Source organism: Campylobacter concisus, assembly GCF_003048905.1.
GTDB lineage: Bacteria > Campylobacterota > Campylobacteria > Campylobacterales > Campylobacteraceae > Campylobacter_A > Campylobacter_A concisus_V.
In genome coordinates this window covers 806079-861889 of record NZ_PIRO01000001.1, presented here as the reverse complement: position 1 = coordinate 861889, position 55811 = coordinate 806079, and the positions used below count along the sequence as shown (strand labels likewise).

Genomic DNA, 55811 nt, shown 5'->3' with positions numbered 1-55811 from the left:
ATCCCAGTCTATTGGCGTTTTGCCGTGGTTTGCTAGGTAGATATTTGCCTTTGAAAAGTGTCTGCAGCCAAAAAATGCTCCACGAGCCAGTGGGCTTGGATGTGCTGCCTCTAAGATGAGGTGCTTGCTGGCGTTAATGAGCGGTACTTTGGCTCTAGCTGGATTGCCCCAAAGCATGAAAACTACGTTTTGTAAATTTTGGCTAACTTTTTTTATTACAGCGTCAGTAAAGCCCTGCCAGCCAAAGCTTGCGTGGGAATTTGCCACTCCAGCGCTAACGCTTAAAGTTGAGTTTAGAAGCAGCACGCCTTGCTTTGCCCATTTTGTGAGATCGCCGCTATTTGGCTCTTTTATACCAAGATCAGCGTAAATTTCTTTATAGATATTTACAAGACTTGGCGGGACTTTTACGCCATTTGGTACCGAAAAGCTTAGCCCCATGGCTTGATTTGCACCGTGGTATGGATCTTGGCCTAGGATGACGACTTTGACAGAGTGAAAAGGCGTTAGATTAAATGCATTAAAAATAAGCGCACTTGGTGGATAGACGACGCCAGTACTCTTTACTTTTAAGAAATTTTCTTTGATACGCGCGAAATTTTCACTCAAAAACTCATCTTTTAGCACCTCTTTCCAGCTTGGCTCAATCTTTATATCATCTAAATTTATCTGCATTTTCCTGCCTTTTGTAAGTTTTAGCGGTATAATTTTAACTAAAATTTATCTAAAGGAAAGAGTTGTGTCTGAGCAAATTTTTAATAAGATATATGAGCTTCTTAGCAAGAATGAAGCCAAATTTAAAGTCCTAAATCATGAGAGTGCGACCACTTCAGAAGAGGTGGCAAAACTTAGGGGAACAAAGATGAGCCAAGGCGCAAAGGCTCTAGTTTGCTCTATAAAAGGGGTAGATGAGGAAAAATTTAGGCAAATTTTTAAAGATGAAAATGTGCTAAATGATTATTTGCTAAGCGATGAAAAGCCAGCGATGAAGGCTGGTAAAATTTATATTTTGGCTATTTTGCCAGCCGATATGCAAGCAAATCTTGATAGCTTGACACAAAAATTTGACGGCAAAAGAGCAAGCCTAGCTAGTCCAGATGAAGTTTTGGCATTGACAGATTGTGTTTTTGGTTCAGTGCCACCATTTAGCTTTCATAAAAATTTGCACCTTGTTGTGGATGAGAGTTTGCTAGAGCGAAATGAGGAGATCGCCTTTAATGCGGGGCTTCTTGATAGATCTATCGTCCTAAACGCAAAAGACTACGCCAGGATAGTAAAGCCAGTGTTTGTTAAATTTGCAAAAGAAAAGTGCTAGGCTAACCACTTCCTAGCACTAAATATTGTCGGGAGAAAAATGAATTTAAATAATGCAAAGACGAGAAATTGCTAAATTCATTTCAAGAACAAATATTATCAGGCATAATCTTAAAATATAATAAATTATATAAATAAAAAGCTTTAAATTTAGGGATTTACACATTTAAATATAAATATAAATATAAATATTTTATAAAAAATTTATATATCAAAGCTTGTGGATTTAAAAAGAATTTATAAAAATTTGCTTAGTAAATATTAAGTTTAGCTTAAAGCCCATTTTGATAAAATCCTTAATCGTTCTTTTATCGTAAAAAAGACAATTTGATATAAGGAAAAACAATGAGCGATATCATCGCATACAAACTAAATGGCGAAATAGTCGATACTCAAAGTATCGTAGGGCGCGAAAGTAGTGCTGAGCCTATCTATTTTGACAACTCAAAAGAAGCACTGCACGTTATCAGACACTCCTGTGCGCACCTAATGGCACAAGCTATCAAATCACTCTATCCAAAGGCGAAATTTTTTGTCGGACCAAACGTAGAAGATGGATTTTATTATGATTTTAGAGTTGATGATGAGGGTACGAAGCTAGGCGAGAGCGATCTAGCAGCGATCGAAGATAAGATGAAAGAGCTTGCTGAGAAGAAATTTGACATCGTCAAAACCTGCTCAACCAAAGCTAATATGAGCGATAAATTTAAAGATGACGACCTAAAACAAGAGGTCTTAAAAAGAATTCCAGATGGCGAAGTGAGCAGCTACTCACAAGGCGATTTTGAAGACCTTTGCCGCGGACCACATGTGCCAAATACTAAATTTTTAAGATTTTTCAAACTTACGCGCGTGGCTGGGGCGTATCTAGGCGGTGATGAGAGCCGTGAGATGCTAACTAGAATTTACGGCACAGCTTACGCAGACAAAGAGAGCCTAAAAGAGCACATCCGCATCATCGAAGAGGCTAAAAAGCGCGACCATAGAAAACTTGGTACAGAGATGAAGCTATTTACATTTGACGACGAAGTGGGTGGCGGCCTACCGATCTGGCTACCATACGGCGGACGCTTGAGATCAAAACTAGAGCAAATTTTATACAAAGCTCACCGCGACCGTGGCTACGAGCCAGTGCGTGGTCCAGAGCTTTTAAAGGCTGATGTGTGGAGAAGAAGCGGTCACTACGCAAACTATAAAGAAAATATGTACTTTACAACGATCGATGAGGCAGAATACGGCATAAAGCCGATGAACTGCGTTGGTCACATTAAAGTCTATCAAAGTGACATCCGCTCTTACCGCGACTTGCCGCTTAAATTTTTCGAATACGGCGTCGTGCACCGCCATGAAAAAAGTGGCGTTTTACACGGACTTTTCAGGGTTAGAGAATTTGCGCAAGATGACTCACATATCTTTTGTATGCCAAGCCAGATCAAAGAAAATATCTTAGAAATTTTGAAATTTGCTGGCAAAATAATGGAAAATTTTGGTTTCCACTACGAGATGGAGATTTCAACCAAGCCTGCAAAAGCGATCGGCGGAGATGAAATTTGGGAAACGGCGACCAAAGCGCTAAAAGAAGCTCTTGATGAAAATGGCTTTAAATACGGTATCGATGAGGGCGGCGGCGCATTCTACGGTCCAAAAATCGACATTAAGATCACTGATGCGCTTAAGAGAAAGTGGCAGTGCGGCACGATACAAGTTGATTTTAACTTGCCAGAGCGCTTTGATCTAGGATACATCGATGCAAACAACGAAAGACAACGCCCCGTAATGCTTCACAGAGCACTGCTTGGCAGTTTTGAGAGATTCATAGGAATTTTACTTGAGCACACTGCTGGTGAGCTACCATTTTTTATCGCTCCTACGCAAGTCGTCATTGTACCTATTAGCGACGCACATTTAGACTACGCAAAAGAAATTTCACGCGAGCTAAGAAAGATCAATATCGATAGCGAGATCGCAAGTAAAAATGAGAGTTTAAATAAAAGAATAAGAACGGCTGAAAAACAAAGGGTGCCTATGATAGTCGTGCTAGGTGACAACGAAGTAGCGAACAAGAGCGTTGCGCTACGCGACAGACAGGCTAGGACGCAGAGCGATATGAGCTTGGCGGAATTTATAAATTTAACGAAGGAGAAACTTAGTGAGGTACATTTTTGAGTAAGGAAAATGAAGTATTGCTCAATGAGGACATAAGGGCGAGAGAGGTAAGATGTGTAGGGGATGATGGCACAGCATACGGTGTCATATCAAGAGAAGAGGCTTTAGAGATCTCAAATAAGCTTGGGCTTGATCTAGTGCTTATAGCGCCAGATGCGAAGCCGCCAGTTTGCAAGATAATGGACTATGGTAAATTTCGCTATCAGCAAGAGAAAAAGCAAAAAGAGGCCAAGAAAAAGCAAAAAACCATCGAGATAAAAGAGATAAAACTCTCTGTTAAGATCGCCCAAAACGATATAAACTACAAGGTTAAGCACGCAAGTGAGTTTTTGCAAGATGGCAAACACGTTAAATTTCGTGTATTTTTAAAGGGTCGCGAGATGAGCACTCCAGAAGCTGGCGTAGCTATGCTTGAGAAGGTCTGGGAGATGATCAAGGATGAGGCTGACCGCGACAAAGAGCCTATAATAGAAGGTCGTTATGTAAATATGCTTGTAACTCCAAAAAAGGGTTAAATTTTCACAAAGAGCAGGCTAGGGCTTGCTCTTTGTTACATTAAATTTTTAATACAAAAACTTATAAATAATTATTTTCCAAAAATCCTATCATTTTTATATGTATTAAATTTATGCAAAGGCGTTTGCAGGGTTGATATACCTTATGGTTAAATTTGATAGGCAAAATTTGGATGTGGTTTAAATTTAGTAAATTTTGGTCTTTACTTGCTGGAATTTACCCGCTTTGTTATCGCTCATATGGATGTTGTGCTGAAAATAATCTAGGCAAATCGACTCTCTTGCGAGCTTACAAATTTTTAGTACTTGCGTGAGTATTTTTAAGCTAAATTTTGCCTAATATCTAGCTAAATTTGGTAATGGGATATCGCTTTAATAATACTTTTTACAAAAAGCTTTGACTACTCTTGGTTTTATGTGGCGACCAAATTTGACAAAAAATTTGCTTGTTCGTGGATTAAATGTAGCAAATTTTAATTTTTGCTTACTAGAATTCGCTCCATCCTTTTTCTGCCAACCATTACATGGGCGCTTTGCTGAAATTCGACTAGGCAAGAGCTCGCCTGAAGGAGTGAATTTGATAACTTCTTTCGAGTTGTAAATTCATGGTGCCTGTGCGAGTGTTATAAGCTAAATTTCGCCTAGTAGCTGTATAAATTTGCTAAAAAATTCGCTTGTTTGTAGTTTAAATTTATAAAAGAGAATTTAGGCTGGGTGAGCATAAATTTACTAAATTTTATAAGCCATTTCTTGGCAAAAATCAAATGCCCTATAATCTGCTCGGATAAAATTTAGTGTTTGCTCATTCTCTGTCAGGGCTTCTTCATTTTGCCTTACTATATCGATGCCAGCTAACACTATAAAAATTTCTCGCTCGCAACGCACCTGCTACAAATTTCTTCATCTTTAAACAGCCACACATAAACATACCATTCGTGCAATCAAGCAAAAGCCTCCATGGCAAAAACTTTCAAATTTGTTGCACAAACCTCGCCACTCCACCATTTGCCACCACGCCAGCTTTTTTGACGAAATTTCTATTAAATGCTCTAAAAATAGTAATATGCTCGCCACCTTAGTATCAATATTTTAAATTTAGGCGAGCTTCAAATCCACATCTATCACACCACCGCGAATTTGTCAAAACGAACGCTGCATAAAATACTTCAAACTAGCGTAAATTTGATAGTTTGTCAGTAAAATTTGCTATACAAAAAGCAAACTCTCTTTTAGCTAAAAGTCCAAAATTATTTCATATTGATTTACGTCCAAATTTAGCTTGGACGCAAATTTATAGAGCAAAGAGCTAAAATCAGCCCTACACATATCCTTGATCTATCATTGCGTCAGCCACTTTTCTAAAGCCAGCGATATTTGAGCCAAGCACTAGGTTGCCCTCATCGCCAAATTCTTTACTTGTTTCGTAGCTTAGTTCAAAGATGTGGTTCATAATGCCATGAAGTCTGCGATCGACCTCCTCGAAGCTCCACGAAGTCATGCCAGCATTTTGCATCATCTCAAGACCGCTTGTTCCCACGCCGCCAGCGTTTGCTGCTTTTGCTGGAGCAAAGTAAAAGTCTTTTTGTGCAAGCATAAAATTTATCGCATCAAGCGTGCTTGGCATGTTTGCGCCCTCAGCCACGAAGCGGCAGCCATTTGCGTAAAGCACTTTTATGTCGGCTAGGTGAAGCTCGTTTTGTGTAGCACACGGGAAGGCTCCGTCGCATGGCACGTCCCAGACGCCGTTTCTGCCCTCTTTATATTCGCTCACGCTTACATATTTTGCATTTGGTCTAAATTTAGTGTATTCGCTAAGGCGAGTGCGTCTCACTTCTTTTAGCTCTTTAAGTACCGCTAGATCGATGCCCTCAGCGTCATAGATATATCCGTTTGAGTCAGAGACGGTGATAGGCAGTGCGCCTGCTTGATAGAGCTTTTCGACTGTGTAGATGGCGACATTTCCGCTGCCGCTGATGCTGCATTTTTTGCCCTCAAGCGATAGACCTGCTTTTTTTAGCATGTTTTGAGTGAAATATACTAATCCGTATCCAGTAGCCTCTGTGCGTGCTAGGCTGCCGCCCCAGTTTAGCCCCTTGCCTGTTAATATGCCATCAAACCTGCCAGTTAGCTTTTTATACTGGCCAAACATATAGCCGATCTCTCTAGCGCCCACGCCGATGTCGCCTGCTGGCACATCCACGGTATTACCGATGTGGCGGTAAAGCTCACTCATAAATGCTTGGCAAAATCGCATTATCTCGCCCTCGCTCTTGCCCTTTGGATCAAAGGTGCTACCGCCTTTTGCGCCGCCGATATTTACGCCAGTAAGCGAGTTTTTGAAAATTTGCTCAAATCCAAGAAATTTTAGTACGCCAAGATCGACGCTTGGGTGGAGCCTTAGACCGCCCTTGTATGGGCCAACGGCTGAGTTAAACTGCACGCGGTAGCCGTTATTTACCTTTGGTCTGCCATCATCGCCTGTGTATGTCACGCGAAAGATCACCGTGCGCTCAGGGATGACGATGCGCTCTAGGATCGCGTGTTTTTGGTACTTGCTCTCTCTTTTGATAAGCGGCTCTAGGCTGTTTAGAACCTCAGTCGCAGCTTGGACAAAGACGCCTTGACCTGGGTTGGTCTTCTTTATCCACTCCATCGTTTGTTCGATGTACTCGCTCATTTTTGCTCCTTTTTCCTTTTTTTGTAGTTAAATATTAACTCGGCTAGAAAAAATTTTTATTTAAAGATATTTTAATATTTTTATTTTGGGCAATGAGTGTTACATATCGAAACTAAATTTATAAAAAGTGGTTTTTGCATCACTTGTTGAGATAAATTTATAAAAGAGAATTTAGGCTGAGTGGAGCCTAAATTTACTAAATTTGCGCCACCTCTTGCCAAAAATCAAGTGCCGCGTCGTCTGCTTGGACAAAATTTAGGATTTGCTCGGATGATGGCAGAGTTTCTTCATTTAGCCTTGCTATATCGATACTAGCAAGTGCTATGAACAATTTCTCAAAGTCGCTTGCGATGCATCTACCGCAAAGCTCCTCATCTCCAAAGAGCCATGCATAGACCGTGCCACTTGTGCAATCAAGCAAAAATATCCACGGATCACCCACGGCAAAGACTATCAAATTTAAAGGGCGAGCCTTGCCACTCCACCATTTGCCACCAAACTCATCTACGCTATTTAGCCGCACTAGCTCGCTCGCGTAATCGCCTCTGGAGCCAAATTTGACATTGCAAATTTCAAAATTTCCAAGGTCAAATTTGCTTATTAGCTCTAAAAATTTAGCTGGGAAATTTACGCCAAGAGCTTCTTGTGCGTTTTTAAGTGCTTGTGTGGTAGCTTTAATGTCATTTTGAAGCAAGAGTCTCATGCCAGTCATACCCTCTTGCTCTAGTGGCAAGAAAATTTGATCTAACTTTTGAGCGATCTGGTTTAACTTTAAAAACATATCAGTCCTTTAATCTGCTGGATCTTGGCAAATTTTATCAAATTTATTTCAGCGTGTTTTTAATTTGACCCATTTGTCGCCAAACTTAGACCACGATCTTCATAAATTTGTATGATACTTTCATAAAATCAAAGAGAATTTACCTTGTCTTGTTTCGTTTTTCTCTTTTGATTTTATAAAATTTCCATAAGCCCCTGCTTCATAAAAAAGTGTTTTTCACTGTTCTTAAGATTTAGGGCTTATGGGTTAATGTTTCGATTAAAAATCTTAGTGCTTGACACTGAATACAAGAAAGAAACATAACCTAAATTTTATTCAGGAGTATCAAAAATGAAAAAAGCGTTTTTTTGTGGTGTTGATGTTTCTAAAGATAAAATCGACGTTTGTTTTTTAACTTCTATCACGAGTGAGAAAGCTAAATTTGAAACATTGCCTAATAACCATGAGCTTATCAAAGTTTATTTTGATAGTTTTAAAAATGATGAAATTTTAGTTGTTTTTGAAGCAACTTCAAATTATCATTTGGCACTTCAAAAGGCTTTATCTGATTTAGGTATTAGATATTGTGTTACAAACCCCTATAAATCATCTTTATTTTTAAAACATCTTAGCACTATAAAAACTGATACAAGCGATAGTTATGGCTTGGCTGTTTATGCTAGGACTTTTAAAAGCGAGATCGCCCCTGATAAGTATAATGCCGAGTATTTAGAGATAAAAAGTTACAATTCCACCTTAAATTTGCTCCAAAAAATAAATACTCAACTTAAAAATTTTAAAAGCTCTCAAAAAACTTTAAATAATAAAGTAATTGATGATGTTATCGCAAATCTTATAAAAGAGATTGCAAAACTTCAAGCTATGCTTCAAAAACTAGCTTTTGATCTTGTTAAAAAAGCTATTCCAGAAACCGAAGAGATCATTAAAGAAAATAAAGGTTTTGGCATTGATCTCGCTTTAAATTTATTTCCACAACTGCATTTTAATAGGGATAAATCTGAAAAACAATTTATAAGTTTTATTGGTCTTAGTCCTAGAATTTTTCAAAGTGGCTCAAGCGTTCATAAAAGCCAAAAAATAAATAAAATGGGCAATTCTAATATAAGGCGTATTCTATTTATGACTGCATTATGTGCAATTCGTTTTAACGCTAAATTTAAAACACGCTATGAGCGTTTATTAGCTAACGGCAAAAAGAAGATGACCGCTATTGTTGCTGTTATGTGTGCGATAGTCCGCTATTTAAAAAGCTTATTCCCCATTTAATCCAGAAATAAAGGCTATTTAATGAAAAAAATTCATTATAAGCTAATCTTTTCAGTTCTTGAAATCTTATCATCTAAAAATTCTTTAACAAGGGCTGATATATGCGATCATTTAAAGATTAGCAAAGCTTATCTTTCTCAAATTATTAGTAATAGATATTTAATAAAAAATCAAATTTTTTCAAAAAGGATAAAAAAATGGCAAAAAATGCAACAGCTCCATTAATGGACAGCACAAGCGAAAATCTTTATAGAGAAATTTATCAATCTCTCAACCAAAATTTAGATTGTTTCGAGCAAAAGATTAAAGTCTTAAAGACTAAAAAGATCGATGGTAAGCAAAAGCTAGATAAAGATAACAATCCCATTGTAAACGAGCTTGGAGAGTTTGAAAAGTGGGATGATAGCTATGTTCTGACTTTTGTCGCTTTAAATAGCGGTGGTGAGCATACCACAAGGATAACGCAAGAGCAATACCTTGATCTAAAAGATGACGAAGTTTATATCGCTAGTGGTAAGATCGAATATAGAATTTATAAGGACGCTTATAATTCAACTCCAGTTATTGTTTTTAATAAATTTGTCCCTGCAATTGATAGTTTTGTCACGGCAATGCTAAAACTTGAAGCACTTAAAAATGGCTCAAACGCTTGAAAAATAGGGGCTAAAACTTAGCCCCGTGCCTAGACTATCAGCAAGGTTAGGCGGGACAAGCTGGGTTTTATTAAAGGTTTAAAAATGATATATAAAGACGATAGATTTAAAATACTTCATCAAGGTATCGATACTTTAGTTATAGGCGTAAATTGTATTGATGAAAAATTTTTTAATACAACTTTTTCAAGCTTTATTCGTAAGATAGCTACACTAAAACAACAAGCACAAAATTTACGCACATTTGGCGAAAAGTATATTTTGGATGATTTGGGCTTTGATTACGGAAATTTTAAAGTATCAAGTAAAGGCTTAGGTCAATATTTTGGATATTTTTCAAACGATGATATATTTTGCACCATTTCAGATACTAAATTTAAGCCAAAAGGGCTATATCATTTAAAAATTCAATTTAGAAGCATATTTTTACTTAAATATGGACACGTTCGAGCCTATGAGCTTGTAAATAAATTTTTAAGTGATATATTTAAAGAGCATTTTAAAATAAGTGTTTTAAGGCTCGATCTTGCAACTGATGTAACTGGCATAAAATATACTCCACAAGATTTTTTACAATTTAGAAGTTTAAAAAGAGTTTCTAACTATTCAGATCAATATAAAAAAGATGACGATGATTTAATAATTGATGAAAATTCACCAGTTTTTAATGATATAACTGAAATTAATGTCAATAATTTTATGCGTTTTACTCGCTTTGAAGGTGTAAGCTTTGGAAAAAATCCACATATGTTCAGGGTTTATGACAAAATAAAACAAGTTCAAAGCAAAAATATTTCAACTTTAATTTTTACAAAATGGGAAATAAATGGCTTTAATCCTGCTGTTGATATGTTTGTATTTAGACACGAAGCGGAGTTTGGACGATCTGCAATAAAAAGATTAATTCCTATTAATGAAAGTGATGAAATTGCTTATATTTTTAATCATTTGGGGGCTTTTTGGTCGCAAGGGCTTAGTATTTGTAAATGGTATGATCTAACTGATGATGAAATTAATCGTTTAACTGCTGGCACTATTCAAAGTGATAGTGCAAGAAAAATTTATCAAAGATGCGATTTTGATGATAATAGGCTTAAATTTTGGGATATGCTTTTGCCTTGGGGCGATGATAAAATTAAAGCTCTTACTATGCACGATCTTATTCAGTCAAAGGATATTAAAAAAGCAAAAATGGCTTTAAAAGCCTTTGTAAGTGCTGTTTATACTAATTTGGGTGTTAGTGGTGAGAATTTTTTATATGTTTTTACTGAAACACTTAAAGATCTTGAAAATGATGGCTTAACACTTCACGAATACGGCTTATCAAAGCTTGCTGGCAATTTTTTAAAAAATGAAAAAACTATAAAAAATCAAAATTTAGATATAGATAATCCCCTTTTTGATGTTTTTAACGCTTCTTTAAATGATTTTTTTGTTGCCATTAGCAAAATACGAAATGATGATTATATCCATCCTATAACGAATGCTTTAAAGGGGTTTCAATGCAAAAATTAAATGCTTATGGTCTTTTGGTGTGTGAATTATTAGATAGTGGTAAGGATGTTATTTGTATTGATATTAAATGTCCTATCGTTAAAAGGCTTTACGCCAAAAAGCTTGGTTTTATTTGGGCTGATATTGTTATTGGTAGTAGAAAGGCTTTTTACTCGGCTCTTGATGAATTAAATATTCTTTTTATTCAAACAAATTTGAAAAAGCTATTAGATAGCAAAGGTTATTCTTTGCGAAATGGTCGTAAATATATTTTTGCTGTTAAACAGCCTAGATTAGATTTATTTTAAAAAAAGGGTTATAAAATGTTAAATATTATTAAAAATTTAGGTGCTTTCTCTTTAAGTGATAGTGGTTCTTTAATAAATAGTCTTAGTCAGTATCAGCCTTGTAATTATTCTTTAGATGATATTAAAACTATTCATCGTTGTAGTGCTAACGATCCGATATATCTTAAAGATATTTATTCTAATCAAATTTTCGTTAAATTGTTTGATTTTTTGGTTTATGGTGGCGATGATGAATTTTTTATTTGTGATTGTATTTTAAATCCTTTAGATGTTTCTGATATACGTTTTGCTATCTCTGGTCTTTACGTTGAAATTGAAAAGAAAGACATACCAAAGGGGCATAAGCTTCTCTCTTCTGATTTTAATCTAGCTAATATTTTTTCTTCTGCTCTTCTTGATTTGCCATTTTCAACTATACAAAGTGATATTACTTTAGGAGCTTTTTCTAAAGGTCAAATCGTTCAAATTAAAGATTTTAGCTTGCCTTTTTATGTTTTAGGTTGCTCTTTATTACAACTTGGTCTTAATAAATTTATCCTTTTTTATGATGTTTTTTGCCTTGATTATGAATTAGTAAAACTTGGTGTTTTTAGTGTTCGTCGAATTTTTGTTCCAGCTGGATTAGTTAGACCATTTAAGTTTGATAAAACATTTTATAAGTATGTGATTGCTTTATATGCTTATATTTTTAAGAGTTCTGCCGTTAATTCTCTTGATTTATCTGATGTTGTTAAACAAATTTTTGAATATTCTGGCGAAGAAGATTTATTTAGTTTGTTTTTAAGATTACGTAATGAAGCTGTTGAAAAGCAAGCTAAATCTGAAAGTAACGAGCCACCTATTTATTTATAAAGAAAGGGATTTTAAATAATGTATTCTGGTATTACTCAAGCTATTAGTAAAGTTAGTCAAGTTAATGGTGCTTTAAAAGCTGGTGGGGTTGCTGGTGCTATTGGTGCTGGTGCTAGTTCTAATTTTGATTTAAAAGATAATCCTGTTACTGATATAACTGCTCTTGGTATTTGGGGCTTAAAAAATGTTTATAATAGTTTTTTTGATAAAAAAGAAAGTGTTGATGTTGATAAAAATATAAAAGAGCTTAGTGAATATTATGCTAAACAACGTGAAGCTAAAGCAATAGACGCACAAAAAGAAAAAGAAAAACCCAAAGAAGATAATTTACCTAAGCCATCTGATAATGATAAGCCTAGTAGTGTCCCCTTAACTTTACTTGGTGTTTTAGATCAGCAAAATCATATATTAAAGCTTATGTCTTTAAATTTAGCTGTTTTAGGAGCTGTGAAAAATAATGCTTTTGATAAACAAGCTAGCGTTAAAAAAGATAATTTATATAATCAATCTCCAGAAATTCAAGGGCGTGTTGAATTTGATAGAGAAACTGGATATTGGGTTGATCGTACTACTAAAACGCTTTATAATCCTTATACTGGTGATCGTATATATGATAATGCTTCGTCAAATACTGGCACTAATTCCGCTGTTTCTACTGGTGTAGATTTTAAAGAAGTGTTAAAATCTCAAGAAAAAATTAATAGTGAAATTTCTAAATATATCTCAACTATTGGCGAAAATCAAAAAGTATATAATCAAAATTTAGAAAAGCTTGTTATTAATTCAAAAGAGTATTCGCAAGCTATGAAAGATGGTTTGGCTGGTGTTAAACTCAAAGCCAGTGTTGCTGTCGATAATAATTTAAACGCTTCTTTAGCTATTAATAAGCCAGTTGAAATTACTTTGCCTAGTTCTTATGTCGATAATCAAAAAATACTTAGCGATAATTCAACTAAAACGCTTGAAATTTATAAAGAAAAAGCTGATTTTGATAAGACTTCGATTGCTGTAAAGGATCTCGACGGCAATACTATTGCTAACGCTTCGCCACGCGATATTGCTTTATCTCGTCAAGCTGTTCAGGCTCGTGTTTTAACTGATGAAAATAGTTTTGAATTAGATAGCGATGCTTTAAATTTATTTGATATACCTATCCCAAATTTTAAAGATTTGTTTGATACTGAATTACCTAGTAAAACTCTACTTAAGGATTTAAAATAATGGCTGATAAACGTTCTGAAGCTGGAAGAATTTTAAAGCTTGGCATTGATGAAATGTTTGAAGACTTAACCTATAGCGTTGCTTACGATCAAGTTTTATCTAAGTTAAAAAATAGTGGTATGGATGATGGAATTTTAAAGGATGCAATAAATAGTGGTGTTACTATTATGTTTAGCGCGGCTTTAGTAAAGTATATTCAACTTCAAGAAAGTGTTGTAAATAAAATTATGAGTATTGTTTATGCTGGTGTTGTAGCTTTACTTTCTCCTTTAGGTAGATATGCCAAAAATAAGCTTAGTAATATAAAAGGCGTTAAACTTAATAGAATGCTTGGTTTTTTAACTGGTAATTTTTCTGATCGTATCGGTGTTGCCAAAGTTTTTGTGGAGTGTGGTAATCAAATTATCAATACTAATAATTCTAATAGTTCAGCCCTCCAAAATGTCAATACTGTTATTAATCAACGTCAGCATATTTTAGAAACTAAAAATCAAGAATTTAACTATGCAAAAGCAAAGGTTGATAATATAAATCAAACCCTACTTTTTAAGCTTTTTAGCTCTCGCTTTACTCCGCAAGATAAAGAAATTCTTAGGCGTATAACTGGCAGTGATAAGATTGATATTGACGCTTTAAATCATGTTGCTGATTTTATGTTTGTTACTGATGATGCTGGTAACGTTTTGGGGCTTAGTGAAATGTTTATTACTATGATGAATGGTTTAGGATATTTTAACGGAAAGGTTAAGAAAAATGGCTCTTGATTGTGAAAAAGCTTTTGAAGAAGAAATGAAGAAATTTGATAGTATTGGTGCTTGTCTTGCTCGTATTGAAAAAATATTAACTGACAAGTTAAAAGATAAAAAAGATGATAAAAGCGGTTTAGCATCTTTGGATGAAACAAATCGTCTTTTAAAAATTCTTTGCCGTGATCTTGTAGGTAAAGAATAATGGTTTCTTTGTTGTGTGGTTGCTGTAATAAGAAAAAAGACTTTACTTTTTATATTGAGAGAATATTATTTTTTCGTGCTGGCACTGAAAATTTAAATGCTAGTATTAATGAAGAATATGATAAGAAAGATGCGCTTTTTGATTGCGGTTTTTTTGGTAATAGTTGTATCCGTGATAAGCGTATTTCTTCTCTTTTTGGTCTTGGTTTTTATTTTTCTGCTTATACTAATTCTAGCATTAAAAAGGCTAATGCACCTTTACATATGCATTATAATAGCGATGATGCTGACGATTATGAATATAGGGTAGGCACTGATTTTTTAACTCCATCTGGTAAGATCAATATTATGGATTTGCCTAGCTCTTCTGAAATTTCTTCTTATTTTGATAGTAATTTATTCTTTTCTTTTAGTGATCGATCTGATTATTTTTATTTTTGTGTTCCTGCATCTTTTAATTATGCAAAATATACCAGCCGTCTTTCCTTTTCTGCTTTTTCTTGTTATTCATCTTCTAGCCCCTTTTTTAGAAGTGATCTTCGTCTTGGTCTTTTGGATTGTGACTATACTGGTATTCATACTGAAGCTTTTAATCTTTTTTCTATTTTTTCTAGTTTTGTTAATAAATCTTTTGTTTATGAATTTTCTGATTTTATTAATATATTTGAAAATTCTCTATCTTCTTTTTATTCTCAATTTTATAGCGATGTAACTAACTTTAATTTACAACATAGCTATTTATCAGTTTATCGATTTTCAAAAAAGGAGTATTATGCCTATCTACAAAATTACACAACAGCAAGGCAATAGGGTTATCACTTCAACACTTGAAGCCAAAAGTGTTTCCGATCTAATTGCTTTTTTAGATGCTGTTTCTACTGCTGAAATTAAGTATATTTATAAAGTCGAGTTTGAAACTCAAAAAACTAATTTTCCGTCTGATGACTTCAATTACAATAAGCAATTTAAAGCTTTTGTATCTAATAAAAATCGTATGTGCAAGCAAATTTTAATTCATAACGTAAAAAAAACTAAAAACGAAGCTGAAATATCTGCTTTAATTAAAACACATTTAGAAGTAGGCGGACTTGCTGTAAAGGGTGTTTCTTGTTCCCTTTTTATGGATAAGTAAAAATTTAATAATTTGTCTTTATAATTATTTATTTATATAAAAAGGAGTTGCCTATGATTAGAAAAATTGTTGCTTTTTGTCTGTTTTTTAATATTTCTTTCGGATCTAATTATTTTGATAATTTAAAAGAGTCTTTTATTAATATGTCAGATGTTGAAGCATCTGAATTTATTTGTAAAAATTATCCTTATGTTGTTATGGCTTCTGGTCGTTCTTATCTTAAGGGGTCTATTTGTTATGTCGATTATTCTCTTTATGATGATAAAAAATTGGCTGAAGCTGAAAACGTTTTAAATTATAAATTTTGTAATTATGATGAGTTGAAAGCGTTTTTACACTCTAAAGGCTCTTTAGAAGTTAAATTTTATGGATCAAATAAAAATTTACTCAAAACTATCCGCTATAATAAAGTTTCACGTATCCCTTGTTCTTTGATAAAATTTTAAATTTTTTTCTGTGTTCTTCTTGATAGATATTGTCCCCCCCCCTCCCAAACACGGCGCCCCACCGCTCTGCGGTGTGTGCCGTGTTTTCTTTTCTCCCCTTTTAGTTTATTCTTTTCTTATTATCTTGTTTTCTTTCTCGATCTTTTTCCTTCTATAGTTATTTTTTGTTTGCGTTGTGGCGATAGTTTCTGCGATTGCTCGAATATCTTAAAAATTATAATTATGTCTTTTTGCTAGCTATCGCCACGCAAACACTACGCGGACGAAAAACGCGAAAGCGTTTTGAGCGTGCTGAAGCGTCCTTAATCTAACCTTAATTATTTAACTTTCTCTTTTTTGCTTAATATTCTCTTGTTTAAAACGTTTTAACAGAAACAAGCAAATTTTAAAAATGTCGAATGACAAAAGAAAGGATAAAAAAAATGTTAAGACAATCAATAGACGGACTTTATGCAAAAAGTCTTACTTTTTCTAGTGGTAGTGATGAAGATGCTTTACTCCCGCTTTTGGCTGGCAAAGTTGAAAGTTATTCAGTCTTTGGCGATGGTGGCACTGCTTTAACTTCAACACCTGATCCACTTAATCGTAAAAATGTGATCGTTGGTGCTAAAACTGCGACTGGTAGAATTTCTACTATGGTAACTATCCCGCACGTTAAACAAAGTTATATGTTTCAAAATTTTCTTTCTGATTTTACTGGCAAATTAGATGCAAATTATGATACTGCTGTTAAATGCGATTATGTAACTTTGAAATTTGATAGACTTTAAGGAGTAAGAGATGTCTAAATGTTTAGTTAAAAATACAATAAATAATAGAACTTATGGCTTTGCTTTGCCGTGCGGTGGTGCTGAAGCTAAAGCATTTTGTGATAATGCTCTTGAAGGAACTTATGTAATACTTTCTCGTGCTAGTGAGCAAGGTAATTCAAGCGAAGCAAGCGTTATTGAATATACTATTACTGGTAAAAATGCGGCTGGCAATAAAACCACTTTCAGTTTTTATACTAAGCCTAGTATCGATGAAGACCAGATCAAAACTGCTTTAGCTGGTAAAAAATTTAATGGCGTTAAGTTTGATGAAATTTACGTTATTAGTGCTAGAAAAGTAAAATAGTGTTTTCAATGTTAAATTTAAGCTCCCTATTTAATAGGGGGCTATTTATCCACGCTTTTGTTTATCTTGTTTTATTCCTTTATATTTCTATTTTAAAAGATGATATTAAAGATCTTATCACTGAAACCATTACATTAAAAACTAATTTAGCAATCGAAAAACAAAATACCGAAAACGCTTTTTTAATTATTGATAATCAAAATTTAAAAATTGAGCAATTAAAAATAGATAGTGAAAAAATATCTAAAGAAAACAATATTTTAAATCAAAAATTACAAAAACGTTTTAGCATGATCGAAACACCTAAAACGGATGACTGCTTAAGTAAGCTAAAATTTTACGATACTTTACTTTTAGAGTTTAGCAATGGCAATTATTCCAAATAAACTATTTTTCTTTTTCTTACTATCTTATCTTGTTTTGTTTGTTGGTTGCTCTGCAAAATCTTCACAAGGTGCTATTCAAAAAGCTTATATGCCTATAGAATGTAATGTAACAATTCCAGATAAGCCTATTTTTGATCCATTAAATCCAGAAAGTTTAAAAGATTTAATTATTTACTGCATACGAATAGAAGATTTATTAAAAGGCTGTGTAAATGGACAATTTAAACAAGGACGATAATTATTTAATTTTAGTTCTTTTTGTTGGGTTTATAGCGTCGATTTTAAATCTTGAAACTAAAGATTTTTCTAAAATCAAATATAAAATTTTATCTTATTTGCTTAGTTTTTTAAGTTCTATGTTTTTATGTTGGATTAGTTATGAAATATTTTTTTTCTTTCTAAACAATATTAGAGTTTCGGTTGCTCTTGCTGGTTTTGTAACTTGGCGTGGCACTGATTGGATATATTCAAAAATTGATAAAGCCTTAGATAAAAGGATAGAAAAGGATTAACATGACACTTGGCGAGCATCAAGAAGCTTTTATGAAAGATGTTGAAAAACTTTTAAACTATATTCATTCTAATGGATACTCTGTAAGGGGTGGCGAATTAGAAAGGACACAAGCCCAGCAAGAAATTTATTATAATAGTGGTAAAAGTAAAACTATGAATTCAAATCATTTAAAACGCTGTGCTATTGATTTACATATTTTTCGAAATGGTAAATGGCTGCAAACTAAAGAAGAATTACAAAATATTGGTAATTACTGGGAGAGCCTAAATAGTTCTAATCGTTGGGGCGGTAATTTTAAAAACTTTATTGACGTTCCGCACTTTGAAAGAAATTGTTAAAAATCTCTTGACTTCTATCTTAAAATCTTAAGAAGCTGGCAGAGATAACTAAGAAAACTAGCAATCACTAAATGTAAGATGTTATAAAGATTAATGATGAGGTAAATTAGCTTGATAAAGCCGCGTAGCCCATAAAAGAGATTTATGACGATGCTAAAATATACGAACTTGAGGGCTTTTGCGTACGAATGAGCTCGCCACTTATAGTGGAGTGTAAAGAAAATTTGGGCGGCGCATCGTTCAAAAGTGAAGCAAAAGATGAAAATTTAAATGAGGGTGTGCCGCCTAAAGAGCAGGGCACAAGGATAGGCAAAACCATCTGGCGGCTAAAGCTTGGCATATATCTTTACACGCCAGTTTACCTGCGTGAGGGGTGCTTTACTTTGGCACCGCTAGTAATGGCGGACATCTCTATGCCGTTGAGGCAAAAGTGGCGAAGTGATATTTAAGTTTAAAACCAGTGATATGGAGCATTTTGCTTTAGTTGATGGCCAAATTTTGCTTGCAAACCGCAAAATAAGCCAGCTTTGATAAGCGCTAAAAATGGCTTGCTACTAAAAAAGGTAGAGTTTGAGAAATTTAGACTTAGCACAGATCAGATCATACTAGTAAGCGGTGGCAAGCTCTACGCTATGGTAAATGATAAAGCCAAGACGCATATAGTTTGCGCGAGGATTTAGCTTTGGCGAAATTTGTCGCCAAAGCCGAAATTAGATAAATTTATCTCTTCTTTTTATATCTTTTTATCGCCTCTACGATGACCTCTTCTAGGTCGTCGTTTGGCTCTTTATTCATATCGTCATAGGTGTTTTCAAGGATAGTTTTTAAGTTTTTCTCTACGTAGCTAGTATCGAAAAATCCGCGTCTAAATTCCTTGCTCTTGCTGATTGTTAGTAAAAATGGGATGATTGTTCGCACACCTTCGATGGTAAATTCTTCAAGTGCTCTTTCAAGCTTATTTACCGCTAGATCGTAGTCGGTCGCCTTTACGATCAGCTTTGCGATAAGCGAGTCATAAAATGGCGGTATGGTGTAGTCCTTATAGACGTGGCTATCGACGCGCACAGATGGGCCAAGAGCTGGGTAGTAACCCTCGATCGTGCCTGGTGCTGGGATGAAATTCTCCCAGACATTTTCAGCCGTGATCCTAGCCTCTATCGCGTAGCCTCGTGGCTTGATGTCGCTTTGCTCGATCTCTAAAATTTCACCAGCTGCGATCCTTATCTGTCTAACAACTAGGTCGTGGCCGGTGATCTCTTCAGTGATGCCGTGCTCCACTTGGATACGAGTGTTCATCTCCATGAAGTAAAAGTTATTGTAGTCATCTAGCAAAAACTCAATCGTTCCTACGTTTGAGTAGCCCACAGCCTTTGCAGCAGCCACAGCGGTCACGCCCATGATCTTTCTTAAATTTTCGCTAATTGATGGGCAAGGTGCGATCTCGATGATCTTTTGGTGGCGTCTTTGGATAGAGCAGTCACGCTCGCAAAGGTGAATGATGTTGCCGTAGTTGTCGCCTAAAATTTGAAACTCGATGTGACGAGGATTTACGACAAGCTTCTCCATAAAAACTTCATCGTTGTTAAAGTAGGTCTTTGCTTCTCTGGTGCATGACTCAAAGGCATCTTGCATATCTTCTTCTTGCCAAACCTCTCTGATGCCACGGCCGCCACCGCCACCACTTGCTTTTAAAATGACTGGGTAGCCGATACGTCTAGCGTGCTCTTTTATGGCATCCATGCTCTCGTCATTTAGCTTTTCTGTGCCTGGAACGATTGGTATACCGTTTCTTTTCATTAGGTATCTTGCGATGTTTTTATCACCCATTTTTCTGATCACTTCAGCTTTTGGACCGATAAAGATAAGCCCAGCGTCCTCGACCGCCTTTGCAAATTCGTAGTTTTCGCTTAAAAAGCCGTATCCTGGGTGTATCGCGTCAGCTCCACACTCTTTAGCAAGCTTTACGATAGCTTTGGCGTCAAGATAGCCTTTGATCGGATCTTCGCCCACTTGGTAGGCCTCATCAGCGATCCTCACATGTAAGCACTCGCTGTCTGGCGCTGTGTAAATTCCTACGCTTTGTATGTGTAAATCCCTACAAGCTCTGACTATCCTAACTGCGATCTCACCACGATTTGCGATAAGAATTTTATGTATCATAGGCTATCCTTTTTGAGTTTTTCTTATCATATAACTATTCGTTTTATTTTTAGATAAATTTGTTAAGTCTGGTTTTAAAATTTGAGTGCAAAGGTTAAATTTACACTCAAATTTCTTTATTTGCTGATGATTTGTGGGAAAGGTGTGGCTAGGGCTTTTTTGCTAAAATCTTGCGACTCGATCGTGAAATTTGTAGCAAATCTTTGAATGCCCTCTTTTTTATAAGCACGCCTTTGGATGGTGAAAAGGACTAAATTTCCGCCTTGTTTGGTGTAGCGATATATCGAGTGCTCGGCTGTTGGCACGCCATTTAGGTTTGAAAATATCGTGATATCAAGATAAATTTCATTTGCCAGCGAGCCCTTTTTATAAGCCACTTTTAGTCCTTTTGCTTTTAGCTCTTTTAGATCATTTATCTTTTGCTCGACCACTTGCTCTGGCATAGCGTCAAATTTAAGCGTATTTAGCGAGAGCATGTAGCTAAAACTATCTAGCTTTTCGCCAGGGAGCAAGTACTCCTGCGTGAATAAATTTGGCACAGGCTTGGCTGAATATGCTAGTGAATATAGTCTGTTGTCAAATTTTATCTGCATCGGCTCAAAGTACTGAGTCGCTGCAAGCAAGAGTGCTGGCAAAGCGATAAATGCTAAAAATTTCTTCATCAAATTCCCTTAAAATGGATTTACTATCATGACCCAGATGATGATGAGCATCGCGATAGTTGGTACTTCGTTGTAAGCTCTAAAGAAGATGCCGCTTTTGTTACAGCGTTTTTCTTTGAGTTGCTTCATATAGCGTCCAAGGTCTAGGTGATAGATAGCCATTAAGATGACAACTAAAATTTTGACGTGGATGTGACCAGTTTTTATAAGATCAGGCATCGCGATAAGTATCAAAATGCCGGTGAAAAATGAGCCAATCAGTGCGACCCAGCCGATGTAGTGATACATCTTGTACTCCATCACTTCGACCACTTTTACAAAGTCAGGTTTGTCCATGTTTTCTACGTGATAAACGTAGAGCCTTGGCTGATAAAACAGCACTGCCATCCACGATATGAAAAATAAATAGTGGAGGTATTTTAAGTAAAGATAATATTCTGCCATAATGTCTCCTTATCTAAAAAGTATCTCTTTTCTAGCTTCAAATTCAGCCTTGCTGATCGCACCACTCTCAAAAAGCTCGTAAAGCCTTTTTAAGTCGTCCTCTTTATCTTTTAGTTTTAGTCTCTCGTTTAGCTCGGTCTTTTGTAAATTTTTATCCACACCACTGCCGACTAAAAATGCGTCGATGATCCACCAGATAAACCAGATAGCTAAAAATATATATCCAATAAGGATGATTTGCAAAGAGTAACCGATAAAAAATAGTCCCATCATTAAAAAGCCAGTGATAAATTTACCAAGGTAAATTCTATGCGCTCCAAGCCAGCCAGTAAGTAGCCAAAGCGCGTATGCGACGTAGATATTATTTCCCACTCTCTCTCCTTTTTCTAAAACTTTGCCAAAGTATCATCACGACGCAAAGATCGATCATCACATCAGCGAAGTTAAAGACCGCGAAGTTAAACCACTTGTGCCAAAAGACGTAATCCACGACGCCGCCATGGATAAATCTATCTGTGATGTTTGAGCTGCCAGCTCCTAGCAAAGCTCCAAGCCAAATGGCGTGCGAGCAAAGCAGCTTTTTTTCGACTACCAGATAGACAAAAACGCCTAGAATGAGGGCTATCTGGATAAATTTTAGCCACTCATCTAAAAAGGCAAACATCGAAAACGCAACACCCTTATTATATGTAAGAACTAGCGAAAAAAACTCTCCGTCCCACGAAAAACCATCTATAAATATCATCTTTATCGCTTGATCAACGATAAAAATGAGAAAAAACGCGATGAAAAATTTAACTAAGCTTTTACGCATTTAAGGCTTTTATGAAAAATTTCTCAACTTCATCCATGCGTTTTTCAACTAAAGTTTGATTTTTGCCCTCAAGCAAAAGTCTGATCAAATTTTCAGTGCCAGAGTATCTAAAGAGCGATCTTATGCCCTCTTTTGCAAGGCTAGCCTCAAGCTCTTTTAACCCCTCTATCTTATCAAGCGGCTTTTTCTCTGTGATCTTTAAATTTAGTAAAATTTGTGGATATGGCTTTAGCTCGCCAAAAATTTCGCTAGCTTTTTTGCCTTTTTTAAGCATCATCGCGACAACTTGCATCGAGGTAACAAGACCGTCGCCAGTCTTAGCATAGTCATTAAATATCACGTGACCGCTTTGCTCGCCGCCAAAATTTATGCCATTTTCTTTCATCATCTCAAGCACGTATTTATCGCCTACGTTTGAGCGAATTAGCTTGATCTTGTGAGCTTTTAGATAGTCATCAAGTGCGGCGTTACTCATCACCGTAGCCACGATGGCTCCACCTTTTAGCGCCTTTTGCTCGTGTAAAAATGCTGCTAGTGAGCCAAGTATCGCGTCGCCATGCACAACTTCGCCATTTTCATCGACAACGACAAGCCTATCAGCATCGCCGTCAAATGCAAAGCCGATGTCAGCACGAAGCCTTTTTACCTCGCTTGCTAGATCTTCTGGGTGAAGCGCGCCACAGTTTTGGTTGATATTGCTACCATTTGGTTCGTCGTTTATGACGATGACATCAGCTCCAAGCTCGCTAAATACGGTTGGTGCGACCTTGTAAGCAGCTCCGTTTGCCACGTCTAAAACTACTCGTAAATTCTTTAAATTTAACTCTTTTGGGAATGAATTTTTGATTTGCACGATATATCTGCCGATAACATCGTCGATCCTCTTGTTTGCGCCGATCTCTGTCATTGTTTTTTGGGCGTTTGCGATGAGCTCATCGTCGTAGAAGATTTTTTCTATCTCAGCCTCTATCGTCTCATCAAGCTTGTTGCCAAAGCTATCAAAAAATTTGATGCCGTTATCGTAGTATGGGTTGTGTGAGGCGCTTATCATGATGCCAGCGTCACAGCGCATATTCTCTGTTAAAAATGCGATCGCAGGCGTTGGCATAGGACCTATTTGAAGGACGTTGTAGCCAACCGCAGTTAGCCCTGCAACAATTGCAGTTTCGATCATATAGCCACTTTTTCTAGTATCTTTCCCAACCAAAATCACATTTGTAGCTGAGGTCTTTCTGAAATAAATTCCAGCTGCCATTGCAAGACGCATAGATGTTTGGGCTGAGAGTTTTTCGCCTGCCTTACCACGAACACCATCTGTTCCAAATAGTTTCATAAATTTATCCTTTTTATTATAAAATTGTGCTATTTTATCAGAATTTACCTAATTTAAAATCTAAAATTTTACTTTACATTAAGGATGACTTAAATTAAGGTTAAATTTATTATATCTTTAATATAATCACCGACTAAAATTATTCAAAAAGGTATATTATGGCAAACCATAAATCTGCTGAAAAAAGAGCTAGACAAACTATAAAAAGAACAGAAAGAAATAGATTTTACCGCACAAGACTTAAAAATATAACAAAAGCAGTGCGTGTAGCTGTAGAAGCTAAAGATCTAAATGCTGCAAATGAAGCTTTAAAAGTTGCTAATAAAAGTATCCACAGCTTCGTAAGTAGAGGCTTTTTGAAGAAACAAACTGCTGCTCGTCGCGTTAGTCGTCTTGCACAATTAGTAAATACTCTAAAAGCTGCTTAATTTATAAAATTTAATGTTTGCTGATAAACTTCATCCATTTTTGGATCGCTATAATGAAATTTCTACGCTTCTTAGCGATCCAAATATAGCAAACGATATCGAAAAGATGACAAAGCTCTCAAAAGAGCAATCATCTATCGAACCAGTCGCATCTGCTGCAACAAAATATCTAGAAATTTTAAAAGACATCGATGAAAATAAAGCCCTACTTGAAGATTCTGAGCTTGGTGAGCTTGCAAAAGAGGAGCTTAAAAATTTAGAAATTTCAAGAGAGAAGCTTGAAGAAGAGATAAAAATTTTACTTCTTCCAAAAGATCCAAATGATGATAAAAATATATTTTTAGAAATTCGCGCAGGTACTGGTGGCGATGAGGCTGCGCTATTTGTTGGAGATCTTTTTAATGCTTACATTAGATATGCAGAGCTTCGAGGATATAAATTTGAGATAGTTAGCCAAAGCGAAGGCAATACTGGCGGTTTTAAAGAGATCATCGTGCTTATAAAAGGCAAAGGCGCTTACTCAAGACTAAAATTTGAAGGTGGTACACACAGAGTTCAGCGTGTACCAGAGACTGAGAGCCAGGGCAGGGTGCATACTTCAGCTGTGACTGTGGCTATCATGCCAGAGGTTGAGGATAGTGAGATCGAGATCAATCCAAATGATATAAGAGTCGATGTGATGAGAAGCTCAGGCCATGGCGGTCAGTCAGTAAATACAACTGATAGTGCCGTTAGGATCACGCACATACCAACTGGACTTGTTGTCACAAACCAAGATGGCAAGAGTCAGCACAAAAATAAAGAAGCTGCGATGAAGGTGCTAAAAGCTAGACTTTACGAGATGCAAGAGCAAGAGAGACTTGCAAAAGAAACTAGTGAGCGAAAGAGTCAGGTCGGCACTGGAGACCGCTCAGGCAGGATAAGAACTTATAACTATCCGCAAAACCGCATAAGCGATCACCGTATAAATTTAACACTTTACCGCCTTGATGCGATTATGGCTGCTGGATTATTTGACGAGATCATCGAGCCACTTATTACGCATTATCAAGCAGAAGCTATGCTAGAAGCTGGCATTTAAACTTTCAAATTTCTATTTCAAATTTTATAATTTATTTCTTTACCTAAAAATATTGCTTTAGCTTAAAATACTTTTAAATTTACCAATCTTTAAAGTCAAATTTACAAGAATTTTACAAAAATAGATATTTAGAAGTAGTAGTTAGTAATATTTTTTCTCGTTTTTTTAAAATAATATAAATTAAATTTTTAGATTTTATTTCTCAAATAGCGATTTCTAGGGCATTTAAAAGTATAAAATTTTTATTTTTGATATTATAATTTTGTATAAATAGTTTTTAAGTTTTGCTTAATAATTCTACCTTACAATTTCACCATAATTTAATTCAAAACAAGGAGACAAAATGTCAATAAGTGCAAGAAATCAACTAAATGTTGAGATATCAGAAGTAAGAACAGGTGCGGTAAATTCGCTAATATCTGCTAAGCTTGCAGGCGGTGAGGTGCTAAAAGCAACTGTTACGGTTGATAGTGAAAAAGGTCTTGATCTTAAAGTTGGCAAAAAAGCTATCTTTTTATTCAAAGCTTCAAGCGTTATCGTTTCAAAAGATGACAGCATCAAACTTAGCGCTACAAACCAAATCAAAGGCGTTGTTAGCGAGATAAAAGACGGAGCTGTAAATGCTGAAGTTATTATCGATGTAAATGGCAGCAAAATTTCAGCTATCATCACAAGAGAGTCAGTTAGCAGCCTAGCTTTAAAAGTGGGAGATAAAGTAACTGCGATCATTAAAGCAACTCAAATTATAGTTGGTGTTAAATAATTTACGGAGCAATTTTGCTCCGTTCTTCTAAGCTAAATTCTATTTTTAAGCTAAAATCTAAAATACTCTAAAATTTATCAACAAAATTATAAATTTAAATAAGTCGTAGTGAATATTTTTTAGAAAATTTATAGCTAAAATTTATATTATTTTTTACTTTTATAGCCTATCCGCCATTTTAAGCAGAGCATGGCACACCAAAAGTTCACCACACAAGTGGGCTAAATATCAACACAAAAGCCCAAGTTATAAGCTCTTAAACTTGTAGCTGGTGAGATCACAGGTGGCGTTCATGACGCTAGCCGTCTAGGGTCGTCGTGATAACTAACTACTTAACATTTGGAATGATCAATGCTGAGACTATCGGCTAAAAAGAGGTAGTAAGCGTTTGCTTGCCACTATAAATTTTTAAATCTATAAACTCCATTTTTCACTCGCTCGAAAATTTTCTTCTCTTCAAGCAGCTTAAAGGTATTTATTACGGTTGGTTTGCTCACGTCTAGCTTTTCACAAATTTCTGAAATTTTTACTACAATAAAGCCATTTTCATCACAGCTTTTAACTAGCAAATTTATAATTTCTACCTTTTTCTCGCCAATGATTGCCTTGTAAATTTCTTCATTCATGCTAGCTCCAAATTTTATATCCTATCGCTACGCACCAAAGCGCGCCACATAAGAAATTTGCGATCATTACAGCTGCACTTCCTGCATCTTTTGCCGCCTTTGCTAGGGTGTGATAGTCTGGGCTTGCAAGATCAGTTACTCGCTCTAAGCCTGAGTTTAGGCACTCGCAAACTAGCACAAATGCCATGCTAAATATCAAAAATAGATTAAAAACAAGGCCAAAATTCCAAAAAAATAGCGATAGTGCTGCTAATAAAAATATGCAAATTTCTATGCGAAAGCTCTTTTCATTTTTAAAAATTTCAGCCAAACCCTCTCTTGCGTAGCCAAAATTTTTTAAAAATTTATACTCTGGCTGGTTTCTCATAATTTTCCTTTTTGTGATTTTTGGCATAATTATAATTAAAAAAAGGATGAAATTTGAAACTTATTAGCTGGAATGTAAATGGCCTTAGAGCACTTGTAACAAAAGATGGTTTTGCATGGCTTACTGAGCAAAAGCCTGATTTTTTGGCGCTTCAAGAGATTAAAGTTAAAGAAAGTGACGTGCCAAAGGAAATTTACAACCTTGGCTTTAAAGATATAAGTGTAAACTCAGGTGAGAGGGCCGGATACTCTGGCGTGATGAGCCTAGCAAATTTTGATATTTCGACACAAAAGGCAGTTTTTTTCGACGATACGGAGGGGCGTGTTTTGGAACATAGATTTAATGATATCGTGCTTTTTAATATCTATTTTCCAAACGGACAAAAGGATGACGAGCGCCTAGCCTATAAAATGGACTTTTACGAGAAATTTCTAGCTTACTGCAAAGAACTTGTAAAAAGCGGTAAAGAGGTGATATTTTGTGGCGATGTAAATACTGCTCACCGTGAGATCGACCTTAAAAATCCAAAGGCAAATGCCAAAACTTCAGGCTTTTTACCTATCGAGCGAGCGTGGATCGACGAGGTGCTAAAAAGTGGCTTTATCGATACCTTTAGAGCCGTAAATGGCGACGTAGCGGACGCTTACTCGTGGTGGAGCTACCGTTTTAATGCAAGGGCTAAAAACGTCGGTTGGAGGATTGATTATTTCTTTATCTCGCAAGGATTAAAAGATAGGTTAAAAGACGCATTTATCTTGCCAGAGATCACAGGCAGCGACCACTGCCCAGTTGGGATAGATATAGAAATTTAGCCACTATTCCATTCTGCGAGGCTTGCCTAGTAAGAAGCCTTGTGCGTAAGGTATTCCAAAATTTTTGATTTGGTTTAAAATTTCTTCCGAACTTGCAAACTCGGCTACTATTTTGTAGCCTTGTTTTTTCGCAAAGCTTACGATGGTTTCTACTAGAACTCTAGCATTTTCATCAAATGGAAGCTTTTTGATTATCGAGCCATCTATCTTTATGGTGTCTATATCAAGCTCCAAAATTCGGTAATAGTTTGAGTATCCTGAGCCAAAGTCATCAATCGAAATTTTACATCCATAGCCCTTGACGCGTTTTATAAAAGAATTTACCGCAACATAGTCGCTAAGCTCTTCACTCTCTAGCATTTCAAAGCAAATTTTATTAGGATCTTTGCACTCGTTTAGCTTGCTCTCTATAAGCTCCCTCATGCTAGCATCAGCAATATCGGTAATTGATAAATTTATTGAGAACATATAATCTGGATATCTTTTGGCTAGATCAAACGCAAGACTTATCACCTTTTTGGTTATTTGCGGATATAGTTGCGTTTTCATGGCAATATCTAAAAATTCGCCCGGATAGTGTATCTTACCATTTTGATCGATTATACGAACCAAGACTTCATAATACTTTGCTTCGGTCTCATTTTCTTCTAAGTTAAAGATACCTTGTGCTTCTACGATAACTCTATCGTTTTCTAACGCATCTTCGATTAGCTGAACTGCCAGCTGGTTTTTGTGATATTTCATCTCAATGGCGTCATTTTCTAGATAGTAGTAAATATTGCTACCATTTTCTATTGCGAGCTGATTTGCAAGGACTGATTGCATTAGGCGGTTAGTTTGTGGGGTATCGTTTGGCAATGAAACACCAAACACCATCTTTATGCCTGGTAAGTTTTCAAATTTTTCATCAATAGCAACATTTATTCTATTTGAACCAAAATATTCTCTAATATATTCAATATCTCTTACGATATTGTCGCCTTCATACCATATATAAAATGCGTCATCTTGAAATCTAAATAGCTTTGCTTTTATCTCAGAAGTATCTATGCAAAGCTTTAGTGTATCAGCTACTGCTTTTAGCATTGCATCGATAATCTTAGTTTGATAAAAGAATCTTAAAATTTTAAAATTTTTAATGCTTAAGCAAATGAGCACTCCATCTTTTTGCGCGTCTAAAATTTCAGTTAAAGCAAAGTAGTTGCCAAAGCCTGTTAGCTTATCGATTGAAGATTGTATTTTTATTTGTTCATTTTTTTGAGTCAGCTCGTTTAGTATCAGCGTCTCTTTAGTCCTATCAAGCTTTATGGCTATATAGCCCTCAAATTTATTTTTAAAGAAAAATGGCGAAAATTTTACCTTTTCATATAAAAAATCACCACTTTTTGTTCTGCTTATAAGCTCATCGCTCTCCCAAGGTAGAGATTTTTGCAGAGCCTCTTTTATGGATTCATAAAAGCTTTGTGGGTGCATATATGATTTTAGTATTCTAGGATTTTTGCCAATTAATTCTTTTAGCTTGTAGCCAGTTTTTTCTTCAAAGGTTTTATTTACATATGAAATTCTATTGTATTTATCGCAATAGACAACAGAGCTATGATCGTTTTCAACCGTAGATCTTAAGAGTTTTATCTGTCTTAAACGCTCTGAGGCTATTTTAATTTGATAGAGACCAAATGAACAAAATATTATAAATGTAAGTAAGCAGATTGTTTGAGCTATTTTTGCGTTATTCACCTCATCAGAGTGAAATTCTAGGATTTTGTTTCTAAAATTTTCTATCAGATTATCAAGGTGTAGCTCTTTTACGCTATTTGAGATTGTATGTAAAGTTTTTGTAGCTTGAGCTGCATAAAGTATCTTGTCTAATACATTTTGAGCTTTTTGGTTATCTTTATACTCGTTTTTATACATTTTTATTTGCTTTGAAATTTCATCTATTACTTTAGGACTAAGCATCAAAGCACCTTTTATTGCATAAAATATAGGCTCAAGCTTGTTTGGAAGTGCGAGATTTTGTATCTCATATTGACTTATTTGGATATAAGAATCTATAGATGAGTTTACATAAGCTGATCTTTGCGCAAAAAATACTTTCTTGCTAAATGTATCTTTTATGTTTTGTAGATCTTTTGTTATTTCATTTTGATGAAACAACATCATCTCATCGCTAAGCATTGAAAGGTTGCTCAAATTTGTATCAAAAGAATTTATGTCAGCGTTGAGTTTGTCGTAGTTCGAGACATCATAAATATTATTCAAAGAAAAAGTTATCTCATTGTCTATAAATTTTAGATTTAAAATTCCATCATCAAATTTATGAGCCGTATCAATGGCTATATTTGCTTTATATATAAAAAATGCACTAATGAAAAATATAGCTGTTAAGACGCTAAGTACGGTTCTTGTTCGTTTAGTACTCATTTAGTATCCTAGGCTTTTTACCATTTAATGTCAGAAAAAATGAGTATAAAGCATCAATTTCATCTTTGCTAAGCTCATATCCTAGCTGATAATTACTAATAAAGCTTATAGCCTCTTTTAGATCATTTATCTCTCCATGAGATAAATATGGAGCAGTCTTTGTAATATTTCTTAGTGATGGCACTCTTCTTAATCTTTTGTTTGCATCTAAGGCAGAAATTCTTTCTCGACCAATATCTTGTGTCAAATTTCCTCCTAAATTTCTACCATTATGACAAGCAGCACAGCCTATATTATTAAATATCTCAAATCCTTTCTTTGCACTATCATCTATGGCATTGTTATCACCTGATATAAAACGATCAAATGGCGAATCAACACTCAAGACAGCCTTTTCAAACTCAGCTATTGCATCTGCAATATTATCAAAATTAATGCCGTCATTATAAATTTTTTTAAATAAAATTTTGTACTCAGAGATATTATTTACAGATTCCACTATCTTGTCGTTATCCGAGTTTAGTTCTATTCTAGAAGTTATGGACTCTTTTACTTGATCTTTTAAATTGCTAATCTTTGCATCGCTATAAAATAGATAGTTTGCTGCAGCATTTAATATGGTTGGAGGATTTAAAGTGCCTTTTTCCATGCTATCTTGGTTGCTTCCGCTTAAATTCCAATACAAGTTGTGACAAGTTTGGCAAGAGTAGTTTTCATTTGGGCTTAGTCTTTTGTCAAAAAAGAGTTTTTTACCAAGCAGAGCCTTTTCTTCATTATATTTTACTACCGTGAGAGGTTTGTAGGATTCATATTTACAAAATGAAATCGTGATGATAAATAGACAAAGTATAAAGCCCTTCATAACGCCCCTAATTTTTAATTTTCTTTTTTATATCGGCAAATTTTTGATTTTTTATATAGTACATTATTTTATTGTTTTTTTGAAATTTATGATACAATTCGCTCGATTTAGAAAATATTTATATTTCAGGGAGGAGAAGTCATGAAAAAAGGCTTTACGATGATTGAGTTGATCTTCGTGATCGTTATATTGGGTATATTAGCTGCGGTTGCTATACCAAAACTAGCTGCAACAAGGGATGATGCAGAGATATCAAAAACTGCTTCAAATATACAAACACTTATTTCGGACTTGGGTTCTTACTATACTTCGCAAGGCGAATTTGCTAGTGATCCTAAAAAGATGTCAAATGTTAAGACCCCAGTAAATGCAAAAAATGATAAATGTCTAGAAGTGGGTACAGGAAACAATACTAATGGTGAGATAGGAATAACTATAAAAACAGATGGTCTTTGCAAACAAGTTTGGGAATTACCAGGCTTAGCAGACGTTAAAGCTCTAATCGAAAGTAGCGACAACAAGACAGCTAATACACTTAAATTCGGCGGCATGGGCATAAAATATAAATAAAATTTAGCAAGGTATTTTCCTTGCTTTTTATTATTTAAACTATTAAAAGACTTTGATACAACACAAACGGTCAGAAGCATTAATTTTCAAAAATTTAGCCAAATCTCTTTCACAAATTTTAAAGATAAAAACGTAAAATCTGAGCATGGATTTACTAAAAGACCCACTAAATAAGCTTATCATCTCACTATCACTCCCAGCTGGCACCGCAATGATGTTTAATACTCTTTATAACGTTACTGGTACATTTTTTGCAGCAAAAATTTCTACCCTTGCCGTAGCTGGTATGGCTATGAGCTTTTTGCTTTATCTAAGTATTGTAGGCATTGGGCTTGGTTTTGGCTCAGCACTAACTGCGCTAATAGGCAATAGTCTTGGAGCAGGAAAGGTAAAAATGGCTAAATTTTATGCAGCAAATGGAATTATCTTTGTGTTAGTATTTGCTATTTTTATAGGATTTTGTGGCTATTTTTTAGCACCAAATTTACTCACTTTTTTAGGAGCCGATCATCACTATTTAAAAGAGGCGCTTGATTACGCGGGTGTTATCTTTCTTGCTGCACCATTTTTCTTGATTATCAAATCTCTAAACGGAGTGCTTGTAGCGCTTGGAGATACAAAAAGTTACCGCAATTGGCTATTTTATGGCCTTTTTATCAATGCATTTTTTTGCTACTTTTTTGCATTCATTTTGGATCTTGGCGTAAAAGGACTTGCTCTAGCAACGGCTTGTGTTCAGCTTTTGGGCATGATCTACCTTTTTGTAAAAGTTAAAAAAGCTAAGATGATCGAGCCAAGAAATTTAAGCTATTTTGTGCCAAATTTTAGTATTTGGGCAAAGATTACAAAGCAAGCTTTACCGGCTTGTTTGAACTATCTATCAATGTCGCTTGGCTCACTTGTGCTTTTAAAATTTATAAGCTACTATGGCGTAAATGCCGTAGCGGGGTACGGTATAGCTTTAAGGATAGAGCAAATTTTGGTATTGCCGACCATTGGTATGGCCGCAGCAGTTTTAAGTATCGTTTCAAGAAACTATGGCGCTAAAAATTTTAAAAGAGCTAAACAATGCTATAAAATTTCGCTTCTTTTTTTACTTATTTATTGTACATTTGCTTGTGTTTTTATTAGATTTTTTGGTGAAGATATGATAAGAATTTTTGATGATACGCCGGCAGTTTTGGAGATAGCAGGGCTTTATCTTGGTATAAATTCTCTTGCTTACGTAGCTTATGGCACGATAAATGTCTCAGGCAGCACTCTTCAGGCCATAAAACGCCCAGTGGCCATCTTTTTGCTAAATGGATTTAGGCAATTCGTACTTCAAGGATCACTTTTTTACGCGGTAGTCTTCTATTTTGATCTTGAGATAAAATTTATATGGCTGGCTCTATTTTTTAGTGTCTATCTCACAGCCATTTGCTTCGTCTTTTGGACGCTTTATCAGTTAAGAATGGCTACTGACGTAAGCTTTTAAATTTAAAACAAAATGCAAAAAAGCAAAGTGAAGCAACTAAGATTATGCTAGCTCCGCCTGTTAGGTTAAAATAAAAGCTAATAAATAGACCGCTAAAGCAAAAAACGACTGAAAAGATAGTAGAGATTAACATCATCAGTCCAAGTCTTTTGGCAAAAATTTGTGCTAAATATGGCGGTATAGTAAGAAGAGCGATGACTAGAATCAGCCCAACAACACGAATCGTAGCCACCACACAAAGTGCCATCATACATACTAATAAATAGTGAAAAAATGTTGTATTTACGCCGCGCAACTTTGCAAACTCTGCGTCAAAGCTAATAGCTACAAATTGACGATAAAAAAGGGCAATGAGCGCTAAAAATAAGATATCTAAGATACTCATAAATGTTATATCTTGCCCACTCACTGCTAAAATAGAGCCAAAAAGATAGCTCATGAGATCGGCATTGTATCCCGGAGTTAAATCGATAAAAATGATACCAATAGCCATACCAAATGCCCAAATAGCACCAATAACTGAGTCGATGTTGGTTTTATCTTTTAATGTGATAGTGGCGATTATAAGGGCTAAAAAGAGTGAGAATATACTAGCTCCAAGAAGTGGTTCGAGCGAGAAGAAAAAGGCAAGTCCTATGCCGCCATATGCTCCGTGCGCGATACCACCAGCGATAAAAGTCATTTTATTTATAACAACGAGCGAGCCTATGAGCCCACAAATGATACTAACTAAAATGCCAGCAATAAAGGCATTTTGCATAAAATTTAACTCTAAAATTTCACTCATTTTATCTCTTTAGCTTAAAAACATTACTTTTGATTTTGCACTCACATTCGCCAAGTGCGATCTCGACATCGCAAAAATGGCTATGAGATTTTGCTAAATGCTCTATAAATTCTCTTTTTGCAGTATCTTCATGAGTTTTATGAATATGTAAATTTTTACTCACATAGGCGATTTTTGTAGCATAATTTAGCACGATATTTAGATCGTGACTTACCAAAACTACACCAACACCACTTGCATTTATATTTTTTAAAATTTCATAAATTTCAGCCTGACCCTTTGTATCGATACTAGCTGTCGGCTCGTCTAAAACGAGGACCTTTGCATTTGCACAAAGCGCTCTTGCGATATATACACGCTGTCTTTGACCACCGCTTAGCTCACCAATTCTAGCGCTTGCAAATTCTTTCATGCCAACTTTCTCAAGGGCTGCAAGAGCCATTTGTTTCTCAGCTTGCGAGTAAAAACCAAAAATTTTTTTATCAATTAGCCCCATTAAAACTACTTCTAAAACCATCATCGGAAAGCTTTGATTTGAGAGAAAATTTTGAGGCACATAGCCTATAAATTTACTGACTTCGCTTGGCTCTTTTCCAAAGAGCTTTATCTCGCCACTTTGAGGCTTAAGCAGCCCTAAGATAAGCTTTAAAAGTGTACTTTTGCCACCACCATTTGGACCGATAATAGCTAAAAACTCATCGCTACTATAATCTAAATTGATACCTTCTAAAACCACTTGCTTATCGTAGCTAAAGTTTAAATTTCTAATTTTTATAATTTCTTTCAAAACAGACTCTTTTGCGTAAATGTCGTAGTAAAAATAAAAAGTCCAAGCCAAAGCATAACGCTAAGAGCCATAAATTCGGCATAGATTTTAAACTTTTTTAGCTTAATGTTTGTGCTCTCATTTATCTTGGCTCCAAAAACAGCCGCTAAAAATATCACTGCGCTCATGCCAAGTGCCATAAATACGCCACTTATAACGCCTGCAAAGTAGCTGCCTAGCTCATTTGCTAGCACAAAGACAAGTATCGTACCAGGACAAGGAATAAGTGCCGCAGCAGCTGCAACCAGCCATTCTTCTTTGCTTTTTGGTTTTTTTGTAGTACAGATATTACAGCCACAGTCGCTAGTAAATTTTGTATTTTTACTCAAATTTTGGCTTAAACTTGAGCTAAAAATATAAAATTTATTTAACTCTTTTTTGCCTGAAAGATAAATTTTGACCTTTTTATAAAGCATAAAAATCGCTACAAAAAAGATAATAACGCCAGAAAATGCTGTCGTAACGCTTGCTGTATCTTTTGTCAGATCGCTACTGATCTCACGCAACATCATAAAACTAGCAAGCACAAAAATAAACGCACCCACAACATGTAAAAATCCGATCTTTAAAGAGAAGAAAAAGGCTTTGGCGTAGCTTCCGCCAGTCGCGGCAAAATAAGAGCTTGTAAGCACCTTGCCATGTCCCGCAGATGCAGCGTGTAAAAAGCCATAACCAAATGATATGAGCGCTAAAAATAGCAGAGTCAGCGGACTTTTTTGATCAAAATTTCTTAGAATTTGCTTTAATCTATCAAGCATATTTAGACTTGTTTTTGAAACAAGATCAAACTTAGCTTCATCGATCTTATCGATCTGGCTTAAATTTTCATCTTCAAAATTTACTGAGTTTGGCTCTTTTAGAAGCTCTTTTAATGCAGGCTTTTCGTTATGAGCTTTGGCTGCAGCCTTACTTGAAAATGTAAAAAATATTAAATTTGCATTTGGATTTGGTATCGTCCAAAACTGATCTGATACCAAAAATGCGTTGTTTTGTGTAAATTTAAAATTAAAATATCCCTCTTTATCGTCCATTTCGACAGACACCACAAAGCCATCTTTGATAAGCAAATTTGTCTTAAAACTAACGTCAAATTTTAATCTGCCCTCATCAAAATAGAGTTTATACTTTTTTAAATTTAGCTCAAGCTTTGTAGCATTTTCATCTTTGTAAAAGTACTCGATATTCGTTAAATAGTGCCTTGGTACAAGATAATCAAGTAAATTTAAGCGGATCTTTTTGATCTCGCTTTCATCTATCTTTTCATCCTGATTTAGGTCAAAATTTTGCCTCATAAGCTCTGAGAAATTTTGTGAAAATGTCCATGAAAAAGCAATTGTAGTGATATTGTTTTCGTTTGAGTCAAATTTTACGCTCACGTGAGCGGTCGGGCTATAAAGCGAGCAAAGGGCACACCCGAAGGCATTTATAGCAAAGAAGTAAATAACAATCAGGCGTGCTAACATTTTTTATAGACTCTTAGCAAAAATTTCTGCTGTTTTTTTCATCTCATCTAGCCAATTTTCTGGGAGCTGATCAATGCTTATGACCTTTGAGCCAGTCTCTTTTGCTACTAAATTTGCAGCCTTTGTTGGAAACTGCGGAGCCACGAAAATAACCTTTACACCGTGCTCTTTAGCCTCTTCGATGAGCTCTTTTAGCTCAGCTGGCTTTGGCTCTTTGCCCTCTATCTCGATAGCGATTTGCTCTAAGTTATAGCGTTTTGCAAAATATCCCCAAGATGGGTGATATACGATAAATTCGCGAGTTTTAACATCTTTTAGAGTATTTTTGATAAAGCCATCAAGCTCGTCAAGGCTAGCTTTAAATTTAGCCAAATTCTCCTCATAAAGCTTTGCATTTTGCGGGAATTTCTCTATTAGCGCCTTAGCTATATTATCAGCTTGAGTTTTTACTAAAACCGGATCAAGCCAAATGTGTGGATCAAGGCCATCATGATGATGGTGATGATGTTCGTCAGCTTCGTGGTCATGGTCATGATGCTCGTGATGTTCATGTTTATGCTCGCCCTCGTGCTTGTGCTCGTGATGTTCATGGTGTTCATGATGTTCGTGTTCATCACTCATAGCTATCTTTTCGATACCTTCTTGTGTTTTTACAATGTGTAAGTTTTTAAAAGATTTTGAAAAACGCTCTAGCCAAGTATCTTCAAACTCAATACCAATAGCAAAGTAAAGCTCGCTCTTTTCAAGCTCCTTCATCTGTTTTGGCTTTGGCTCATAAGTGTGCGGATCAGCACCTTTGCCAACCATTGTATTTACGCTTAGTGTATCACCAGCGATCTGCTCAACAAAAAATTTTGTAGGCAATATGCTAGTCGTAACAACTGGCTTTGCAAAAAGTGACAAAGCGCAAACTGCTAAAAAAACAAAAATCTTTCTCACCATCTCTCCTTTGTTTGAAAAAATATTGCGGAAGTTTAGCAGATTGCAACTTGGTTGCAACTTAAAGAACGAAAGCCTAAATATAGTGCTTTTTAAATGAAATTTAAAACTTTTAGCGTTAATATACAAAAAATAAAAAGGGCAAGGATGAATGCAAGAAATTTCTTAGAAGAGCATAGTATCAAGGCAACTACTTTTCGCATAAAGCTCGTTGAAATTTTGCAAAATGCCAAAACTCCATTAAGCTATGATGAAATTTTAGAAAGCCTTAATGCAAATAAAACTACTTTTTATAGAAGTATAGAAATTTTTGAAAAAAAGGGCCTTGTCATAAAAACCGAAAATAATCATAAAAGCTACTACGAACTAGCAAATGAGGCAAAAGCGTACTTTATCTGCGATGTCTGTCATAAAGTCACAAACATCGATATGCCCCATCTAAACGTCGCTAAAAATATAAAAAGCGCCGTGATAAAAGGCGTTTGCGACGAGTGTGATCACGAGTAAAGTGCGATGATCTCAGCTGGAATGGCTTTTGGGCGATTTGTTTTTAGATCAACGTAAACAAACTCGGTCTTGCCAGTTGCTATTAGCTCGTCATCTTTTTTAAACTCAAAATATCTACACGAAGTCGCCTTGCCTTCAGCTTGTGTGTAAGTATGAATCTCTATCTCATCCATTAATTTTACGCTTTTTATATATTTGGCTTCATTTTTTCTAATGAGCCAGATCTCGCCTCTTTTATACTGCGCCTCGACCGTGTCTCCAACTGCGGCAGAATGTGCAAATGCAGCCTCTTGCATAAGAGTGAAATAATAGACATTATTCATGTGTCCGTGCATATCAATGGCTTGTGGTGGGATTATTACTTTGTAGATAAAATCTTTCATTTCTAGCCTTTTTTGCTAGAATTATAACCAAAAAATAAGGAGCTAAAATGCAAAATTTATGGGATAAAAAGGCGTCAAACTACCAAAGGTTTGATGGCAAAGTAAGTGCTATTCAGCAACAAATTTTTGCTAAAGCCTTAGCTTGGGGAGTTGATTTTAGCGGCAAAGAAATTCTTGATATAGGCTGTGGTACCGGTGTTTGGACGATATTTTTGTCAAAAACTGCAAAAAATATAACTGGCATTGATAGCTCGGAGAAGATGATAGAAATTTTAAATGAGGACGCAAAAAGATTTGGCGTGACAAATTTAACCAGCGAGGTTTGTTCGTGGAGAGAATTTAAGCCCACAAAGCGCTTTGATATCGCTATTTGTACGATGAGCCCAGCCATTGCGAGCGACGAGGATTTTTTGAAATTTCAAAACTGTGCCAAGCAAAAGCTCTATCTTGGCTGGGATAAGCCTAGAAGCTCTGATCTGCTTGAGCCATTTTTTGAAAAATTTGGACGCACTCTCTCTCAAAAAAATATTGTAAATAGACTTGAAGCATGGCTAAATGAGCAGAGTATTGCTTATAAGAGTGAAATTTTAAATGAGACAAGGATCGCTAGACGAAGTGTGCAAGAAGCTGCTGAGAACATCTGCTGGCACCTTGAGATAAACGGGGCCAAAAACTACGATGAAAAGGTGGTTTTAGCGATGTTAAAAGAGAGATTTGACGGCGAGTTTATAGATGAAAAGATAGAGTCGCAGATGAAGCTTTTTGTCTTTTAAGCTAGTTTTGATCTGGAGAAAAATTTTTTACCAAATTCGCTAAAAATAACTCCAAAGATTATTAAGATCGCGCCAAAAATTTGTATGAGTGTGAGCTTTTCACCAGCGAAAAAATAGCCGATAAAGCCAGCAGAAACTGGCTCAAGACAGAAAAATAAAGCTGCTTTGCTGGCTGTTGTATATCTTTGAGCGATGGTTTGTACAAAGTAGCAAAAAATGGTGCCAATAAATGCAGTGATAAAAATTGCTATAAAAAATTCCCTATCGTAATTTGGCGCCACACTACCTTCAATAAATGCAAAGACAAATGAGAGTAAAGAGACGGTGAGAAATACTACAAATACGAGTAGATAAAGCTCACATTTTCTTACAAAGTGGCCATTTAAGCTCGTGTACAGTGCGTAAAATATGGCACAAAGTAGGGCAAGTGCCTCGCCGCTCCCAAGTGCTAGCGTAGCGCCACTTAAGAGCCAAAGCCCAAAAATAGCAATAAGCGCACCAAAAATAGCAAAAATGGTTATTTTATTTTTAAAAATGAGTGCTGTCATAAAAGGCACGATCACACACTCAAGCCCTGTAATAAAGGCAACACTTGAGCTAAAAGTAAGCTTTAGAGCGTAAGTTTGAGCAACAAATGAGCCAAAGAGAACTACGCCAAGAATGGTGCCGTAAACTACACTTTTTTTATCAAAAATTTTAGAAAATTTAAATGCTATAAGTCCCATAAAGATAGCGGAAATAAAAAATCTACAAAAAAGCATGACAAAGACGCCATTTGTCTTTAGCGCGTTTGCCATGGGTAAAAACGTAGCGCCCCAAACGACGGCAATTACGATAAGAGCGATGTCAGCTTTGTTTTGAGCGGTCAAATTTCTCATTTAAAGATCGAGTCTAGCACCTTTTTACCGCTATCTAGGCTAAAGCCACTTCTTAGCCCCTTTTCCTTCTCGCTCATGACGTTAAATAGCCCATCTAGCGTCTTTCTCGTGATGTAGGCGTTTAGATCCTCACCGTCATATGGCACATACTCGCTTGCGCCTAAATTTTTAGCTAGGCTCTTTACTGATTTTATCGTTTCGTTGTTTTTTGCTGAGCCGCCGATGAAAGAATTTAGACCATTATACGCGGTCGCAAAGCTATTATCGCTCATCATTTTTTCAATTATCGGCGTAAAAGCGGCCTTTAGCTTTTGACTGGAGCTTTGTTGCAAATACTTCGTAACGCTGTCACTGCCGCCGTTAAAGAGCTTTTTGATATCGGCCTCGCTCATATTTTTTATGCTCTCACTAAAAATTTCAGCAGCCTTCGGCACGGCCGTGGTTGCAGCGTTGTTTATCGACTTACTAAGGTCCTGCGCCCACTTTTCGCCACCTACTTTTTTGGCTAAATTTGACGCCATCTCAAGGCTTTTTGGGAGTGGGATTTTAGCTGTGGCATTGTTTGTAAAGCCCTCTTTCGAAAGCTCACTAACGGCTGCATTTAGTGCCTCGCTAACTAAGCTTTTATAATCGCCGCTTGATGCGTGAGTGGCGATTTTGACACCTTTATTTATCATATCGTCCATGCTTGCAGCTTGTAAATTTAAAGCAAGCGCACCAAAAAGAATAACAAGAGATCTTTTCATTTTCTTTCCTTTTTTAAATTTAAAGCAAAATCATACAAAAAATATCTAAACACTTAAAATAAATTTAATCTTTTTAGATTACAATTCGTGCCTTTTTAAAGGGGATTTATGGAACTTTTACTTCTTAGCTTTGCTCTTAGCATGGATAGTGCGGCACTAAATATGGCAAATGGTGCAAGGTATAAAAATTTGGTTCTTAGCAAAATTTTATTTATAGCTTTTATGCTTGGCTTTTTTCAGTTTCTCATGCCGCTTCTTGGCTATTTCCTGGGTATTAGCTTTGCTAAATTTATAAGCTCTATCGATCACTTCATCGCATTTTTTATACTCTGTTTTCTTGGCTTTAAAATGCTAAAAGAGGCCTGTAGTAGCGAAGCGGGCGAGTCATTGGGCATGGATCTTAAGACCATTTTTATAGGCGCATTTGCCACGAGCATAGACGCACTTGCCATTGGTGTCACGCTTAGTTTTGAAGCGGTTAATGTATTTGAGAGTGCGCTCATCATCGGTGTAGTCTGCTTTGCATTAAGTTTGATTGCTTTTTATATAGGTAAATTTATGGGTGAAATTTTAAAGAAAAAGGCGCTCTTTTTGGGAGGAGCGATATTAATTTTTCTAGGTTTTAAAATTTTAATAACGCATTTAATTGAAAGCGGCACAGTTCAATAAAAATTTAAAATAATAATTAAAAATAATATTTAAGATTAACTATATTTTAAAGCTTATATGGATAAGATTTTGATTTTTAGAAGTGGTGACCCATACGAGACTCGAACTCGTGTTACCGCCGTGAAAGGGCGATGTCCTAACCGCTAGACGAATGGGCCACATGTCGGTTATGAAATTGGGATTATATTTCTTTTATACTTAATTTTAGATTAATAAGGAAAAATTTTTGAAAAATTTTTTATTTACTTTGTTGTCTGTTTTTATTTTTACAGGCTGCGTGGCTACCAAAACGCCGCAAAATTCACAAGCTTTTCAAGTTACTTTATTTTCACCAATGATAAAGATAAATGACGTTGGATTTTTCCACAAATATAAAAATGAGCTAAATTTGCAAATTTATAGTTCTGGCGTAAACACCGCAAACATAAGCATAAGAGATAAAATTTGCATAAATAATGCTTGTTTTAACAAGACTGAGTTTAATGAGAAATTTTTTCTAGCTTCGCACTATGAGAGCCTTTTTGAAGAAATTTTGCAAAGAGAAAAGATTTATGATGGCAAAGGCTTGATAAATACGGAGTGTGGTTTTAGCCAAGATCTAAGTTCATATTTTATAAAATACGAGGTTTGCGACAACTACGTCAAATTTATAGATAGCAAAAATAAAATAAGAGTGATAATAAAAGAGTTAAAATGAGATACATCGGAGCTCACGTAAGTGCGGCTGGAGGCGTGTTTAACGCTCCGTTAAATGCTGCAAAAATAGGAGCAAATGCCTTTGCTCTTTTTACAAAAAATCAACGCCAGTGGAATGCAAAAGAGCTAAGTGCTAGTGAAATAGAGCAGTTTAAAGAAAATCTAAAAATTTCTGGCATAAGCACAAAGCATGTTTTGCCACACAGTAGTTACTTGATAAATTTAGGCCATCCAGATGAGGAGGCAAGAGCAAAGTCGCTTGAAGTCTTTGTGGATGAGATAGATCGCGCCAGTAAGCTTGGGCTAGAGCTTTTAAATTTTCATCCAGGCTCACATCTAAAACAAATAAGTGAAAAAGAGTGCTTAGATAATATCGCAAACTGCATGAATGTGGCACTTAAACGCACAAGCGGTGTAAAGCTAGTCATCGAAAATACAGCTGCACAAGGCTCAAATTTAGGCTTTAGTTTTAAGCAGATTGCTTATTTGATAGAGCGAGTAGACGATGAGAGTAGGGTTGGTGTTTGCTTTGATACCTGTCACGCATTTGCTGCTGGATATGATCTAAGAAGTAAAGAGGCCTACGCCAAAACTATGGGGGAATTTGATGCGATCATTGGCTATAAATTTTTATCTGGCATGCATTTAAATGATGCAAAATTTGGACTTGGCTCGAAAAAAGATAGGCACGAGAGCCTTGGCAAGGGTGAGCTTGGATTTAGTGCTTTTAAAAATATAATAAATGATGATAAAATAGGCGAAATTCCTTTAATATTAGAGACGATTGACGAGAGTATTTGGGAAGACGAGATAAAAATTTTAAGAAATTTCGAAAAGGAAAAACTATGAAAAAAGTGCTATTAAGCATTATTGCAACATCTACTTTGCTAAATGCTGGAGGTTATAAAGTTCCTGAGCAAAGTGCTGATTCTTTAGGTCTTGCTGCTAGTAACGTAGCCTTTAGTTTTGGGGCTGATGCGGCATATTTTAACCCTGCAAATATGATGTTTTTAGATGGACGCCATCACATAGAAAGTACCCTTGGCTGGTTTCATATAAATAAGCTCGAGTTTAAAAGTGATAGTGGCAAAAGCTACAAGTCAGAAAAATTTGACTCACTAGCTGGTACATTTAGTTTTGTAACGCCAGAAATTTATGAAAACTGGAAATTCGGTTTAGCTCTTGCCGTTCCTGCTGCTGTTGGTGTATCGTGGGAGGATCCAGCTACCGCATTTACCGCTAAAAGGTTTAAGCTGCAAGTTGTTGAGTTAAATCCAACTGTGGCTTACCGCATAAATGATAAACTTGCCGTTGCTCTTGGTGCTAGAGGTGTTTACACCAAAGGTAAGATAGCAAGTGACTTCGGACGAATAGGCTACAGAGAGATAAAAGGCGATGGTATGGGCTATGGCTACAATGTTGCGCTTACTTATAGACCTATTGAGGATTTGAGCTTTGCTGTTACTTACCGCTCAAATGTAAATTTAGATATCAAAGGCCATACAGATGCTGATTTTAACGGAGCGCTATCTCCTATAAGCTATCATGGCAAAACAAAAGTTGAGATCCCACTTCCTGCACAGCTTGTACTTGCAACTGGATATAAATTTAGCGACTTTACTCTTTTACTAGCTTTTGAGAGGACGTATTGGTCTAAATTTAAAGGCTATGACTTTGAATACATGGATAAAGGTCCAGCTCACTCGCATCCAGCTTTTGCAAGATTCATGGACGATCCAGTCATAAAAAATGCAAAAGATACTAATACATATAGACTAGGTCTTGCCTACGACGTAAATGAAAAATTTAGACTAATGGCTGGCTTTGCTTATGATGAAGACATTACAAGTAGTAAGCATACTGGCTTAGAGCTTCCAAATACTACGTCTAAGGTATATTCTTTTGGAGTAAATTATAAATTTACACCAAATCTTGAAATGGCACTTGGATATGTTTATCAACACCGTGATAAGAAGCGTGCGACAGGTATTACCAACAGTATTGCTACAAAAATGTCAGGGGAATTTGATACTGGTACGATCCAAATCCTTGGTACGACTTTTAAATATACATTTTAGTTAGGGTCAATAATGCGATACTCTTATAATAATTTTTATGAAATTTTAACCAAAGTAGCAAAGGAAAATCCAAATCAAGTAGTTCTTTTTGAAGAAAAAGAGAAGCTAAAATATCGCGAATTAAAGCAAAATGTCGATAAAGTGGCAGCTTATTTGCAACTTGCTGGAGTAAAATTTGGCGATAAAGTAGCTATGGCGGTTACAAACTCGAAAGAATTTATCATCTCATACCTTGCGATAACTGCAATAGGCGGTATCGCAGTGCCTATGAATACTTTTTTAAAAGCAAACGAGTTTGAATATATCATAAATGATTGCGGCGCAAAGGTGCTTTTTGCGTCTAGCTCGCTTGCAAAAGAGTTAATCGCATTAAATGAGCTTGAAATTTTAAGAAAGATAATCTGGATCGGAGCAATACCAAAGAAACTTCAAAGTGCCTCAAAAGATGAATATATAGACACTGATGAAGAGTATGGCGAGAGCGCGTATCTTACTTCAACACCTCAAATTTCAAAAGAGGATATGAGCAAGGGCTATGAAAATAATGGGCTCGTTAAAAACATAAATTTTACAGAAACTCTAAATCATAAATACGCTCTTAGTATCACAAAGTATCCGGCAATAGATGATTTAATGCATATAATTTACACTTCAGGTACTACTGGCAAGCCAAAAGGTGCGATGATAAGCTATAAAAATATCTTTTCAAATTTAATTGGAGCTCATGATCGTTTTATAGTGAAAAAAAGCGATCGTTTCATAGTCTTTTTACCGATGTTTCATAGTTTTACGCTAACTGCAATGGTGTTGCTTCCGATATTTGCGAGTGCCTCTATGGTACTTGTAAAATCAGTATTTCCATTTTCAAATGTATTAAAGCAAACCTTGCTAAAGCGTGTAACTGTATTTTTAGGAATTCCAGCCATCTATACAGCTATCGGTAAGGCAAAAATTCCTTGGTATTTTAGATGGTTTAACCGCATTAGATTATTTGTAAGTGGTGCAGCTCCGCTTGCAAAGCAGACTATAGATGACTTTAGAGTTAAATTTCCACGCGCAACACTTGTCGAGGGATATGGCCTTAGCGAATGCTCGCCAGTCGTAGCTGCAAATTTATATGATAAACAAAAGCTTTTAAGTATAGGGCCTGTACTTGATGGCTATGAGGTAAAGATCGTAAATGATGAGATGATGGAGCTTCCAGTTGGTCAGATCGGCGAGATCATTGTAAAGGGCGACTGCGTCATGCAAGGCTACTATGGTATGCCAAGCATCACTGATGAGACCATAATAAACGGCTGGTTAAAGACCGGAGATCTTGGAAAAGTTGATGAAGAGGGCTTTATCTATATCGTTGATCGTAAAAAAGACCTCATTATATCAAAGGGCATTAACATCTATCCGCGTGAGATCGAAGAAGTCATTTACAAACTTGAAGCAGTTGAAGCAACAGCGGTAATTGGCGTAAAAGACGTACATGCCGATGAAGAGGTTGTGGCCTTTATTCAGGTAAAAGAGGGCATGGATCTTGATGAAAAGACGGTAAGGGAGCATTTGAAGAAAAATTTAGCAAATTTCAAGATACCAAAGAGTATCTATTTCGCCGAAGAGTTGCCTAGAAATGCTACTGGCAAGGTATTAAAACGTGTATTAAAAGAGCAAATAGAGCAGATGAAGGATAAGTTTTAGTGAAATACTTGCTTGATTTTTTAAACCAGGACCTCAAAAAAAGCAAAATTTACGAGCTGATAAAGTGCGGCGACGAAGAGGGAGAAATTTTAAAATATCTAAGTAAAGCTTATGTGCAAGGAACAGCTAATATGAGTGTTTTTGAGCTACTTGGAGCAGTCTTTGGCACACAAAATGATAAGCAGCTTTTGTATCTAAAATTTATAAAAAATTTGCTTGATAGCGGTTGGATTGTACAAAATTATAGTCTTTTTAAAATACCTGAGAGCACGCAAAGAGCTTCAGCTCAAGGGCTACTTTCGTTGCTTCATTCTGAAATTTCTCTATCAGCCACATTTTTAAAAATTCTTGAAGATGGCAACGCTGATATAAATTTACCAGAGCTTACGCCATATGAGGATCATTTGGAGTATTTAAAAGATCAGTTTTTAAAGGTGGAGCTTTACTCAAAGGCTGCGATATTTGAAGGTGGCTCAAATGACGCTAAAAAGCGCATAAATGAACAAATTTCTGAGCTAACAAAGCGCATAAACGAGCGTGTAAAACTAAGCAAGATCAGCCTAAAGATAGAGCAAATTTTTAAAGAAAACTCGCTGGATGAAAAAGAGCAGATCATATTTTTAGCCCTTTTAAAAGAGGAGTACGCGGGCGACTTTGAAAATGGTCGCGACCTAAACACACTAGTTGGGCTAATAAGCAAAGACGAGCTTGAACGCATCAAAAATCGCACGCTTTTAGAGGATGGCTCAAAGCTCATAGAAGGCGCTCTCATTGACTACGACGAGGTCTTAAACGCTTATGGCAACGTTAGCAAGAGCTTTTTTATAAATGAAGAAATTTTGCAAAGCATAATGCATCCAAAAAATGACAAAAATAGTAAAAAAATCAAGATCGAAAGCCTAGTAAAAGAGCAAGAAATTTTTGAGCTAATAGAGCCTGTAACGAGCCTAGAAGACGTCGTGCTAAACGAAAAGACAAAGCAGCTTTTAAGCACGATACTAAAACAAGTCGATAAAAAAGTGCTTGCTAGACTTAGTAGCTGGGGCATAAAAACTAGAAAAAATATAGACGCCAAGATCATCTTTTACGGCGAGCCTGGCACTGGTAAGACTATGAGTGCAGTTGGGCTTGCAAAGAGCCTAAAGAAGCAAATTCTAAGCTTTGACTGCTCAAAAATTTTAAGCAAATATGTCGGCGAAAGCGAGCAAAATGTAAGGAAAATTTTTGACACTTACAAAGAAATTTGCAAAAAAAGTGGTAGCGAGCCGGTGCTCTTGCTAAACGAGGCCGATCAGTTTTTAAGCACGAGAGTGGAGAGCTCAAGCGGAGCTGAAAAGATGCATAATCAAATGCAAAATATCTTCTTAGAGCAGATCGAGCGCTTTGAAGGCGTGCTAATCGCTACGACAAATTTCTTGCAAAGCCTTGACGTGGCGTTTTCTAGAAGATTTGACTATAAGATCGAGTTTAAAAAGCCTGATTTTAACGGCAGACTTGCTATTTGGCGTAAAATTTTGCCTGAGAACGCGAGCTTTGAAGATGGCTTTAGTGTTGAAAGGCTGGCTGAGTTTAACCTAAGTGGCGCACAGATCGTCCTTGCACTAAAAAATACTGCTTTGAAAGTGGCGATAAAAGATGATGGGATTTTTACCTTTGAGGACTTCAAAACCACGATAGAGCGCGAGCTAAACTCAAGTTTTGGCGAAGATAAGAAGATGGGATTTGGCTCTTAAGCCCTTCCAAATTTTACTATCTCGTGTGGCTATACGCTTTTGCCAAGAGGTAAAGTCTAAAGTGCTAGGGATTACTGGACTAAACGTAAAATTTTGATTTTATAATTAAATTTGCGCTATGACTGCCACCAAAATTTATAGCAAGACAGACATCAGCACATAATTACTTAGTATAAATTTGGCCCGCTTACTTGCCTTAAAATTGTAACATGGTCTTTGCTAAACAAGTAGTTTTTGTTAAAAAATCCTAAATTTTTGGAGTTTATCCACTCCATGACCGCTGCTTGGAATGTATATTTGCACGTTTGGTGCTTTAAAAAAGTTTTATTAAAATCTTGTCATTTTGTGTAATACAAAAATAGCCGTCTCACGAAGTCTAAAATAAAAAGCCTCATAAATTTCAAATTCTCTTTCATGATATTTGTAGCAGCGCTTTTTGAAATCAAAAAAGAGATGAGAAAATAGAAATTTATAGGTCTTTGAGTGCGATTTTTACATCCGAAGTAAAGAAGTAATGCGTGATCACTTTAACAATTAGTATAAAAAATTGATTATATTTTTAGTAGCCAAATTTTGTAAAAAGGCTTATAAATTTTAGAAATTTACTGATTGATCTTATCAAGCAGCTCTTCGACCTCTTCAAGCGCAAAGGCCTCTTCTGAGCTTTGTTTTAAAAAGCTCTCCATAAATTCTTTCTTCGAGATCGCAAGGTCAAGCTCCTTGTCGCTGCCCTTTTGATATGCGCCGATGCGAAGCAGGACCTCATTTTCTTTTAAAAGCGAGTAGAGGCGCTTAAATTTCATCGCATTTAGCTTGTGCTCTTTGCCGATCACGTCGCCCATGACACGCGAGGCCGAGTTTTGGATATTGATAGGTGGGTAGATGCCAAAGTCCGTTAGCTCGCGGCTTAGCACGATGTGTCCGTCTAGGATAGAGCGGCTTTGGTCAGCTATCGGGTCGCTCATATCATCACCCTCGACTAGCACGGTGAAAAATGCCGTGATACTGCCCTTGCCCTCCTCTTTGCCGGCGCGCTCCATTAGCTGTGGTAAGAGCGTGAGTGAGCTTGGTGGATAGCCTTTTGATGTAGGTGGCTCGCCAAGCGCAAGGCCGATCTCACGCTGTGCCATCGCAAAACGTGTTACGCTATCCATGATAAAAAGCACGTCATTTCCTTGTTGTTTGAAGTACTCAGCCACGCTCATCGCACAAAAGGCACCATATTTTCGCATGAGCGAGCTATCATCGCTAGTCGCTACAATGATGACTGTACCCTCCAGGTCGCCGCCCAGGTTTTTTTCGATAAATTCAGGTACCTCACGGCCACGCTCGCCTATTAGCGCGACTACTTTTATGGGAGCTAGTGTGTTTTTTACGATCATACCCATGAGGGTTGATTTGCCAACACCTGAGCCTGCAAAAATTCCCAGCTTTTGCCCCTTGCCGCAAGTAAGCAGCCCATCTATCGTCTTTATACCAACGCTAAATGGCTCATTTATAAGCCCTCTCTTCATCGCATCTATCGGTGCTCTCATGATCGGCATGTACTCGGTCGTCTCAATCGCTCCTTTGCCATCAATGGGCTTCATAAATGGATCGACCACTCGACCTAGTAAATTTGGCCCCACAGGTATGCTCATGCCCTGATCGCTCTCATAGACGAAGTCGCCTATCCTAAATCCCTCAACAAAGCCAAATGGGCTGATATAAGCTCCATCTGTCTTTATTTGCGTAACCATGCCAAGGCCGTTTTTACTCTTATCTTTTGCGACTATTCGCACGATGTCGCCGATGCTTGGACGAAGTCCAGTGATCTCGATAGTCGTAGCTGTGATTTTAGTTATGATGCCAAAGGTGTTTGAGAGTTTCACACCCTCTTTAAGCTTTAAATTTATATGCTCTAAGCTCAAAAATGCGTTTCCCTAGGAGAGTTTATAAGCGAGAAAAATTCTCGTCTTGTGTCTGCATTTTTGATAAAGCAGCCTCTAAGCGCTGAGGTTGTCGTAGTTGAGTTTATCTTTTGCACACCCCTCATCTCAACGCACATATGTCTAGCCTCGACAACGACTCCAACGCCTTTTGGAGCGATCACGTCCTCAAGTGCTTTTGCGATCTGCTCAGTCATCTGCTCTTGAATTTGCAAGCGTCTGGCGTAGATATTTACCATGCGTGGAATTTTACTAAGCCCAACGACCTTGCCATTTGGGATATACGCCACATGCACACGGCCGATAATAGGCAATAAATGGTGCTCGCAAAGACTGTAAAATTCGATGTTTCGCATCAGAACCATTTCGTTATTTGAGCTAGTAAAAAGTGCGTCACCAAGAACCTCTTTTGGATCTTCATCATATCCGCTAGTTAGAAATTTAAACGCTTTAAAGACACGCTCAGGAGTTTTTAAAAGCCCCTCTCTGTTTGGATCCTCACCTATAATCGTTAGCATATTTTTAACCGAATTTTCAAAACTCTCTTGCATAAATTTTCTCCATAATTTTATTGCTAGATTCTACGTTAAAACGCCTTTTATATCTATAAAAATTTACAAATTTACAATGAAATAAGGAAAATTCTGCTATATTTTGGGCTAAAAATTTGTATTCATAAAGGAATTCGATGGAAATCAAAATCAAAGCTCTAGATAGCGTAAATACCTTAGCAAGCACGACTATAAGTGCAGATGCTATAAAATCTAGCGTAGAAAAACTAGCAAAAAAAGCAGCAAAAACTATGAAAGTAGATGGCTTTAGACAAGGCCATGTGCCAGTTGCTATTGTGCTAAAACGCTACGAGAAAGAGCTAATAAATGATGCTGAGCAAGATGTCTTAAGAGATGTTGTTGATGAGGCTATAAAACAAGCAGGCAAGAAAAATGACGATCTTATCGGCGAGCCTATCGTTTCAAAATTTGACAGAAAAGATGGCAAGATCGATGTTGAGCTAACAGTTTCATTTAAGCCAAGTGTCGATGTGAGTGGCTATGAGAGTTTAATACCTGAGTTTTCAAACCCGCGTGTTTTGAAAAAAGATATCGATGAGAAAAAAACTGAACTTCTAAAAATGATAGCTCCACTTGAAAAAATTGATGGCAAAAGAGGTCTAAAGGTTGGTGACTTTGCTAAATTTGACTTTGAAGGCTTTGTTGACGGCGTTGCATTTGATGGTGGCAAGGCTGAAAACTATGTGCTTGAGATCGGCTCAAATCAATTCATTCCAGGCTTTGAAGATGGCATGGTAGGTATAAAAGCTGGTGGCGAAAAAGATATCGAGGTTAAATTCCCAGAAAACTACGGAGCTGCACATTTAGCTGGCAAAGACGCTATCTTTAAAATAAAACTTCATGAAATTCAAGAGAGAAAAATTCCTGAAAAACTAGATGAAGAGATGCTAAAAACTTTACTTCCAAATGAAGAAAAGCCAACTGAAGAATTACTTGATGAGCGTATAAAAGAGCAAATCCGCCAAGAGAAAATTTATAAACTTATAAATGATGAGCTTAAGCCAAAATTTGCTGAAGCTGCGGTCGAGAAATTTAAATTTGATGTGCCAAAAAATATTGTTGAGCAAGAGATCGATATGCAGTTTAGAAACGCATGGAGCTCATTTACCCCAGACGATATGAAGAAATTTAGAGAGGATAAAGATGCTCTTTCTAAAAAACGTGACGAGTTTAGAAAAGACGCTGAAAATAGCGTTCGTTTAACTTTCATCATCGATGAACTAGCTCGTGTAAGAGGCGTAAAAGTAAGCGATCAAGAGGTCGTTCAAGCGATCTATTTTGAGGCGTATAGAAGCGGTCAAGATCCAAAAGCGCACCTTGAGATGTACCGCAACCAAGGCATGCTTCCAGCTATAAAGATGTCAATGATCGAAGAGAAGCTATTTAGCGATCTTTTCAACAAAGAAAAAGACGAGAAAAAAGCAAGCAAAAAAGAGAAGGCTGAGTAATGAGCTATTACGTTCCTGTCGTAGTTGAAAGAACTAGCAGAGGTGAGCGAAGCTATGATATATATTCCCGTCTTTTAAAAGACAGGATCGTTATGCTAAGTGGCGAGATAGAAGATGGCATGGCCGCTTCTATAGTTGCTCAGCTTCTATTTTTAGAGGCTGAAGATCCGGACAAAGATATCTACCTTTATATAAACTCACCAGGTGGCGTGATAACAAGTGGCTTTAGTATCTATGACACGATGAACTACATAAAGCCAGATGTTTGCACGATCTGCATCGGACAAGCCGCTAGCATGGGTGCATTTTTATTAAGCTGTGGTGCGCCAGGTAAAAGATATGCATTGCCAAATTCTCGCATCATGATACACCAACCACTTGGCGGTGCTAGAGGACAAGCGACTGATATCGAGATACAAGCTCGTGAAATTTTGCGTATGAAAGAGATTTTAAACGGAATTTTGGCTAAAAATACAGGTCAAAAGCTAAGTAAGATCGTAAAAGATACTGAACGTGACTTTTTTATGAGTTCGGCCGAAGCCAAAGAGTACGGACTTGTTGATAAAATTTTGGAGAAAAGTTTTAAATAAGGCCCAAAGTGATAAAGATAGATAATGCACCAGACCCTAAGAAAAAAGCGGTTGAGGTAAAACATATTCTAGAAAAAGAAAAGGTAGATATCTACAAATTTTCAGAAAATGTTTTGCATGAATTAAGTGACGATAATGTTCCATCTACGCCAAATAATTACTCTATTTATTTTGAGAAAATGCTTGATGGACAGCCTGATGAATTTAGAAAAGAGATCGGTGATATGATAGTCATAAATTCCGAGATCTCAGTACCATCAGGCAGTAATATCTCTATTGAAAAAGAGATAAAGCAAGGATTTATCCAAATAAAAAGCATGCTTCAAGCCGTGGTGCTAATCTATAAAAATTTAGGCATCATGAGAGGCCTAGTGCAAAAGCGCATGGATGCACTCAAAAACAATACAAATATCCTAGCTCTTCAAAATGTTTTAAGCGCATTTAACCATGACTTAATAAAATTAAACAGCCTTATGGATAAGCATCTTGATGTCATTAAAGTAAGCTATGACGAAGTAGCTAAAATGCTTAAATCTATTGAAGAGCAGTCGATTTATGATACGACATATGACGTCTATAATAAAAAATTTCTAGTAGCCACAGTACAAAGTGAAGTAGAAGCTGTTAAAAGATATGGCTATAACGCATCGTTTTTACTAGTAAGAGCAAAAGACAGATTTACAAATCGTGTTAAAAATTTAAAAGAGCGAAACAATATGTATAAAGCTATATCGCAGCTTCTTTTAAGAACTTCTAGAAGGAGCGATATAGTAGCTCATTACGGCGATGGCTGTTTTGCTATGGTTATGAAATATACTGATGAAAATGGCACAAAACAAGCTGGTAGCAGAATTTTAAATATGCTTTCATCTATACCTTGGAAGATAGATGGTGAAGAGTGTAAGCTAGACATTCAAGTAGTTTCAAGTATGATAACAAAAACAAGAAGCGCTGAAGAACTAATCTCTTACTCGTTAGATCAACTAATACTAACACAAGATGATGAGCAGCCTATATTTTTGGGTGAATAAGTAGGAGTTTTGGCTTGATCTTAGAGGTTTTATCTTATCCAAATAAGAAACTTTATGAAGTCTCAAAAGATGTTAAAAATTTTGATGAGGAACTTCACAAACTACTTGATGATATGTATGATACGATGATTGCAAAAGAAGGCATCGGCCTTGCAGCTATTCAGATAGGTGTCGCAAAAAGAATTTTTATTATAAATCTAGCCAATGACGAGGGCGTACAAGATAAAGAAAATTTAATCGAGATCATAAATCCAAAGTTTGAACTACGCGAAGGAGAATGCATCTATCAAGAGGGTTGCCTTAGTGTGCCTGGATATTATGAAGATGTAAAAAGAAATGAGGTTGTGGCTATCAAATATCAAGATCGCTTTGGCAAAGAGCAAAGCTTAAGAGCTGATGGGCTTCTAGCGATCGCTATCCAGCATGAAAATGACCACTTGGATGGACATCTTTTTATAGAAAAAATCGGCTTTAATAAACGCAAAAAATTCGATAAGGAATACAAAAAGCAGAAAAAAGAAAAAATATCATGAAGTCCCTAAGATGTGCTACTTACGGCGATGGGCTAAAGATAATTGACGTTGAGTCTATCTTCTCTCGTGGGCTTCCTGGTTTTAGCATCGTTGGGCTTGCAAGCACAAGTATCAAAGAGAGTACGGAACGCGTAAAAGCAGCACTTCTAGCACTTGATTTTTCTTTTCCAGCACAAAAGATAACCATAAATTTATCCCCTTCAGATTTGCCAAAAAGTGGCTCACACTTTGACCTAGCTATCGCTATTCTTATAGCTCTTCAAAAGGCAAAAAACTTAGAGAAAATTTTTGTATTTGGCGAGCTTGGGCTTGATGGAAGCGTAAAAAGTACAGCAAATTTATTCTCAATCCTTCTTTTTTTAAGCACACAGGTAAAAAACGTAAAAGTCTTAGTGCCAAAAGAGATAGCACAAAAAGCTTCAATGATCCCAAATTTAGAGATTTATGCGGTTAGTACTCTAGAGGAAGCGATTAGATTTTTTAACGACGCAGAATTTGCAAAAAGTATACATTTTACCGCTACGCATGAGCTATTTTCAAACGTGATAGAAATTTCTGGTAAAAGATACGTTCCAAATTTAAACTTCGAGCTTGATTTTAAGGATGTTTTGGGTCAAGAAAGAGCTAAAAGAGCCTGCGTCATCGCAGCTGTTGGCATGCACAATATTTTATTTGAAGGTAGCCCAGGTAGCGGCAAAAGCATGTGTGCAAAACGTCTCGTCTACATCATGGCGCCACAAAGCTTAGAAGAGGTGCTAAAGTCTGCCGCCTACCGCTCTTTAAACCTGCAAGATAGCGAATTTACAAGCACTAGAGCCTTTCGCTCGCCCCATCACACTTCAACCAAAAGTTCAATCTTTGGTGGTGGCTGTGAAATTCAATAAAAGTTGCGAATAGTTCAATAAAAGTTGCGAACATATGTTGTTTTTATAATTTATTAAAATATTTTATTTTAAAAAGGATTATTTCATGGTTGACTACAATACAAAAGCAAAGAAATTAGGTCATGATACCAAGAAGGAGCGACTACAGAGATTTTTAGGTAAAGAAAATGAATTTCACCATATTCTAAAGAAATTATTAGAAAAAATGCATCAAGAAAAAAATCCATATATAGAGATTTTACAAGGATCGAATGAGAATGGTAAAGACCTTGTTATGGAGTATGATGGATCTACTGGTAATAAAAAGTATACAGCCTTTGTTGTAAAGGCTTTAGAAAAATTAGATGGTAAAGCATCTGGAAAAACAACAGAAGTAGTAACACAAGTCAAGCAGGCTTTTAATTTACCAGCGAAACTGAATGATAAAAATGAAATGGTAACCATCTCCGATGTATGTATTGTTAATCTCGGAACAATTACACAGAATGCTCAAGAAAAAATCCTATATGAAATAAAAGAGGCTCCCTATAAAAATAATACCGAATTTATGGATATTACAAGGTTAATAAATTTATTTGAACAATATTATCCAGAATTCTTTTTTAATGGGAGTATGGAATCATTTTTGTTGGATCGCATAGAAAAAATAGAAGAATTCCTGGGAGACAATAATGACGATGAGTATTTTATTCAGCCAAATATTAAAAAAATTACGAGAAGCAGACAAGAGCTAATAATAAGCGATAATGATAAAAATACCCTCAATAGGATAGGCGAACAAATTTTTGGCAAGAAAGAAACTCTTGATTCTTTTTTAAAAATATTAATGTCAAAAACTAAAAAGAAATTTTTACTAACCGGCGATGCAGGCTCTGGAAAGTCCATTTTAGTATTTAAAATGGTACTCATTTCTATAAATTATTTATTAAAAGAAAACCAGAACCACATCCTTTTGGAAGAAAAGAAGGATTTTGCATTACCTGTATGTTTTAGGGCTATTGATTTTATCAACAGTTGTTCACTGCATAATTTTTCCAATATTATAGAATCTTTTTATGGTAATATGATTGCCATAAAGCCAAATTTAATTATTATAGATGGAATAGATGAAGTAGGAAATGAAATAAGAGATAAGATAAAGGGTAATATAGAAAGTTATTTAAGCAAGAGTAACAATAATGCAAATATACTTTTTACATCTAGAATTAACTATGGAATAATAGAATCTTTTTTCGAATATGAGAATTATGAGCTTTTGCCATACGGTGTAAATCAGGCGATATCTCTCATTAAAAAAATAATTAAAGCAAACAATATATCAATCAATATTGTAGAAAAAAGCATAAACGAACTAGAGGGACAAATACCATTCTATCCTTTGGCGTTAAAGCTTTTAATGGATGTTGTAAAAGAAAAACATGAGATTCCAGCATCCATTACGGAGTTATACAACAGATATGTCAGTCTAATTTTTGGTGAATATAAAACGACAGATGTTGATATTGATAAACTTTTTGAGCCAAAAATAAAAAAAGACTTTCTAGCTAATTTCGCATATCAATATTTTTTCAAACAAGATAAGACTATCGTTAGCAAAAATGATTTTAGCGAATGCGTCAATTCCTTTTGTAATAAATATAATTTTATAACGGATAAGCGCAGTTTTATTGATACTATTACTAGAACGTCTCTTATTAAAATAGACG

The 55811-nt window shown here is 36.0% G+C and carries 64 protein-coding genes, 1 tRNA gene and 2 pseudogenes (2 of these 67 cut by a window edge); 44 read left to right on the top strand and 23 right to left on the bottom strand.

Annotated features, from left to right (window positions below; all coding sequences use genetic code 11):
* Positions 1-675, bottom strand: partial view of a uracil-DNA glycosylase gene (ung, locus tag CVS95_RS04435; RefSeq protein WP_107695705.1) — the 5' portion only. It extends 18 nt beyond the left edge of the window; the window shows 675 of its 693 coding nt (coding positions 1-675); the start codon lies at positions 673-675; its stop codon lies off the left edge, out of view.
* 64 nt (positions 676-739) lie between these two features.
* On the opposite strand from ung, the gene CVS95_RS04430 reads away from it, so the two are divergent.
* The 3 genes from CVS95_RS04430 (at position 740) to infC (ending at position 3995) form a co-directional block, all read left to right on the top strand.
* Positions 740-1315, top strand: coding sequence for a YbaK/EbsC family protein (locus CVS95_RS04430; RefSeq protein ID WP_107695704.1), 576 nt, complete (start codon positions 740-742; stop codon positions 1313-1315).
* 344 nt (positions 1316-1659) lie between these two features.
* Entirely contained in the window at positions 1660-3480 is a 1821-nt protein-coding gene (gene thrS, locus CVS95_RS04420; RefSeq protein WP_107695702.1) for a threonine--tRNA ligase, read from the top strand.
* Positions 3477-3995: a translation initiation factor IF-3 gene (gene infC / locus CVS95_RS04415; RefSeq protein WP_087586816.1), complete on the top strand. Its 519-nt coding sequence runs from the start codon at positions 3477-3479 to the stop codon at positions 3993-3995. The genes thrS and infC overlap by 4 nt, the downstream gene beginning before the upstream one ends.
* 1318 nt (positions 3996-5313) lie before the next feature.
* Here infC and gdhA read toward each other — a convergent pair.
* Together gdhA and CVS95_RS04405 are read right to left on the bottom strand one after the other, a co-directional pair.
* Positions 5314-6672 carry an NADP-specific glutamate dehydrogenase gene (gene gdhA, locus CVS95_RS04410; protein ID WP_107695701.1) on the bottom strand — a complete coding sequence of 453 codons (1359 nt, stop codon included), beginning with the start codon at positions 6670-6672 and terminating at the stop codon, positions 5314-5316.
* 196 nt (positions 6673-6868) lie between these two features.
* Positions 6869-7453 carry an SMI1/KNR4 family protein gene (locus CVS95_RS04405; RefSeq protein WP_107695700.1) on the bottom strand — a complete coding sequence of 195 codons (585 nt, stop codon included), beginning with the start codon at positions 7451-7453 and terminating at the stop codon, positions 6869-6871.
* A 330-nt stretch (positions 7454-7783) separates the two neighbouring features.
* On the opposite strand from CVS95_RS04405, the gene CVS95_RS04400 reads away from it, so the two are divergent.
* The 20 genes from CVS95_RS04400 (at position 7784) to CVS95_RS09760 (ending at position 18809) form a co-directional block, all read left to right on the top strand.
* Positions 7784-8719, top strand: a complete 936-nt coding sequence (locus CVS95_RS04400) for a transposase (protein ID WP_107695699.1) — start codon at positions 7784-7786, stop codon at positions 8717-8719.
* Between the two features lie 21 nt (positions 8720-8740).
* A complete protein-coding gene (locus CVS95_RS04395) occupies positions 8741-8944 on the top strand; it encodes a MarR family transcriptional regulator (RefSeq protein WP_072594630.1) in 204 nt (67 codons plus the stop codon).
* Positions 8917-9372, top strand: coding sequence for a hypothetical protein (locus tag CVS95_RS04390; RefSeq protein WP_072594631.1), 456 nt, complete (start codon positions 8917-8919; stop codon positions 9370-9372). Before CVS95_RS04395 ends, CVS95_RS04390 begins: the two co-directional genes overlap by 28 nt.
* Positions 9373-9456: 84 nt before the next feature.
* Entirely contained in the window at positions 9457-10887 is a 1431-nt protein-coding gene (locus CVS95_RS04385; protein ID WP_107695698.1) for a hypothetical protein, read from the top strand.
* A complete protein-coding gene (locus CVS95_RS04380; RefSeq protein WP_072594633.1) occupies positions 10875-11174 on the top strand; it encodes a hypothetical protein in 300 nt (99 codons plus the stop codon). The genes CVS95_RS04385 and CVS95_RS04380 overlap by 13 nt, the downstream gene beginning before the upstream one ends.
* Positions 11175-11189: 15 nt before the next feature.
* On the top strand, positions 11190-12026 hold the full coding sequence (locus CVS95_RS04375; RefSeq protein WP_107695697.1) for a hypothetical protein: 837 nt from the start codon (positions 11190-11192) through the stop codon (positions 12024-12026).
* A gap of 18 nt (positions 12027-12044) precedes the next feature.
* Positions 12045-13247 (top strand): hypothetical protein, encoded by a 1203-nt coding sequence (locus tag CVS95_RS04370; protein WP_107695696.1) that lies wholly within the window; start codon positions 12045-12047, stop codon positions 13245-13247.
* Positions 13247-14011: a hypothetical protein gene (locus CVS95_RS04365; protein WP_107695695.1), complete on the top strand. Its 765-nt coding sequence runs from the start codon at positions 13247-13249 to the stop codon at positions 14009-14011. Before CVS95_RS04370 ends, CVS95_RS04365 begins: the two co-directional genes overlap by 1 nt.
* On the top strand, positions 14001-14198 hold the full coding sequence (locus tag CVS95_RS04360) for a hypothetical protein (RefSeq protein WP_107695694.1): 198 nt from the start codon (positions 14001-14003) through the stop codon (positions 14196-14198). The genes CVS95_RS04365 and CVS95_RS04360 overlap by 11 nt, the downstream gene beginning before the upstream one ends.
* Positions 14198-15007, top strand: a complete 810-nt coding sequence (locus CVS95_RS04355; RefSeq protein ID WP_107695693.1) for a hypothetical protein — start codon at positions 14198-14200, stop codon at positions 15005-15007. The genes CVS95_RS04360 and CVS95_RS04355 overlap by 1 nt, the downstream gene beginning before the upstream one ends.
* Positions 14970-15329, top strand: a complete 360-nt coding sequence (locus CVS95_RS04350; protein WP_072594639.1) for a hypothetical protein — start codon at positions 14970-14972, stop codon at positions 15327-15329. The genes CVS95_RS04355 and CVS95_RS04350 overlap by 38 nt, the downstream gene beginning before the upstream one ends.
* 53 nt (positions 15330-15382) lie before the next feature.
* The gene (locus CVS95_RS04345) at positions 15383-15775 is read left to right on the top strand and encodes a hypothetical protein (RefSeq protein ID WP_072594640.1); all 393 of its coding nucleotides are present in this window, start codon (positions 15383-15385) and stop codon (positions 15773-15775) included.
* 422 nt (positions 15776-16197) lie between these two features.
* Positions 16198-16545: a hypothetical protein gene (locus tag CVS95_RS04340; protein WP_107695692.1), complete on the top strand. Its 348-nt coding sequence runs from the start codon at positions 16198-16200 to the stop codon at positions 16543-16545.
* A gap of 10 nt (positions 16546-16555) precedes the next feature.
* On the top strand, positions 16556-16891 hold the full coding sequence (locus tag CVS95_RS04335; protein WP_087586098.1) for a hypothetical protein: 336 nt from the start codon (positions 16556-16558) through the stop codon (positions 16889-16891).
* The gene (locus tag CVS95_RS04330; RefSeq protein ID WP_107695691.1) at positions 16891-17277 is read left to right on the top strand and encodes a hypothetical protein; all 387 of its coding nucleotides are present in this window, start codon (positions 16891-16893) and stop codon (positions 17275-17277) included. Before CVS95_RS04335 ends, CVS95_RS04330 begins: the two co-directional genes overlap by 1 nt.
* Complete coding sequence (locus CVS95_RS04325) at positions 17258-17515, top strand: hypothetical protein (RefSeq protein WP_107695690.1); 258 nt, start codon at positions 17258-17260, stop codon at positions 17513-17515. Before CVS95_RS04330 ends, CVS95_RS04325 begins: the two co-directional genes overlap by 20 nt.
* A complete protein-coding gene (locus tag CVS95_RS04320; protein WP_085658463.1) occupies positions 17490-17789 on the top strand; it encodes a hypothetical protein in 300 nt (99 codons plus the stop codon). Before CVS95_RS04325 ends, CVS95_RS04320 begins: the two co-directional genes overlap by 26 nt.
* A gap of 1 nt (position 17790) precedes the next feature.
* Positions 17791-18129: a M15 family metallopeptidase gene (locus CVS95_RS04315; protein ID WP_107695689.1), complete on the top strand. Its 339-nt coding sequence runs from the start codon at positions 17791-17793 to the stop codon at positions 18127-18129.
* Between the two features lie 188 nt (positions 18130-18317).
* Positions 18318-18578 carry a hypothetical protein gene (locus CVS95_RS09765; protein ID WP_234400007.1) on the top strand — a complete coding sequence of 87 codons (261 nt, stop codon included), beginning with the start codon at positions 18318-18320 and terminating at the stop codon, positions 18576-18578.
* Positions 18579-18656: 78 nt separating this feature from the next.
* Positions 18657-18809, top strand: coding sequence for a hypothetical protein (locus tag CVS95_RS09760; RefSeq protein WP_234400006.1), 153 nt, complete (start codon positions 18657-18659; stop codon positions 18807-18809).
* A gap of 40 nt (positions 18810-18849) precedes the next feature.
* On the opposite strand, the gene CVS95_RS04305 is transcribed toward CVS95_RS09760, so the two are convergent.
* The 6 genes from CVS95_RS04305 to glmM form a co-directional block, all read right to left on the bottom strand.
* Entirely contained in the window at positions 18850-20289 is a 1440-nt protein-coding gene (locus CVS95_RS04305) for an acetyl-CoA carboxylase subunit A (RefSeq protein WP_054195976.1), read from the bottom strand.
* Positions 20290-20405: 116 nt separating this feature from the next.
* Complete coding sequence (locus CVS95_RS04300) at positions 20406-20951, bottom strand: hypothetical protein (protein ID WP_107695688.1); 546 nt, start codon at positions 20949-20951, stop codon at positions 20406-20408.
* A gap of 9 nt (positions 20952-20960) precedes the next feature.
* Entirely contained in the window at positions 20961-21395 is a 435-nt protein-coding gene (locus tag CVS95_RS04295) for a CopD family protein (RefSeq protein WP_054195978.1), read from the bottom strand.
* A gap of 9 nt (positions 21396-21404) precedes the next feature.
* The gene (locus CVS95_RS04290; protein ID WP_107695687.1) at positions 21405-21767 is read right to left on the bottom strand and encodes an NINE protein; all 363 of its coding nucleotides are present in this window, start codon (positions 21765-21767) and stop codon (positions 21405-21407) included.
* Positions 21757-22209 carry a signal peptidase II gene (lspA, locus tag CVS95_RS04285; protein WP_107695686.1) on the bottom strand — a complete coding sequence of 151 codons (453 nt, stop codon included), beginning with the start codon at positions 22207-22209 and terminating at the stop codon, positions 21757-21759. Before lspA ends, CVS95_RS04290 begins: the two co-directional genes overlap by 11 nt.
* Positions 22202-23542, bottom strand: a complete 1341-nt coding sequence (gene glmM, locus CVS95_RS04280) for a phosphoglucosamine mutase (RefSeq protein ID WP_107695685.1) — start codon at positions 23540-23542, stop codon at positions 22202-22204. The genes lspA and glmM overlap by 8 nt, the downstream gene beginning before the upstream one ends.
* Before the next feature lie 158 nt (positions 23543-23700).
* On the opposite strand from glmM, the gene rpsT reads away from it, so the two are divergent.
* The 4 genes and pseudogenes from rpsT to CVS95_RS09755 form a co-directional block, all read left to right on the top strand.
* Positions 23701-23970, top strand: coding sequence for a 30S ribosomal protein S20 (gene rpsT / locus CVS95_RS04275; protein ID WP_004317319.1), 270 nt, complete (start codon positions 23701-23703; stop codon positions 23968-23970).
* Positions 23971-23983: 13 nt separating this feature from the next.
* On the top strand, positions 23984-25051 hold the full coding sequence (gene prfA / locus CVS95_RS04270) for a peptide chain release factor 1 (protein WP_107695684.1): 1068 nt from the start codon (positions 23984-23986) through the stop codon (positions 25049-25051).
* Positions 25052-25394: 343 nt separating this feature from the next.
* Positions 25395-25814 (top strand): TOBE domain-containing protein, encoded by a 420-nt coding sequence (locus CVS95_RS04265; RefSeq protein ID WP_087577238.1) that lies wholly within the window; start codon positions 25395-25397, stop codon positions 25812-25814.
* 161 nt (positions 25815-25975) lie between these two features.
* A pseudogene (locus tag CVS95_RS09755) lies at positions 25976-26185 on the top strand (flavocytochrome c); the annotation flags it as partial.
* 27 nt (positions 26186-26212) lie between these two features.
* Here CVS95_RS09755 and CVS95_RS04255 read toward each other — a convergent pair.
* Positions 26213-26440, bottom strand: coding sequence for a replication/maintenance protein RepL (locus tag CVS95_RS04255; protein WP_072594035.1), 228 nt, complete (start codon positions 26438-26440; stop codon positions 26213-26215).
* A gap of 1 nt (position 26441) precedes the next feature.
* Positions 26442-26807 carry a diacylglycerol kinase gene (locus CVS95_RS04250; RefSeq protein WP_107695683.1) on the bottom strand — a complete coding sequence of 122 codons (366 nt, stop codon included), beginning with the start codon at positions 26805-26807 and terminating at the stop codon, positions 26442-26444.
* Between the two features lie 53 nt (positions 26808-26860).
* Between CVS95_RS04250 and CVS95_RS04245 the strand changes: the two genes are divergently transcribed.
* Positions 26861-27619: an exodeoxyribonuclease III gene (locus CVS95_RS04245; protein ID WP_107695682.1), complete on the top strand. Its 759-nt coding sequence runs from the start codon at positions 26861-26863 to the stop codon at positions 27617-27619.
* A gap of 3 nt (positions 27620-27622) precedes the next feature.
* Here CVS95_RS04245 and CVS95_RS04240 read toward each other — a convergent pair whose 3' ends face one another.
* Entirely contained in the window at positions 27623-30043 is a 2421-nt protein-coding gene (locus CVS95_RS04240) for a GGDEF domain-containing phosphodiesterase (protein WP_107695681.1), read from the bottom strand.
* A complete protein-coding gene (locus CVS95_RS04235) occupies positions 30033-30905 on the bottom strand; it encodes a cytochrome-c peroxidase (protein WP_107695680.1) in 873 nt (290 codons plus the stop codon). The genes CVS95_RS04240 and CVS95_RS04235 overlap by 11 nt, the downstream gene beginning before the upstream one ends.
* Before the next feature lie 141 nt (positions 30906-31046).
* Here CVS95_RS04235 and CVS95_RS04230 point away from each other — a divergent pair, with 141 nt between their 5' ends.
* Both CVS95_RS04230 and CVS95_RS04225 read left to right on the top strand, forming a co-directional pair.
* Positions 31047-31475, top strand: coding sequence for a type II secretion system protein (locus CVS95_RS04230; RefSeq protein ID WP_107695679.1), 429 nt, complete (start codon positions 31047-31049; stop codon positions 31473-31475).
* Between the two features lie 145 nt (positions 31476-31620).
* Entirely contained in the window at positions 31621-32952 is a 1332-nt protein-coding gene (locus CVS95_RS04225) for an MATE family efflux transporter (RefSeq protein ID WP_107695678.1), read from the top strand.
* Here CVS95_RS04225 and CVS95_RS04220 read toward each other — a convergent pair.
* From CVS95_RS04220 to CVS95_RS04205, 4 genes are read right to left on the bottom strand one after another with little or no spacing between them, the layout of a single operon-like run.
* The gene (locus CVS95_RS04220) at positions 32933-33739 is read right to left on the bottom strand and encodes a metal ABC transporter permease (RefSeq protein ID WP_054195991.1); all 807 of its coding nucleotides are present in this window, start codon (positions 33737-33739) and stop codon (positions 32933-32935) included. The genes CVS95_RS04225 and CVS95_RS04220 overlap by 20 nt on opposite strands.
* Position 33740: 1 nt before the next feature.
* Positions 33741-34526, bottom strand: a complete 786-nt coding sequence (locus CVS95_RS04215; protein ID WP_103641368.1) for a metal ABC transporter ATP-binding protein — start codon at positions 34524-34526, stop codon at positions 33741-33743.
* The gene (locus CVS95_RS04210; protein ID WP_107695677.1) at positions 34523-36028 is read right to left on the bottom strand and encodes a nickel/cobalt transporter; all 1506 of its coding nucleotides are present in this window, start codon (positions 36026-36028) and stop codon (positions 34523-34525) included. Before CVS95_RS04210 ends, CVS95_RS04215 begins: the two co-directional genes overlap by 4 nt.
* A 3-nt stretch (positions 36029-36031) precedes the next feature.
* The gene (locus tag CVS95_RS04205; protein ID WP_107695676.1) at positions 36032-36967 is read right to left on the bottom strand and encodes a metal ABC transporter solute-binding protein, Zn/Mn family; all 936 of its coding nucleotides are present in this window, start codon (positions 36965-36967) and stop codon (positions 36032-36034) included.
* A gap of 147 nt (positions 36968-37114) precedes the next feature.
* On the opposite strand from CVS95_RS04205, the gene CVS95_RS04200 reads away from it, so the two are divergent.
* Entirely contained in the window at positions 37115-37474 is a 360-nt protein-coding gene (locus tag CVS95_RS04200; protein WP_084109795.1) for a Fur family transcriptional regulator, read from the top strand.
* Here the strand turns inward: CVS95_RS04200 and CVS95_RS04195 are convergent.
* Positions 37465-37857, bottom strand: a complete 393-nt coding sequence (locus tag CVS95_RS04195; RefSeq protein WP_021090236.1) for an acyl-CoA thioesterase — start codon at positions 37855-37857, stop codon at positions 37465-37467. The genes CVS95_RS04200 and CVS95_RS04195 overlap by 10 nt on opposite strands.
* A gap of 47 nt (positions 37858-37904) precedes the next feature.
* Here CVS95_RS04195 and CVS95_RS04190 point away from each other — a divergent pair, with 47 nt between their 5' ends.
* Positions 37905-38630: a class I SAM-dependent methyltransferase gene (locus CVS95_RS04190; protein WP_107695675.1), complete on the top strand. Its 726-nt coding sequence runs from the start codon at positions 37905-37907 to the stop codon at positions 38628-38630.
* On the opposite strand, the gene CVS95_RS04185 is transcribed toward CVS95_RS04190, so the two are convergent.
* Together CVS95_RS04185 and CVS95_RS04180 are read right to left on the bottom strand one after the other, a co-directional pair.
* Positions 38627-39508, bottom strand: a complete 882-nt coding sequence (locus tag CVS95_RS04185; RefSeq protein WP_107695674.1) for a DMT family transporter — start codon at positions 39506-39508, stop codon at positions 38627-38629. The two genes, CVS95_RS04190 and CVS95_RS04185, sit on opposite strands and share 4 nt — an antisense overlap.
* A complete protein-coding gene (locus CVS95_RS04180; protein WP_107695673.1) occupies positions 39505-40254 on the bottom strand; it encodes a DUF4197 domain-containing protein in 750 nt (249 codons plus the stop codon). The genes CVS95_RS04185 and CVS95_RS04180 overlap by 4 nt, the downstream gene beginning before the upstream one ends.
* A 108-nt stretch (positions 40255-40362) precedes the next feature.
* On the opposite strand from CVS95_RS04180, the gene CVS95_RS04175 reads away from it, so the two are divergent.
* Entirely contained in the window at positions 40363-40923 is a 561-nt protein-coding gene (locus CVS95_RS04175; RefSeq protein ID WP_107695672.1) for a manganese efflux pump MntP family protein, read from the top strand.
* An 83-nt stretch (positions 40924-41006) separates the two neighbouring features.
* Here CVS95_RS04175 and CVS95_RS04170 read toward each other — a convergent pair.
* Positions 41007-41081, bottom strand: a tRNA-Glu gene (locus CVS95_RS04170).
* Between the two features lie 68 nt (positions 41082-41149).
* Between CVS95_RS04170 and CVS95_RS04165 the strand changes: the two genes are divergently transcribed.
* The 5 genes from CVS95_RS04165 to CVS95_RS04145 are packed head-to-tail and all read left to right on the top strand — an operon-like array spanning position 41150 to position 47119.
* Positions 41150-41620 (top strand): hypothetical protein, encoded by a 471-nt coding sequence (locus CVS95_RS04165; RefSeq protein ID WP_107695671.1) that lies wholly within the window; start codon positions 41150-41152, stop codon positions 41618-41620.
* Positions 41617-42468 (top strand): deoxyribonuclease IV, encoded by an 852-nt coding sequence (gene nfo / locus CVS95_RS04160; protein ID WP_107695670.1) that lies wholly within the window; start codon positions 41617-41619, stop codon positions 42466-42468. Before CVS95_RS04165 ends, nfo begins: the two co-directional genes overlap by 4 nt.
* Positions 42465-43697 carry an OmpP1/FadL family transporter gene (locus CVS95_RS04155; RefSeq protein ID WP_107695669.1) on the top strand — a complete coding sequence of 411 codons (1233 nt, stop codon included), beginning with the start codon at positions 42465-42467 and terminating at the stop codon, positions 43695-43697. Before nfo ends, CVS95_RS04155 begins: the two co-directional genes overlap by 4 nt.
* A 12-nt stretch (positions 43698-43709) precedes the next feature.
* Positions 43710-45386 carry a fatty acid--CoA ligase gene (locus CVS95_RS04150; RefSeq protein ID WP_107695668.1) on the top strand — a complete coding sequence of 559 codons (1677 nt, stop codon included), beginning with the start codon at positions 43710-43712 and terminating at the stop codon, positions 45384-45386.
* Positions 45386-47119 carry an AAA family ATPase gene (locus CVS95_RS04145; RefSeq protein ID WP_107695667.1) on the top strand — a complete coding sequence of 578 codons (1734 nt, stop codon included), beginning with the start codon at positions 45386-45388 and terminating at the stop codon, positions 47117-47119. The genes CVS95_RS04150 and CVS95_RS04145 overlap by 1 nt, the downstream gene beginning before the upstream one ends.
* Before the next feature lie 602 nt (positions 47120-47721).
* Here the strand turns inward: CVS95_RS04145 and fliI are convergent.
* Both fliI and folE read right to left on the bottom strand, forming a co-directional pair.
* Positions 47722-49029 (bottom strand): flagellar protein export ATPase FliI, encoded by a 1308-nt coding sequence (fliI, locus tag CVS95_RS04140; RefSeq protein ID WP_107695666.1) that lies wholly within the window; start codon positions 49027-49029, stop codon positions 47722-47724.
* A complete protein-coding gene (folE, locus tag CVS95_RS04135) occupies positions 49026-49598 on the bottom strand; it encodes a GTP cyclohydrolase I FolE (protein ID WP_054196006.1) in 573 nt (190 codons plus the stop codon). The genes fliI and folE overlap by 4 nt, the downstream gene beginning before the upstream one ends.
* A 137-nt stretch (positions 49599-49735) precedes the next feature.
* On the opposite strand from folE, the gene tig reads away from it, so the two are divergent.
* From tig to CVS95_RS04105, 6 genes and pseudogenes are all read left to right on the top strand, one after another.
* Entirely contained in the window at positions 49736-51067 is a 1332-nt protein-coding gene (gene tig, locus CVS95_RS04130) for a trigger factor (RefSeq protein ID WP_107695665.1), read from the top strand.
* Entirely contained in the window at positions 51067-51657 is a 591-nt protein-coding gene (gene clpP, locus CVS95_RS04125; protein ID WP_054196008.1) for an ATP-dependent Clp endopeptidase proteolytic subunit ClpP, read from the top strand. Before tig ends, clpP begins: the two co-directional genes overlap by 1 nt.
* Before the next feature lie 8 nt (positions 51658-51665).
* Entirely contained in the window at positions 51666-52688 is a 1023-nt protein-coding gene (locus tag CVS95_RS04120; RefSeq protein WP_085657935.1) for a GGDEF domain-containing protein, read from the top strand.
* Between the two features lie 14 nt (positions 52689-52702).
* Positions 52703-53221, top strand: coding sequence for a peptide deformylase (gene def, locus CVS95_RS04115; protein WP_107695664.1), 519 nt, complete (start codon positions 52703-52705; stop codon positions 53219-53221).
* Positions 53218-54090: pseudogene (locus CVS95_RS04110) on the top strand (magnesium chelatase domain-containing protein); the annotation flags it as partial. The gene def and the pseudogene CVS95_RS04110, both read left to right, overlap by 4 nt.
* Positions 54091-54190: 100 nt before the next feature.
* Positions 54191-55811, top strand: the 5' portion of a protein-coding gene (locus tag CVS95_RS04105) for an NACHT domain-containing protein (protein ID WP_107686147.1). 875 nt of this gene lie beyond the right edge of the window; 1621 of the gene's 2496 nt are visible here — the first part of the coding sequence; it begins with the start codon at positions 54191-54193; the stop codon falls past the right edge of the window.

Coding starts and splice junctions, on each gene's coding strand:
- thrS (WP_107695702.1), top strand. CDS start 1,660: ATGAGCGATATCATCGCATACAAACTAAATGGCGAAATAGTCGATACT.
- gdhA (WP_107695701.1), bottom strand. CDS start 6,672: ATGAGCGAGTACATCGAACAAACGATGGAGTGGATAAAGAAGACCAAC.
- CVS95_RS04405 (WP_107695700.1), bottom strand. CDS start 7,453: ATGTTTTTAAAGTTAAACCAGATCGCTCAAAAGTTAGATCAAATTTTC.
- CVS95_RS04400 (WP_107695699.1), top strand. CDS start 7,784: ATGAAAAAAGCGTTTTTTTGTGGTGTTGATGTTTCTAAAGATAAAATC.
- CVS95_RS04395 (WP_072594630.1), top strand. CDS start 8,741: ATGAAAAAAATTCATTATAAGCTAATCTTTTCAGTTCTTGAAATCTTA.
- CVS95_RS04390 (WP_072594631.1), top strand. CDS start 8,917: ATGGCAAAAAATGCAACAGCTCCATTAATGGACAGCACAAGCGAAAAT.
- CVS95_RS04385 (WP_107695698.1), top strand. CDS start 9,457: ATGATATATAAAGACGATAGATTTAAAATACTTCATCAAGGTATCGAT.
- CVS95_RS04380 (WP_072594633.1), top strand. CDS start 10,875: ATGCAAAAATTAAATGCTTATGGTCTTTTGGTGTGTGAATTATTAGAT.
- CVS95_RS04375 (WP_107695697.1), top strand. CDS start 11,190: ATGTTAAATATTATTAAAAATTTAGGTGCTTTCTCTTTAAGTGATAGT.
- CVS95_RS04370 (WP_107695696.1), top strand. CDS start 12,045: ATGTATTCTGGTATTACTCAAGCTATTAGTAAAGTTAGTCAAGTTAAT.
- CVS95_RS04365 (WP_107695695.1), top strand. CDS start 13,247: ATGGCTGATAAACGTTCTGAAGCTGGAAGAATTTTAAAGCTTGGCATT.
- CVS95_RS04360 (WP_107695694.1), top strand. CDS start 14,001: ATGGCTCTTGATTGTGAAAAAGCTTTTGAAGAAGAAATGAAGAAATTT.
- CVS95_RS04355 (WP_107695693.1), top strand. CDS start 14,198: ATGGTTTCTTTGTTGTGTGGTTGCTGTAATAAGAAAAAAGACTTTACT.
- CVS95_RS04350 (WP_072594639.1), top strand. CDS start 14,970: ATGCCTATCTACAAAATTACACAACAGCAAGGCAATAGGGTTATCACT.
- CVS95_RS04345 (WP_072594640.1), top strand. CDS start 15,383: ATGATTAGAAAAATTGTTGCTTTTTGTCTGTTTTTTAATATTTCTTTC.
- CVS95_RS04340 (WP_107695692.1), top strand. CDS start 16,198: ATGTTAAGACAATCAATAGACGGACTTTATGCAAAAAGTCTTACTTTT.
- CVS95_RS04335 (WP_087586098.1), top strand. CDS start 16,556: ATGTCTAAATGTTTAGTTAAAAATACAATAAATAATAGAACTTATGGC.
- CVS95_RS04325 (WP_107695690.1), top strand. CDS start 17,258: ATGGCAATTATTCCAAATAAACTATTTTTCTTTTTCTTACTATCTTAT.
- CVS95_RS04320 (WP_085658463.1), top strand. CDS start 17,490: ATGGACAATTTAAACAAGGACGATAATTATTTAATTTTAGTTCTTTTT.
- CVS95_RS04315 (WP_107695689.1), top strand. CDS start 17,791: ATGACACTTGGCGAGCATCAAGAAGCTTTTATGAAAGATGTTGAAAAA.
- CVS95_RS09765 (WP_234400007.1), top strand. CDS start 18,318: ATGAGCTCGCCACTTATAGTGGAGTGTAAAGAAAATTTGGGCGGCGCA.
- CVS95_RS04305 (WP_054195976.1), bottom strand. CDS start 20,289: ATGATACATAAAATTCTTATCGCAAATCGTGGTGAGATCGCAGTTAGG.
- CVS95_RS04300 (WP_107695688.1), bottom strand. CDS start 20,951: ATGAAGAAATTTTTAGCATTTATCGCTTTGCCAGCACTCTTGCTTGCA.
- CVS95_RS04295 (WP_054195978.1), bottom strand. CDS start 21,395: ATGGCAGAATATTATCTTTACTTAAAATACCTCCACTATTTATTTTTC.
- lspA (WP_107695686.1), bottom strand. CDS start 22,209: ATGCGTAAAAGCTTAGTTAAATTTTTCATCGCGTTTTTTCTCATTTTT.
- glmM (WP_107695685.1), bottom strand. CDS start 23,542: ATGAAACTATTTGGAACAGATGGTGTTCGTGGTAAGGCAGGCGAAAAA.
- rpsT (WP_004317319.1), top strand. CDS start 23,701: ATGGCAAACCATAAATCTGCTGAAAAAAGAGCTAGACAAACTATAAAA.
- prfA (WP_107695684.1), top strand. CDS start 23,984: ATGTTTGCTGATAAACTTCATCCATTTTTGGATCGCTATAATGAAATT.
- CVS95_RS04265 (WP_087577238.1), top strand. CDS start 25,395: ATGTCAATAAGTGCAAGAAATCAACTAAATGTTGAGATATCAGAAGTA.
- CVS95_RS04255 (WP_072594035.1), bottom strand. CDS start 26,440: ATGAATGAAGAAATTTACAAGGCAATCATTGGCGAGAAAAAGGTAGAA.
- CVS95_RS04250 (WP_107695683.1), bottom strand. CDS start 26,807: ATGAGAAACCAGCCAGAGTATAAATTTTTAAAAAATTTTGGCTACGCA.
- CVS95_RS04240 (WP_107695681.1), bottom strand. CDS start 30,043: ATGAGTACTAAACGAACAAGAACCGTACTTAGCGTCTTAACAGCTATA.
- CVS95_RS04235 (WP_107695680.1), bottom strand. CDS start 30,905: ATGAAGGGCTTTATACTTTGTCTATTTATCATCACGATTTCATTTTGT.
- CVS95_RS04230 (WP_107695679.1), top strand. CDS start 31,047: ATGAAAAAAGGCTTTACGATGATTGAGTTGATCTTCGTGATCGTTATA.
- CVS95_RS04225 (WP_107695678.1), top strand. CDS start 31,621: ATGGATTTACTAAAAGACCCACTAAATAAGCTTATCATCTCACTATCA.
- CVS95_RS04220 (WP_054195991.1), bottom strand. CDS start 33,739: ATGAGTGAAATTTTAGAGTTAAATTTTATGCAAAATGCCTTTATTGCT.
- CVS95_RS04210 (WP_107695677.1), bottom strand. CDS start 36,028: ATGTTAGCACGCCTGATTGTTATTTACTTCTTTGCTATAAATGCCTTC.
- CVS95_RS04200 (WP_084109795.1), top strand. CDS start 37,115: ATGAATGCAAGAAATTTCTTAGAAGAGCATAGTATCAAGGCAACTACT.
- CVS95_RS04195 (WP_021090236.1), bottom strand. CDS start 37,857: ATGAAAGATTTTATCTACAAAGTAATAATCCCACCACAAGCCATTGAT.
- CVS95_RS04190 (WP_107695675.1), top strand. CDS start 37,905: ATGCAAAATTTATGGGATAAAAAGGCGTCAAACTACCAAAGGTTTGAT.
- CVS95_RS04185 (WP_107695674.1), bottom strand. CDS start 39,508: ATGAGAAATTTGACCGCTCAAAACAAAGCTGACATCGCTCTTATCGTA.
- CVS95_RS04180 (WP_107695673.1), bottom strand. CDS start 40,254: ATGAAAAGATCTCTTGTTATTCTTTTTGGTGCGCTTGCTTTAAATTTA.
- CVS95_RS04175 (WP_107695672.1), top strand. CDS start 40,363: ATGGAACTTTTACTTCTTAGCTTTGCTCTTAGCATGGATAGTGCGGCA.
- nfo (WP_107695670.1), top strand. CDS start 41,617: ATGAGATACATCGGAGCTCACGTAAGTGCGGCTGGAGGCGTGTTTAAC.
- CVS95_RS04155 (WP_107695669.1), top strand. CDS start 42,465: ATGAAAAAAGTGCTATTAAGCATTATTGCAACATCTACTTTGCTAAAT.
- CVS95_RS04150 (WP_107695668.1), top strand. CDS start 43,710: ATGCGATACTCTTATAATAATTTTTATGAAATTTTAACCAAAGTAGCA.
- folE (WP_054196006.1), bottom strand. CDS start 49,598: ATGCAAGAGAGTTTTGAAAATTCGGTTAAAAATATGCTAACGATTATA.
- tig (WP_107695665.1), top strand. CDS start 49,736: ATGGAAATCAAAATCAAAGCTCTAGATAGCGTAAATACCTTAGCAAGC.
- clpP (WP_054196008.1), top strand. CDS start 51,067: ATGAGCTATTACGTTCCTGTCGTAGTTGAAAGAACTAGCAGAGGTGAG.